This is a genomic window from Hugenholtzia roseola DSM 9546 (assembly GCF_000422585.1).
In the GTDB taxonomy this organism is placed as follows: Bacteria; Bacteroidota; Bacteroidia; order Cytophagales; family Bernardetiaceae; genus Hugenholtzia; species Hugenholtzia roseola.
The window spans coordinates 115,343-173,013 of the sequence record NZ_KE383880.1; the positions used below are offsets into that span (position 1 = coordinate 115,343).

A 57,671-nucleotide genomic window follows, 5' to 3' on the forward strand; every position below is an offset into this window, starting at 1 on the left:
CAGACCGCCCTGCGCACGCGCACAGTTGGGGTCTTTTTCGAGGGTTTGCTCAAAAATGGCTTGCGCCTCTTCTACACGCTGTAATCGCAGGTAGATATCGCCCAAAAGCGTGAGTCCTTCTACGTAATCGGGATAGACTTCGAGTGCTGCCTTTATCTGTTCGGCAGCCGAAGAAAGCAGCAAGACCCGCTCCTTAGACTTCGCTTTTTTGGCGGCTTCCTCTTTGAGAAAATCTGCATAGCGCATTCTCAAATTGACGCTATAAGGCGAATTTTTGATGTCGGCGGCTAAAAGTGTGCCTTTGTTTTGCCAGTCAAAATTGCGCCAAATGGTTTTGCCCGAATACGCAAACAATATCAAAGATGTGCCAAAGAAGGTATAAGCATACACTTTGATAGCGCGTCCTCTGCGCGAAAAGACCAAGTGTCGAAATAATTGATACACAAAGTAGGAGGCAGCCATCGCAAAGGGCAGGGAGGGCAAATAAAGCAAGCGTTCAGTTAGCAATGTACCGCGCGGCAGAAAGACAAATTCATTTGGATAGATAAGATAATCAGTAATGTAAATGACAAGCAGATAGCCTAAAAAGCAAAAATAGGCGAAAGAAAAAATACTTTTTTTCCGAAAAAGGCGAATGGCAAAGTAGCCCATCACGACATAGATAGCGACAGAAAGCAACACAAAGGGGTCATACCATTCTTTAATGGGTATCTGCCCAAAGGAATAATCGTGCGAAAGGGGGTGCGGAAAGATGAGCAGTTGTAGGTACTTTCCAAAAACATAAGCAATGGTGCTAATCTTTTGCAGTACCGTACTCCCTGCCAAAGGGTTGTGCAGTACATCATTGACCACCTGCGCCATCTCTACTTTTTTGAGAAAAAAATCGCGCATAAACCAGTACGCCCCTGCCGTCAGTGCCACAGGTACGCCCAAGACGAGGTAGTCTTGTTTTCTTAATTTTACGAAAAAATAAAGCATAAGCGGCACAATGAGCAAAAAAGTAACCGCTGTCGCTTCTGTAAGCAGAGCTAAAAAGAAGGAAATCGCCACCAAAGGCAGCAAAATGAGCTTCATGGAAGCACGTGCATAGCTGGCACGCAGCAGTAGGTAGGTCATGAGCAAAAGCCAAAGGAAAGATAGAATTTCATTGCGCCCTTTCACACTTGCGACCACTTCGGTATGTAAGGGGTGCGCAATAAATATCAGAACCGCCACAAAAGAAATCAAGCCCTTCGAGCCTGCATCTAAATAGTATTTAAAAATGCGATTGACAACCGAAAGCAAAAGCAAGCCCGTTAGCGCGTATAGCACGATATTGACCAAATGGCTAATATGAGGGTCTATCCCAAAGAGAGAATACTCGGCAGCAAAGGTAAAAATGGTAAAAGGTTGGTAGTGTTCGCTGCTGGGCAAGGTATTGTCGCTTTTTACGCCGTCGAAGGTTTCGTGCATCATCATGTGCAGAATGGCATCAATGCCAATGCCTTTGTGCGTAACTTGGCTTTGTGAGAGCAGGCGTGCGCTATCAGTGGCGTAGTCGTAAAAAGCGGTTTGGAAATACAAACTTACGGCAAAACAAATAATGACAAACCTTTGAATCGTCAGGCTACTAAGCCAATGACGACCAATGTAGCGCATCATTTGCGAAAAACTAACCGAAAGAGTAGAGGTCTTCATAGGCAGGTGGGGCTTGTGAAAACGGAAAAAAGGGCGGCTTAGGCGTTGAAGTCTTTTTTGAAGTCTTAAAGATAAGGCTTTTTCTAAAATCTTGGTGCATCGCGCGTACAAACTTACGATAAACTTGCGATAAAATCCGTTGAAAATCAATTCCTACGCGCTATTTAGTTTTTTTTCGATAACATAGCCGCCTACTTTGCCGTTTCGAGTAGGTATTTTCAAAAGCCTTGTGGGGGATTTTTGTTTAAAAATATCCCTTCTATTCACATTTTATCACCGCCTTTGTTCTCTTTTTCCTTATCGCCTTCTACTTACCTTCCTTTATGAATCGCACCCTTATCCTTTTGCTTATCCTTTCGCTGCTTGGTTTTCTCGACTGGTACGCCTTTCAGAGCATCAAAACCCTGACGGCAGCCTCTTCCGAACTGACGCGCCGCATCTCCACCTATGTCTATTGGACAATTTCGGCTTCAGCAATCGCAAGCATGCTCATCTATAGTTTTGTTCCCAATGCGCCTCATTCTTTGCGTCAGATGCTGGTTTCTTGGGCTTTTATGATTTATATTGCTAAATTTTTCGGACTCTTTTTTGTTTTGTTAGATGATTTGATAAGAGCCGTCAAATGGGTTTATTTTCGTTTTTTCACGCCTGAAAGTGCGCCTATTAGCGAAGAAAATACGATTACGCGCTCCGAATTTTTGGCAAAAACTGCCTTAGTTGCGATGGCAACTCCTGTCGGGGCAATGACTTGGGGCATCTTATCGGGAGCGCACGATTACAGAATCCGCCGCCGCACCGTTGTCTTGCCCCACTTGCCCAAAGCCTTCGATGGCTTGCGCTTGGTACAAATTTCAGACATTCATTCAGGTAGTTTTTTCAATAAAACGGCAGTAAAAGGGGGAATAGAGATGATTTTAAACGAAAAACCCGACCTTATCTGCTTTACAGGCGATTTGGTCAATAACATTGCCCCCGAAATGCGCGACTACCAAGACCTTTTTAGCCGACTCAAAGCCGATTTAGGCGTATTTTCTGTTTTGGGCAATCACGACTACGGCGATTACTACCGTTGGGATTCGAAGGCAGAAAAGGCTAAAAATTTACAGGATTTGATACAAACCCATAAAAATATGGGTTGGAATTTATTACAAGACCAGCATCATATCTTTACCCAAAATGGCGAAAAATTAGCCCTTATTGGCGTACAAAATTGGGGTACAGGCGGATTTGCGCGTTATGGCAATTTAGAAAAAGCCTATCAGGGCAGCCAAGAAGCAGCCACTAAAATTCTACTTTCGCACGACCCCTCACATTGGGACGCGCAAGTCAATGGCACAAAGGCAAATCTTACCGAAAACCTAACATTTTTTGAGGCACAAAATATCCAAAAACGCCAATTCAAGGACATCGACCTGACCCTTTCGGGACACACGCATGGCATGCAATTTGGCATCGAAACGCCCTTTTTCCGCTGGAGTCCTGTGCAGTATCGCTATGAACAGTGGGCAGATTTATACCAAAAAGAAAATCAGTATCTCTATGTAAATCGCGGATTTGGTTATATCGGCTACCCTGGACGTATCGGCATGCCGCCCGAAATTACGGTCTTGGAATTGAAACGCGCCTAACTATCTGTTTCTTGTTTTTCAAATTGAAAGAAGGCTGTTACAAAAAGTAGCAGCCTTTTTTTATGTTCCGAAAATTTTACAAAGCGCGTAACAGAGTTCTTAACATTTTAGATTTTGAATTTTTATAGTAAAAACCACACATGTAATTTTTTAGAGAGAATTGTGGTATCTTGTTTCGGCATAAAGTCCTATTTCTAAGGGTATTACCGCATAAAAGCATTTTTATTAGCGCGTTTTTATTCTTTTTTGCATTTTTTTAGCATGTAAGTTTTCAAAAAAAATAGGTCTTCGGTTTGCAGGAGTGATTTTTTAAGATTACTTTTGCACTTTGATACCAAAACGAAAGATTATTGCCCTACGTTCTACGATTTCAGTACAAAAAAGGAAAAAATCTCACCGTCTCTTCACGACAATAACATTCTTTACCATGAAAAAAAATATACATCTTTGGTTATTTTGCTACAGTGTTTTTCTGCTGCTACCCAGTTTTCCGCTACTTCGCGCCCAAAACGTACAGAACTATGCCATTACCGCAGGCTCGAATGAGGCTTTGGTAGGAGGTGGTGGTTGGACACAACTTATTGGTGCAAACCAACAGAGTGTTGCCTCTGCCGCAGTGCCAATAGGTTTTGAGGTTTGGTTTATGGGTGAGCGTTTTACCGATTTTAATGTCAATGTCAATGGCGTTTTGCGATTTGGAACAGCCATTTTGCCCACAACTGCCAATACGCCGGGGATTACAGACAATGCCCGCATTTGTGCTTTTGCCCATGCCACTACGGGTAATAGCACTTGGTCGACGGAAAGTAACGGCAGTGTGCGATACAAAGTAATAGGCACTGCGCCCAACCGCCGCTTAGTCGTAGATTGGGATAATATCCGCATGAGTGGTGATGAGTCGGACTCAGAATCTGGAATTTCACGCTTTCAAATTCACGTCTATGAAACTGCACCTGCTAATGCAGACGGTGGAGTGGCTCGTATCATCTATGGACGCATGCGCATTTTAGAACACGCTTCCACAACAGGCTGTGCAGGCGCAAACACAAGCACAACACGAATGGGAATTGGTTATGGTGAAAATGACGCAACAAGGGTTGTCTTTCTCAATACAGACAATCACCCAACGGTTACAGGTGGGTCGCGCTCCTACGGAACAGAAATCGTTGGCTGCAATGGTTTTGGAAATGCCCCTACCAACATCACCTCTTTGAATAGCAACAACAATACCTCGCGCAAATTTTACAATTTCAACCCTCCTGCCCCCAACGGCAATGTAACAACTTTCAACCTTTCTTGTGTTTCGAGCAATTCGGTGATGCTCAATTGGACAGAAAACGCCACCAACGAAGTAGGTATCGTCATTTACCGCTCTACCGACAATGTAAATTTTACCTTTCTGACCCAACTTGCTTCGGGTACGACGAGCTTTCTCAATACAGGACTTGCCGCCAATACGACTTATTACTATCGCGTCTTTACCGTTACCGAAGGGCGACTTTCTGCCATTACGGTCAATAACGTGGGCAATATCACAACCCCTAACACGCTTTCTGTTTATTCCATTCTTTCAAGCAACTGGACAAACCTGCTCACTTGGACAACGGCAGCCATTCCTCTTTTTTCTCAAAATGTCGTTATCGGTTGTATCGTACCGCATACCGTTGCCGTCAATGGAAATGGTGATTGTAATGATTTGACCGTACAAAATGGCAGCGTGTTGAATTTTAATGTAAATAGAACCCTGCACGTGCGCGGCAATTTATACAATTACGGTACAATTAACCTCAACACAGGCGCGACTTTGCGCATAGACGGGCAGGCGGAAAACTACGGCACTATCAATGTCAATGGTGGAACGCTGATTGTCAATGGAAACCTTATCAATACCCCCCTTGCGACAGTGGATAACGGCACAGGCACGATTCGCTTGCGTGGCAATCTTATCAACAATGGCGCGTATAATGCCCAAACAGGCAGTTTCCATTTCGATGGCAATAGCAACCAACTTATCAATCATACAGGGACAAGTTCCTTTTTACAAACTAATAGCTTGGCTACTCTATTTTCACCCAACAATAGCCAACGCGGTAATATGTTTAATGTTACTACAAATGCTAATGCAATTATTATAGATGATTTTGATATTTCTTTGCGCACCTCTGGCAACTATACTGTTGCCGTCTATTATCGCGTAGGTGGCTATAATGGATTTGAAAATAATGCTGCTGCTTGGACACTACTTGGGACAGCCAGTGTGGTAAGCCCAAGTGCTGATGCCGTTGTCAATCTGCCTGTGGGCGGTCTAAATATTCCCGCAAGCACAACTTACGGTCTTTACATTACCAGCACCACACTAAACAGTTTAGCCTATACAGACGGAGCTAATACGTACAACGACTCTAATCTAACTATTCAGACAGGTGTTGGTATTAGCTACCCTTTTGGTACAATTTATTCCCCACGTACATGGAATGGTAGAATTAACTACCGCACAAATACGGTTTCCCCCAACAATCTCTATTTCTACAACTTTTTAATGGAAAATACCAGCGCAGGCGGCGTAAGAACGCAAAACACAGACGTTTATATCGCCCATCATGCCACTTGGACAAATGGTATTTTCTATTCCGACAACAACCACCTGCTGCAATTTATCAGTGGCGCAACCTCTACCCTGCCCAATAATGGTAGCTATGCAGACCTAAATGTGCGCAAAATCGGTAATCAGGCGTTCAACTTCCCCACAGGCAACGGGGGCTATGCAGGCGTGATAGGAATTTCTGCCCCAAGCCTCACGACCGACCACTTTACGGCGCGTTATTTTAGGGTTTCGCCCCAAACTGTCCCCTACGATAGAAGCCTCAAAGAAGCCTCGATTCACCATATTAGCAACTGCGAGTATTGGATTTTGGATAGAACTAATGGCGCGGCTGCCGTTTCGGTGAGTTTGAGCTACGATGATGTAAGAAGCTGTGGCGTAGGCGACCCTTCTGCCCTAAAAGTTTGCCGTTGGGACGGCGCACAATGGATAGACCACTTCAACGGCGGCAACTTTGCCACTCCTTACGCAGGTTTGACAAGTGCTGGCGCAGTTTCTAATTTTAGCCCCTTTACTTTGGGTAGTCTGGTTACGGAAGACATCAATCCGCTGCCCGTTTCTTGGCTTGGCTTTGAAGCCAAAGCGCAAAACGCCCTCGATGCCCTTTTGAATTGGCAGACGGCACAAGAAACCGACAATTCGCACTTTGTAGTAGAACGCTCTCAAAATGGGCTTGACTTTCAAGCCATCGGTAGGGTAGAAGGCACAAACAGAAGCCACACTTCGAGCTATGATTTTGTAGATGAAAGGGCGGCTATTTATGCTGAAAATGGAATCCTATATTATCGCCTTCGTCAGGTAGATTTTAGTGGCAAGGAAAGCTATTCGCCTATGCGTCAGGTAGTTTTCGAAGTAGGTGAAAAAATGCAAATTTTCTCGCTTGCTCCCAATCCTTTCCAAAATCAGTTTGAAGTACGCTACCAAATCCCGACCCAAGCCGCCGTCAGTTTCACCCTTCTCGATATGACAGGCAGAATCCTTTGGCAGAAAATAGAAACACAAGCCGCAGGAACGCATCTCCAAAGTATAGAAGGCTCGCAATTAGCAAAGGGAGCGTATCTTTTGAAGATAACGTATCAAAACCAAAGCGAAGTGCGAAAAATTGTAAAAGAATAAAAAACACAGACAAGTTCTATACTTAGGTCTGAAAAAAAGCCCCCTGATTTTGTTTAGGGGGCTTTTTTTAAAACTGTGGCGCGAAACTCTTGCTTGGCAAGTCTGGACACAAGGCGAAGATGGAGCTTCACACTACTTGGATAGTAGGATTTATTCGCTTTTTCTATTTTTTTTATGTCTAAACTTTCTGGGTATGATTTTTTTAGGTATAATTTTTTTGGTTGTATTTTTTTTGGGTATGATTTTTTCGTCTTTGTGCGGAAAAAGCGTAAGTTGTGCCGAATGTGCCTTTTCATTTAAAAGCAGAACCAATTTGCCCAAAGGCTTTAATAGTGGCAAGCCGATAAGTGAGATGCTCAAATTGAAAATAAGATGCGCAAGTGCAATTTGGTAGCTTATTTCCAATTCGGTAGCGATTAAAAATTGAGCAAGCAAACCGATAAAAGGTATAAAAATCGCCAAGCCTATCAAATTGAAAAGCGTATTAGCAAGGGCAGCATTTTTAGCCGACTCCGAAAGAGAAAGAGAAGCAAAAAGTGCTGTGCTGGTAGTGCCAATATTCGAGCCTATCACGATAGCAAGGGCAGCAGGCAGGGAAAGCAAATCTTGTGATGCCAAGATGATGCTAAGTCCCGTCGTTACCGAACTCGATTGTACCAAAATCGTAACCACTATCCCGATAAAAATACCGACCCAAAGGCGGTCTATTTCGGAAAGAAAACCCAAAATGGTCTGGTCTTTGGCAAGCGGTTCGAGGGCAAGGCTAATGAGTTCTAAGCTAAATAAAATCAGACCCAAATAAAAAATAGATTTGCCCGCCAAACGAATCCGAAAAGGCAGAAAACCCAAGCCCATGCCCACAACAAGCAGGATACTGCCCAAATTGTGCAACTTAAATGCCACCAGCCATGCCGTAAAAGTTGTACCCAAATTTGCTCCCATTAGCACCGCCAAGCTATCAAAAAAACTAATCACGCCTGCATCTACCAAAGAAACCGTAATGCTTGTAACGGCACTGCTCGACTGAATCAGGGTTGTGAGCAAAATTCCCAAGCCAAAGCCACCCAAGCGGTTTTGGGTAATTTTCCCTAACCAAGCCTGCAATTTTTCCGCCCCCAGTTCCTGCAACTCCTTCGAAAAGCCCGCCAAGCTATGCAGAAAAAGCACTAAGGCAGCCAAAATGGAAATAAACGTGTGAAAGTAAGTCATCTCAACCTCAAATTTGATTTTTTCAAGCGATAGGGCAGCCTAAAAGTAGCTTTCGCTTTACACAAAAGTAACAAAAAATTCATTTCGCCGCACTTACTCAAATTTTTAAGGGCTTTGGTCAAATATTTTTGTCGGTTTGGCTTTTTTTGCGTACCTTTTGCTCAAAATTTCCCAAGCCACGCTATTTCTACCTCTTTTTCTATGAAAGAAACCGCCGCTGCTTCCAATAAAATATCGCTCAATTCCGTACAGGGCAGAATGCGCCTCACTTTTTGGGTCTTGGTCGGTATTTCGGCTCTGATGCTACTTATGGCAAGCCTACGCCTCAACCTTTTTTATCGCGATTACAAACAAGTGCAAAAAATTAGGCAACTCAAATATGCGGCTCTCCAACTGCGAAGTTCGCTAAATGAATCTTTTACTTACATCAATTTATACGTACAATACGAAGACTATCCCGATAGCCGAGAACTCTATTTGCGCCAAGCCCTCCAAATTTTTAATACCAAGACCAAAACGGCGTTGGCAAATTTGCAAGCCGAATCGGAAGACCTTTCTATGATGGAAATTAAGCGCACGATGGATAAAATCATAGAAAAATACAAGCGTTTTGACAAGGACAAAGGCGAACCGCTGCGCGAATACATCAAGTTGGATGTCGTGAGTTTGGTAGTAGAATTTAATAAAATTTCCGACCTCTACATAGACGAACAACACTATTTTGAAACCCAAGCCCAGACGCAGCTCATGACCCATGTGAGCAATACGATATGGTGGTTTATTCCGCCCTTCGGGATTTTGTCCATTATTGCTTTCTTTTTAGGTAGGAACGCTACTTCCCTGCTCAAATCAGAACTCGATGAGGTGCGCCGTCAGTTGCGTTTTCTGAAAAAAGGCGTACTTCCCGACTCTATGCCCACCACACGTAGCGAATTTAACGCCCTTTACAAAGAAATTTCGGCACTCTCTGAAAAGTTGCGCGGTTTGAAATCCTTTGCCGAAAACATAGGCAAGCGCGATTTCTTGCAGCAGGCACAAATCTTTCAACCCAATAGCGATTTGGGCGAGGCTTTGGGGCAGATGCGCGAAAGGTTGCAGCAGGTGGCGCAGCAGGAGCAAACGCGCGAATGGGAATCGCGCGGCTTGGCACGTATTTCAAAAGTAGTGCGCCGTCATTCCAACAATCTGACCGACCTCTGTGATAAGTTTTTAGAATCGCTTTTGGAATATTTGGAATCTACACAAGGGGGCGTTTTTATAGAAAAAGACGCGCACCACCTCGAACTAAAAGCCACTTATGCTTATGGTAGGAAAAAATGGACGCAAAAACTCATTGAAACAGACGAAGGACTTATCGGCGAAGCCTACAAAGACGGCAATACGATAGTCATTACAGATGTGCCACAAAACTACCTCGAAATCACCTCTGGCTTAGGAAAGGCAAATCCTGCCGCCTTGCTTATCGTGCCACTCAAAAATCAGGAACGTATCGTAGGGGTTTTGGAAATAAGCTCTTTCAACCAATTTGAACCGCATCAAATTCGCCTAACAGAAAGGTTAGCCGAAGTCTTAGCCTCTGCTATCATTGGCGCGGCAAATTCCGAGCGCATGCACAAACTTTTAGACGAAGCCCAAATCAATGCCCAACAAATGATTTCGCAGGAGGAGGAGCTAAGGCAAAATACGGAAGAACTCTTGGCTACACGTGAAGAATTGGAACGACAGTTAGAAAGTATGCGCCAAACGGCGGCTAATTATGCGCATATCTTTGCCAATAACGCCTGTGGTATGTTCGTCGTCGATGCTTCGGGGATTATCGTGGAAGCCAACGAATCGGCGCACCATATCTTGGGCTTTGTCCAACAAGAGAAATTGCAGAATAGCATCTTAGGAAAATACATACCCGGTCTGCGTGGTCTGAATCGCCACTACCAACAAGATGAAGCCCTACGCCTTTTCAATATCTATGAAGCCATCAGGCGCGACCGCACCCTCATAGACATCGAGGCAATGGTGAGCCGTATCGTCTTCAATGAAGATGCGCATTTTGTTATCATTTTTGGTAGGAAAGCCGAGCGCAAACTAAGTGCAGACGACAAGACAGAGGTGAATCTTAGCATAGAAAACCCAAGAGTGGTAGGCATCAAAAACTATTAAGACAAGTGCCGCCGCCGTATTTTTCCAACCCAGTCCGCGCCTTTGCAGGCACGATTTGAACCCATGACTCCATTGAAAGAAAAGATTATCATTTCAGGTGCAGGCTTAGTAGGCTCGCTTTTGGCGATTTACTTGGCTAAAAAAAACTATCAGGTAGAGGTTTATGAAAAACGCCCCGACCCACGCAAAGCCGCCCTCCATGCAGGCAGGTCTATCAATTTAGCCCTTAGCGACAGAGGTTGGCGTGCCTTAGAAGGCGCAGGCATAGCCGCCCAAATCAGAGAAATGGGTATTCCCATGCAAGGCAGGCTCATGCACGACGCACAGGGAAAGCTCACCTATCAACCTTATGGCAAGGACGGGCAAGCCATTTTTTCCGTTTCGCGCGGCGGCTTAAATCAAAAATTGATAGAAACAGCAGCGGCTTTCGAAAATGTGAATTTCCATTTTGAAAAAGAAACAGCCGCCGTTTATTTAGACTCACAAAAAATCGCTTTTCAGGACACCACCTCCTTAGAAAGCGCAGCCCAAATAGAGCAAGCCGAAGTCATTATCGCTGCCGATGGCGCATTTTCGCCTGTACGTTATGCCATGCAAAAGCTCCCACGCTTTAATTATTCGCAGCACTACATCGAGCATGCCTATAAAGAGCTTACCATTTTGCCCACTGCCGAAGGCAAGCACCAAATCGAGTCTAATGTGCTACACATCTGGCCTCGCAAAAACTTTATGCTCATTGCCTTGCCCAACTTAGACGGTAGTTTTACCTGCACGCTTTTTTTAGCCTATCAGGGGCAGGAAGATAGCTTTGAAAATTTACAAACGGAATCGCAAATTCTTGCCTTTTTCGAAAAATATTTCCCCGACATTTTGCCACTTATGCCCAATTTGGTGGCGGATTTTCGCAGCAATCCGACGGCTTCTTTGGTTACGGTCAGATGCGATACTTGGGTAGCAGGGCGTTTTGCCCTGATAGGTGATGCCGCCCATGCGATTGTTCCCTTTTATGGGCAGGGTATGAATGCAGGTTTTGAAGATTGCACCATCTTGAACCAAATTTTAGAACAGGAAAAAGGCGATTGGGACAAAATCTTGCCCCGTTATGAGCGTGAGCGCGTAGCCAATGGGCAGGCGATTGCCGACCTTGCCCTGCAAAATTTTGTGGAAATGCGCGACAAAGTGGCTGATAAAAAGTTTTTGCTCACCAAAAAAGTAGAAGCACATTTGCAAAATGCCTATCCTCATATTTGGCAGCCGCTCTATTCTTTGGTTACTTTTTCGCACCTCCCCTATGCCCAAGCCCTGCAAATCGGAAAAGAACAAGAGGCTATCATGGAAAAATTTATGCGCTCCTACACAGGCGACGAAAGCCTCGAAAGCGTGCTTGCAGAAATAGACCTCGACCAAATTGTAGCTGCCAAGCAGTAAAAACACAGTCAAAAAGGGAGTATCGCCAAAAAGTGGTATTCCCTCCCTACGCTTCAAAATGTAACTTTTGAAATCTATTATGCAAACAAAAACATATATTTGTCAAAATTGTGCTTGCCAAGAATTTATCTCACGTCCTTCGTTGTATGATATTTTTGAGCATCAAGAAGGAAAATTAGTCTTTGTAAAGTCAGAAATAATGGAAGAAAAAATTGAACTTTTCTGTCGCGAATGTTCGGAAAAATTAGACTTTGACCAAACAGACCTTACCTTCTAAAACCCGCACTTTCCCTACCAAAAAAAAGCTACCTCTTTTTCAAGAGATAGCTTTTTTTGTGTGAGCTGTGAAAAGGGCTTAGGCGTTTCTATTGCCACCACCACCGCCACCACGACGGTTGTTGTTGCCACCACCACCGCCACGACGGTTGTTGTTGTTATTGCCGCCGCCGCGTTTTTTATCACCACCGCCACGGTTGTTGTCGCGTCTGTCGCCGCCACCGCCGCCACGACGATTGCCGCCGCCACCGCGATTTTCAGCTTGTCCGCTGCCGCCGCCGCGCTCTTGCGCTTCAGTAGCTGCCGCAGGTGATAAGTCGGGCTTGCCATAAATTTCACCTCTGTAAATCCAAACCTTAATGCCGATTTTACCATAAATGGTATCCGCTTCTACGATAGCGTAGTCGATATCAGCACGAAGGGTATGCAAAGGCGTGCGCCCTTCTTTGTACATTTCTACACGTGCCATTTCAGCACCGCCCAAACGACCAGAAAGTTTGATTTTGATACCTACTTCAGGGTTTGTGCGCGTAGTAGAAGCAATCGCTTGCTTCATAGCTCTACGGTGCGACATACGCGCCTCAAGCTGCTGTGCAATGTTTTCACCCACCAAACGCGCGTCTAATTCAGGGCGTTTGATTTCGAAAATGTTGATTTGAATATCCTTTGAAGTAAGTTTTTGAAGCTCATTTTTCAAAGCCTCTACCTCTTTGCCTTCACGACCGATAACAACGCCAGGGCGCGAGGTGTGAATGGTAATGGTTACACGCTTCAAAGTACGCTCGATAACAATCTTAGAGATGCTACCACGTGGGATACGAGTACGAATATATTTGCGAATCTTTTCGTCTTCTACCAACTTATCGCCAAAATTCTTACCCCCGTACCAGCTCGACTCCCAGCCTCTGACGATGCCCAGGCGAAGTCCTATCGGATTTACTTTTTGTCCCATGTTGCTTAGTTGTTTTTAGAGTTTTGGTCTGATTCTAATTTTGAAGCGGCATCTTCTACTTGCGTAGCGGCTTCATTTAAAATTTTCTCCGTCATAGAAGAAAGCGAAGTAGCTCCTTCTTTTGGCACATCAACAACGAGCGTAACATGGTTGGAGCATTTGAGGATACGGTGTGCGCGTCCTTGTGGAGCGGGCTGAATACGCTTGAGCATTTTACCACCATCTACAAAAACACGACTTACGATAAGATTGCCAATTTCTGAGGTGTCTTCATTTTTTGCCTCCCAATTAGCGACTGCTGAAAGGAGCAATTTAGACATATAGCTGGCACCGATTTTACGCTCGAATTTGAGCATATCGAGGGCTTTGCTTACTTTCTGCCCACGAATCATATCGGCGACCAGACGCATTTTGCGAGGCGACATGCGCACGTTTCGCAACTTAGCTACTGCTTCCATATTGTAATGAAATAATTAAAGCCTTACAAAAGATTAGAGAACGAGGTCGTCAAGACGTGTCAGGGGCGATTAACGCTTGCCTTTCTTGTCTTTTTTCGCGATATGACCTCTAAAGTTGCGCGTAGGCGCAAATTCGCCTAAACGGTGTCCGACCATGTTGTCGGTAACATAGACGGGGATAAACTTATTGCCGTTATGGACGGCAAAAGTATGTCCGATAAAATCAGGCGCAATCATCGAGCGGCGCGACCAAGTTTTGATAACCCCTTTTTTGCCAGAGGCTTCCATGGCAGCGACTTTGGCTGCTAATTTGGCATCAATATAAGGACCTTTACGGAGTGAACGAGCCATAGATTACTTATTTGTTACGTTTGCTAATGATGTACTTGTTAGAATGTTTAGTACGGCTACGGGTCTTCTTACCTTTTGAGTACAAGCCCTTGCGTGAGCGAGGGTGTCCGCCAGAAGAACGACCTTCACCACCACCCATAGGGTGGTCAACGGGGTTCATCGCTACGCCACGAACGCGCGGACGATTACCCAACCAGCGGTTACGACCTGCTTTCCCTACCTGAACGTTCAAGTGGTCTGCATTCGAAACCGAACCAACAGTAGCATAACAAATAGCCAATACCATGCGCGTTTCGCCAGAAGGCAATTTCAAGATGGCATATTTGCCGTCACGCGCAACAAGCTGTGCATACGCTCCTGCACTACGCGCCATCACACCGCCACCGTTAGGGCGCATCTCGATGTTATGAACGATAGTACCTAATGGGATTTCGCTCATCGGTAGGGCATTGCCTACTTCAGGGGCGATTCCCGAACCCGACAACAGGGTCTGTCCTGCTTGTAAGCCTTGTGGCGCGATAATATAACGCTTCTCGCCGTCGGCATAGTAAAGCAAAGCCAAACGCGCAGTGCGGATTGGGTCGTATTCGATGGCTTTCACCGTAGCGGGAACGCCATGCTTGTCGCGTTTGAAGTCGATGACACGGTAGCGTTTTTTATGACCTCCGCCGCGATTGCGGACGGTCATTTTACCTTGCTCGTTTCTACCGCCTGTTCTTTTGTAAGGAGCTAAGAGCGATTTTTCGGGCGTTCCCTTCGTGATTTCGTCGAAAGAAGGTGCAATGCGAAAACGCGAACTTGGCGTTACAGGTTTGAGTTTTTTAACTGCCATAAAACAGAAATAGATTAGTGCGCCTACGGCTTTTCCGCACAATTCCTGCCCTTTGCTCTACGGGCAAGGGCTTTGCTGCACGCTAACTGCACAATAGGCTGCGATTTTGATTAAAAATCAAATAAAGAGAGAAAGCGTAAGGGACAAAGGCGGACAAGTTGCCGCCCCGTCGGGAAAGGTTAGCCTTGCGCCTGTGCTTCGTCGTAGATGTCAATCATCTGACCTTCGGCTAATTGGACGAAGGCTTTTTTGTAGGTCGCGGTGCGCCCTACAGAAACTCCTGACTTGGTCTGACGAAACTTAGGCTTTCCAATGATAATGGCTGTGCGTACCGCCTTTACTTCCACGTCGGGAAACATGGCTTCTACGGCAGCCTTAATCTGGGGCTTAGTCGCTTTCTTATTCACAACGAAGGCATATACGCCTTGTTCGTTGAGCTTGGTAGCCTTTTCGGTGATGAGTGGCTTTTGAAGTATATTTTTCATAAGAATTACAGAAGAAAGGGCAGCCTTACCGCCTTGCAGGGCAGAGCGCGTAAGTCTGCAAGATGGTTAGGCGTTGATTTTTTCCAAAGAGCTTTCTGCCAAAATAATCGTATCGGCATTGACGATATGATAGGTAGAGATTTCGTCTAAGGTAATCACTTTTGCCTTCGGAAGGTTGCGTGCCGAAAGGTAGAGATTGCTATTGGCAGAGCCTAAGATGAGCAAAGTCTTTTGCCCGCCTGCGTTCAGGTTTTGCAAAAACTGCTCGTAGGCTTTGGTTTTAGGCGCGTCCATTTGGAAATCTTCTAAGACAACAAGCTTGTTTTCTTTCGCTTTATAGCTCAAAGCCGACTTGCGGGCTAATTGCTTTACTTTTCTATTGAGTTTGAAAGAATAGTCGCGAGGTTCGGGTCCGAAGATACGACCACCACCGCGAATGGTAGGCGACTTGATGCTACCTGCACGCGCACCGCCTGTACCTTTTTGGCGTTTGATTTTGCGCGTAGAGCCAGAAACTTCGCCTCTGTGCTTGGCTTTGTGCGTACCCTGACGCTGATTTGCCAAGTATTGCTTTACGTCTAAATAGATGGCATGGTCGTTTGGCTCGATGGCAAAGACAGCATCATTCAATTCCGCTTGTCTGCCGGTTTCTTTGCCTTCTTTATTTAAAATGGAGAGTTGCATGATTCTTTTTCGTTGGAATGAGGGTGAAAACAAAACGCATCAAAAGGAGAGAGCTACCAAAAAAAGAAAATTCCCAAAGGGTCTCTTGCGGCTTGCTCGTTATTTCTCAATGCGGACAAAAGAATTGATAGCACCAGGGATTGCACCTGCTACTACAATTAGATGTGATTCAGGAATCACTTTCATCACACGCAAGTTCTTGACCTTGACACGTTTTCCGCCCATACGACCCGCCATGCGCTGTCCTTTGAAGACGCGCGAAGGGAAAGACGAAGCACCTACCGAACCGGGCGCACGCATACGGTTGTGCTGACCGTGAGTACTCTGCCCCACACCGCCAAAGCCATGACGCTTCACTACGCCTTGAAAGCCTTTGCCTTTGCTTGTACCGATAACATCTACGAAGTCGCCTTCGGCGAAGAAGTCGGAAGCGGTAACTTCCTGTCCTAATTCGAAGGTACGCTCGGCGGCGGCACGCATGGCTTTAAATTCTGCCACCTTGCGCTTAGGGGTAGTACCTGCTTTTTTGAAGTGTCCTTTCATTGCTTCGGGCGTGTTTTTCTCTTTGGCTTCACCAAAGGCGAGCTGAACCGCGCGATAGCCATCTGTGTCTTCTGACTTTACTTGTGTAACCACACAAGGACCAGCTTGTATAACTGTGCATGCGAGATTGCGTCCATCGGCACCAAATACGCTAGTCATTCCTATTTTTTTCCCAATTAAACCTAATGGCATGGTTTTGAATGGTTTTACTAATAAGTCAATTTGTTTGTACCCTCTTTTTCGCTTCTGCGTCTTATCAAACTAAGAAAACACAAAAAGAGAAAGTACGCTTTTTCCAGCTTTCTGAAAAAAGAGCAAATCGCTTATTCTATCTGTGGTAAAATGATTTTGAAAGCCTTAGCGAGGCTACTTTGGAAGTAGGCTATTTTCTATGCACAATAAAATAAAGCACCTTGCAGTCTATTTTTCAAATAGTACCTAATCAAGATGCTCCATTTTCGCCTTTTAAAAGCCTATAATTAGCTCAAAATAAGGGACAAGAGAAGGGCTACCTCTTCTAAGGGACTGCAAAGTTAGGCATTTGCTTTCATTCTACCAAACCTTTGCCCAACTTTTCTGCCTTTTTTTCAGCAGGTTGTAAAAAAAAGTTCCCCTTGTCGGGATAAATTTGAGATAACAATTTGGCAGTGCTGTTTTCTAAAAAAAACTACCATTTCAGACCCAAAATCAAAACGTCATCTATTTGGGCTTCGCCGCCCTGCTCACGCCAACTTTCGAAGGCTTGGTCTAAAAGGTGGGCTTGGGTAGTGAGCTTTTCTGTCGCAATTTCCTCTAATAATTTTTTAAGCCTTGCGATACCAAATTTTCGGTTGTTTTCGCCCCCAAATTGGTCTTGAAAGCCGTCGGAAAGGAGATAGAAAACAGTGGGCGAAGTCGTATCGATGCTTTTTTTGGTAAAAAGGCGTTCCTGCTCGCGCTGCTCGCCGCCGATAGGCATCTTGTCGCCTTTGAGCAAATGCAGCCCTGTATGATTGAAATAGAGAAGCGGATTTTTAGCTCCTGCAAATTCTATTTTTTGGGTCAGGGTATCTATGACTATCAGACTCAAATCCATGCCGTCGCGATTGGCAGTATGAGCCTGTTGGAGAGCCTCTCGCACGCCTTTGTGGAGGGCGTTGAGAATCAGGTCGGGGCTTGTTTGGCGGTCTTGACGGACAATTTTGTGTAAAATTTCGTTGCCCAAAACGGTCATGAAAGCCCCCGAAACGCCATGTCCTGTGCAATCTATGGCGGCAACGACGATTTTTTCGCCTACTTTTTCTACAAAATAAAAATCGCCTGAAACGATGTCGCGCGGCTTGAAAAGGATAAAAAATTCGGGCAATAGGCTTTCAATGGCTTCTCTTTTGGGCAGAAAAGCCTCCTGAATCCGTCTTGCGTAGTTGATGTTTTGCGTAATGTGCAGGTTTTGTTCTTCTAAGGCGCGTTTCTGTATTTGCAACTCTTGGGTGCGCTGCTCTACTTTTTCTTCCAAAACCAAATTTTGCTGGGCTATGATGCGGCGATTTTCCTCCGCAATCACTAATTTTTCGCGCTCGGCTTCTTTGCTGCGATAGCCCAAACCCAACGAAAAAACAATCAATTCTACCAAAACGCCCACCTGCACGACAACGCCATCAGTATCAGGATTGGCACTTGAAAAAATAACTTCTTTGAGAATTGCAAAAAATAGGGGCAGCGTCATTGCCAAATAGCCCAAGACGATATAAGTTGTCAAAACTTTGCTAACTTTCCACGTTGCGCCGATAAGCACCAAGCCGCCCAAAATATCTATCAGAAAAAGAACCTGAATCCCTGCATTTTCCAAAATGAGGCGAGGCGTGTCGTGATAATACAAAAGCGCAAGCACAATCGTAAGCAGGCGAAAATAGACCCAAAAGCGAAAATAGCGATTGAGTTGGGGTCTGATTTGTGGAATGTGTAAAAAATAGCGAATAAATTGGGTGTAAAGCAAGGTTACAAAAAGTGCTGCAAAATTGGTAAAAACAGTGAGCAAGATAGGCTCTTCCCAAACAAAAAGAAAGGTATCTTCAAGCCCAACGATTGCCATGCCCAAGATATAAAATGCGTAGTAAAAATAAGCCTTGTCGCGGACAATAAAAAAGAAGAAAAGATTATAGAAAAACATCAGCAGAAAAGCTCCCCGAAAAAATAGCTGTCGTCCTCGCTGTTGCGCTTGTTGTGCCAGAGCCACTTCGGGAATTTGAACGATAAAGCCTTCATTTTCAAGGTCTTGATACGAATTTCGCGCCCTTAAAAGAAGCGTAAGGGTATCGGCAGCAGGAATTTCGAGCAACAGGGCAGGCGATTTGTCTTGCCAATTTCGCTTGGAAAGTGGCACGTGCAGCCCCGTTTGGAGCGATTGCAAAACCTTTTGTTTGCTATCAAAAAGTAGGGCTTCGAGGCTATCAAAAGGGGGAACGGTGAGCAGATAGCGCGTTTGGGTAGGGTTTTGGTTGAGGAGTTTGATTTTAAAAAAATAAGAAACACGCGGTTTGAAGTGGGCAGGCAGGGTTTGATTTTTTGCCCAAAGGGAATCCTGCAAAAAATAGGCAGGCGAAAAATCTTGTAGCGCGGTGCTTTCATAAAAGGCTACCCAATCGGGCGCAAGCCGTTTTTCTAAGGGTGCATTTTTTTCTAAAATTAGCGTTTTTTCTTGCGCCCAAAGCGCATTCGAACCTAAAAATCCTACCAAAAAAATAAAAACATTGGCTAAAAAAATGCGAAAAGCCATTTCAGACACAAACTTTTTGGTATCTAAAAAATGGCTTCTCTGAAAATAGCTCTCCTGCCGCATGCGCTTTATTTGTTGTCTTTTTTTGTTTTGTAAAAAACGCAAGGTAGCCATCTTTCGCTGCAAAAGCAAATTTGCGGCATCGAGGATTTTCCAACAGCTTTTCAAAAATCTTTGCCTTGCGAAAAATAATCTGCTCCCCCTTCCTGCGGCTCTATGGCGATAAGACGCGCCAAGGTCATCTTGACCAAAATGGCGGAGGCTTCGGGTATGGAAATGGCGGCAAGTTTGGCGAAATTTTCTACATTGATGCGCTTATGACTCCCCAAATATTTGAGTAGCCACTGCTCTTTTTCGCCATAATTGACAAAGGTATCTTTGGGATTGCTTTCGGCTTTCAAAATCTTGCGCATCTCACGACTGGCTTGTAGGCTTTTATCCAAACTGCGAATGTAGGCGCGACCGATTTTGCCCTTCGAGTCGTGCAAGAGAAAGACGGGCTTTTGGGTGTGGGGTTTGATGTCGAAGACCAAGACCTCTTTTCCCTCTGTGCGCGGCACTTCGATTCGATGGAGTTGGTATTCTATCTGCGGCTTGCAAAACTTTTGCAGGGTAGTGGCAAGTGCGTAAAGTTCCTCGTCGGGGTGTTTGAGTCCATTGATAGTGCCATCATCGGAAACGCCAATAATAAGTTTGCCACCTTTGGTATTGGCAAAGGCAACGGCTTCACGCGCAATTTTATGCGGATAATAGACTTTGCGTTTAAATTCTATTTCCAAACCTTCGCCTTGTGCAACAAAACGGCGTAGTTCTTTGAAGGTCATGGGTGCAAAGGATTTGAGTGGGCAAAAGGGCGATACCGAAGTAGTCTTTTTTAGGTAGGGGCTTATAGGTCGGAAACGACATAGAGGCTATCTAAGTTCCGTCCGTAGCCATCATAGTCCAGACCGTAGCCGACGACAAATTGGTTTTCAATTTCAAAGCCTACATATTTGACTGAAATATCGTGCTGCAAGGCAGTAGGTTTGACCAAAAGGGCAGCAATTTCAACATCTTCTACGCCTTTTTCGCGCAGATAAGCCAAAATCTTGACCATCGTATTGCCCGTATCTACAATGTCTTCTATCACCACGACGCGGCGATTGCTTAGGTTTTCATTCAAACCAATTAGCTCCTGCACCACACCGCTGCTCTGCATCTTATCCTGATAGGAGGCATATTTGACAAAAGAAAAGTGGCAGGGAATGGCGATATAGCGCACCAAATCGGCAGCAAAAACAAAGGAACCGTTTAGCACGCCAATAAAAAGCGGCAAATCGTTTTGATAATCCGCCTCTATGCGTTTTCCCAAATGCGCCAAACGCTGGGCAATCGCCTCTTTGGAAAGTAGGGGCTTGAAATAACGGTCTTTGACCAAAATAGGCGCGGCGTGGTCGGCAGGGTCGGACGAGGCAGTAGAAAGCGTCATGGGCAGAAAGGCGTTTTGTTTTTTTAGAAACAACAAAAAAAAGGCTTTTTCTGTTTAATTCAAAATCTTGACAAAAAAAGCACCCCAAACAAGCAAAATCCGCCAACAAACGACGAAAAAGTAAGTAGGATTTACTTAGCCGACTTAATAGAATCAAAGGGCTATTTTATCGAAAATAAACGCCTTTTGAAGGGCTGTGGCGCAACTTTTGGTAAGAAGGATAACAAAAAAAGCGACCTTATTGTCTTCTATCCGAAAAAGACATAAAGCCAAAATCTTACATGCCTTTTTTTTCCTTTTGGCAGCAAAGCGACAATTTTACCAAATATTCTCTTGTTTGTTTGGTAGAAAAAAATTATCTTTGATTAGGAATAAAACCCCATTCGCCCTGCTTGGCTTTCCGAAAAGCCTTTTCAAACTATTCATCTTTTGTCTTCTCTCTCATGACGCGCATCAAGCCCTCGATTTTGGAACTATTGGAAAAGGAAGAGTCCATTTTTTTGAAAATGGATAAATATACGGAGGTGAAAGAAATCATCACAACCGACCCCCTTTTCAAAGCCACCTCTTGGGCAGGCTACCGCTTTTTGGCGCAAATGCCCCCTGAATTAGAGCCTATTATCGCCGAATTGGTCTTCAAGACCATACAAAAGCAAACCCTACAAAGCCTCACACTCAACCAGACGCTGCACCCTTTGTTGCCTTTTTCTATCAAAATTAAGTTCTTTCCTACCGATAAAAATACCATAGGCGCAACCCTAACACGATACAAAGAAGATTATATCGCCACTAAATTTTACGAGCGCGTGCCTGTCATGACGCTTTATCTAAATGAAACCGACGAGGTAATTTGGGCAAATCAGCAGTTTTATAGGAAAGCAGCCTTCGAGCCTACGCAACTTATTTCAGAAAATGCACGTGATTTTTTGAAAATAAATCCCAAAATCTTACAACATGATGCCTTAGCCATCAAAGAGCCGCACCTGCGCACAGAATACAAACTTTTAAAAGGCGATGGAGGCTTTTTGCACGTTATCCTGACGGCAACGCGCCAATACGACGACGAAGGGCGATTTATTTGTACGGTAGTGGTTTTGCGCGATATTACCGAAATGAAGCTCACCCAAATAGAATTAGAGTACCAAAAACTTTCTATTGATGAGGCGGCGATTGTGGCGGCTACTGATGCAAAAGGCGATATTATTTATGTCAATAACAAATTTTGTAAGATATCGAAATATTCGCGCGAAGAACTGATTGGGCAAAATCACCGCTTGCTCAAATCGGGCTATCATGAGCCTTCTTTTTTTGTAGAGATGTGGAAAACTATCGCTTCGGGCAAGGTCTGGCGCGGCGAAGTCTGCAACAAAGCCAAAGACGGTTCGCTATATTGGGTCTATACGACGATTATCCCCTTTTTAGACGAAAAAGGAAAGCCCTACCGCTATCAGTCTATCCGCTTCGAAATTACGAAAAGAAAAGAATTAGAGGACGAAATCAAACACTATACCGAGCATCTGGAAGAAGTAGTAGAGGAGCGCACACAGGAATTAAAGTTCAAAAGCGATTTGCTTTTTGAAATGAATGAAGAACTGCTGTCGCAAAACGAAAGATTAGAAACTAAAAATAAGTACATTCAACAAAGCATCAACTATGCCCAACGCATACAAGATGCGATTTTACCCAAAGAGGCACATCTGCCTGCTTTTGTCAAAGATTACTTCCTGCTTTATCAGCCAAAGGACATTGTTTCGGGCGATTTTTATTGGTGGTATCAAGATGCAGAAACACAGCGTTTTGTGTGGGTCATTGCCGACTGCACAGGGCATGGCGTACCCGGTGCTTTTATGTCTATGATTGGCATGACGCTTTTAGATGAAATTGTCAAGACCAAAAATATCTTTGCGCCTGCCGAAATTCTCAATCAGATGCGCGTAGAAATTGGGCGAGCCTTGCAGCAGGATATTACACAAAATCGCGACGGCATGGATATGAGCGTAGTCTGTTTTGAGGGAAAGACCCAAAAAATCCACTTTGCAGGAGCGCGAAACCCCATTTTATTGATTCAACAAGGGCGTTCTTATTGGCTAAAAGGCGATAAAATGAGCATTGGAGGCAGACTGGTGCGCAACGAACCTTTCCAAGAACAGACCTTTGATTGGCTCGAAGACACACAAATCTATGCCTTTTCAGATGGCTACGCCGACCAGTTCGGCGGCGAAGACCTGCGCAAATTTTTGAGTGCCAATTTCCGTAGCCTGCTTCTTTCGCAAGCGCACCTCCCTATGAGCGAACAGAAAGCCGCTATCCAAGCCGCCCACAAAGCATGGAAAGCAGGGCAAGACCAAATCGACGACATCTTAGTGATGGGCTTGCGGGTGTGAGGAGGGAGTTTGTAAATGGTTTATGCCACAAAAATTTTCTTTGCTTTTTTCTAAAAGCCTTGTGAGGTGATGCCAAACCTTGCGAGGTTTTTACTTTTTCAGACAGGAAGGATTTTCTAAAAATTTCCTCTACTAACAAGTACACAAAAAAAGTGCCTTGTAGCAAGCTACAAGGCACTTTTGCAGAGAGAGAGGGATTCGAACCCCCGGTACCTTTCAGTACAACGGTTTTCAAGACCGCCGCTTTAAACCACTCAGCCATCTCTCTATTTTTATAGAAGGCAAACAAGTTGCTTAAATCGCATTGCCTACAAACTTTTGAAGTGTTATAGGTCTTTTTTGTTTTCAAGTCCTTTTGTCTTGAATTGTGATGCAAAGGTAGAGCTTTTTTCAATGCCTGTCAAGTCTTGGGGGCTTTTTTTTTGAAAAATTTTACAAAAAAATCACAACCTACTCATTTTCAAGGATTTTCTTTATGTTAAGAAATGATGAACACAAAAAAAGTACGGCTGCGGTTTTTATCTGCCCGAAAAGAACTTGTAAGGAGCGAAAAACTTTCCGACCTTTGTCCTACCTTTGCTCGCCTTTATTTCTAAATTTGCCACTATGTCGCTCGAAATGCTCGCCTCTTTCTTGGGTTTTCTTTGGGATTCGAAAAACCAACACGCCCTTCAAGCCCCTTTTCTCTACCATCTCTACCTCGATACCATTCGCAAACCCAAACACTACTATCCTTTTGAAGCCTTAGATGCGCTGCGTGCCAAACTTGCTACCCAAAAAGAAGCAATTAGGGTGCAAGACTTTGGTGCAGGCGAAAAAGGGAAAAAGGCAAAAACAGCACAAGGCGAAAAACGAAAGATTAACCAAATTTTGAAACGTTCTACCCTTTCGCCTTATTGGGCGAAATTTTTATTCCGCTTAGTGGCAGAGCGCAACCCAAAAGGTATTCTCGAATTGGGTACGTCTTTGGGGCTTACAACCCTGCATCTGGCTCTGGCAAGCACCGCCGCAAAGGTCGTTACCTTCGAAGGTTGCCCCAATATTGCCGCCTTAGCACGCCAAAACTTTGCACAAATAAAAGAGCAGCCCACTTTCAATCCCGACAATATTCACCTCGAAGTAGGAAATATAGACCAAACTTTGCCCCTTTTTTTAGAAAAAAACCAAAAAAGTGCGTCCCCGCTGCCCTTAGATTTTGTCCTGATAGATGCCAACCATACCGAAGCGGCAACGCTACACTATTTCGAGCTACTGCTGCCTTATCTGAACCAAAAAAGTTGGGTTGTCTTTGACGATATTTATTGGTCTAAGGGCATGCAAAGGGCTTGGACGCAAATTAGGCAGCACCCAAAGGTGCGCTTACAGGTAGATTTATTTAAGATGGGGATTCTTTTTTTCAACCCCGAATTAAGTCGAGAGCATTTCAAACTTAGAACTTTTTTATGATTTTATTTTTCAAAAATTATTTTATCTTTCTTATCTACCTTTTTCACAAATATTTTTGTTTTTTCAATCCTGACGATTTCTACTTCCGAACCTGCATCTACCCATTCGCCCAAAGGGCTAACCTCATACACTTGCTGGTGAAAAATAGCGTTGCCCATCGGACGCAAAGCCGACTGCGCCTTGCCCTTTTCGCCTACATTCAACAAACTAACAGAAAGTAAATGCTCGTCATTAAATTTGCCTTGCAGGGTTTGTTTCAAACTCAAACGCTCCCAAGTTTTGGCTTTCAGACCATAAAACAAAGCCCCCAAGCCCAATGCCACACCTGCCCCCAAAACAGCAACACTTGCCGTCAGACCAAATGAAAAAAAGGCTATAACGGCACTCAAAAGGGCTAAAAATGCACCCAATAGCCCCAATTTACCCGAAGGCAGGAGAAATAACTCGCCTATTAAAAAGGCAACTGCCGAAAGCATCAAAAAAATAATAATGAAAGTTTCCAAATTGCTGCCTTAAAATATGATTTTGCTATGATTGATAGATTTTATCCCTGCTTGTGTTCTCAAAATTTGAGCGAAATAAAATTTGGATTGAACCTTTTTCGGGTCTGAAACGCCTTTGTGTTTCAATCAAACTTAGGACAAGGCAATGCCTTGTCCCTACATTTGAAAATGATTTTTTTAGAACCAAACGCGATGGCAGCGAATAGGGTCGGAAAACGCCCTACTTGCGCACCACTACTTGAAAATCCTTTCCGCCTCTTTGTACGAAGACAGCATTGCCTAAGTTGGTAAAGTTTTGTAGCATTTCAGCATCATAGTTTTTTACCGTAATTAACTCTAAGTTAGATTCGAGGGTAAAATCTAATTGACTGCCCATGCTGGCTTGCAATGCCTCCAACTTTCTTTCGTCCGTATCCAAACAGACATAAAAAGCCGTTGCAGAAGTCTGTAAGAGGTTGATTTTGAGATTGAAACGGGCAAGCTCGTTGTGAATATACGCTAAGGTATTCTTTTCATTGATGGAAGCCAAATCGCGCTGCTGAAAAGTACAGAGCGTCTGATTGCCTTTTACGATAATGGCAGGCAGGGCAGGTTGTGTAGGGAAATTTCCAATGACAGTGCCTTCTTGGTCGTAATTGATAAAAGAACGCACATAGAGCGGAATGTTTTTCGCCGCTAAGGGTCTGATGGTTTTGGGGTGAATGACCGTCGCGCCGTAATAGGTCATTTCGGCAGCGTCTGAATAGTTGATGTGAGTGAAAAGACGGGTGCTTTTGATGCGTTTGGGGTCGGCATTTAAAATTCCTGCTACATCTTTCCAAATCGTAACCGACTCGGCTTGCAGGCAATAGGCAAAGATGGCAGCGGTAAAATCTGACCCTTCTCTGCCCAAAGTCGTTGTTTTGCCGCCTATCGTTCCGCCCAAAAAGCCTTGTGTGAGGATAAAACGCACATCTAAAATAGGCAGCAATTCGGATTTGATGAGCTGTTCCGACCATTCCCAATCCACTTGCCCTTCGCGCCAACGCTCGTTGGTCTGGACAAACCTACGGGCATCTACCCAAAGGCATTTGTCGTTATAGACCGTTTTTAGATATTCAGCGACAATGGCAGTAGAGATAAGTTCGCCAAAACAGATGATTTGGTCGTAGTGTTTGTCCCAAATGGGTTCTTGCTCCTCCAAAGTGGCTTCTAATTGGAAGAAATACTTTTTGAGGGTACGAAAAATAACCGCCTCTTCATTTCCTTCGAAAAGGTCGAGGGCAATTTGTTGGTGATAGGCTTCTAATTCCTTCAAGACCTGTTTATAGACTTGCGGCTGCCCCTTTCGCGCGGCATGAAAAAGGTCTTCTAAGTGGTTGGTAGTCTTTCCCATAGCCGAAACGACGACGACAAGTTTGTCGCCCCTTTCGAGGTAGGTTTTAAGAATTTGGCTCACATTTCGAACCGCAGCGGCATCTTTAACCGATGCGCCGCCGAATTTGAATACTTTGATGGGATTCAAGCCGATAAAGAAATTAGAGGGGTGAATAATACGCTACAAGTCAATAAAATGGGCTTTTCGCCCAAGAAAAGAGAAGAATCTCGCTGCAAAGGTAGGCGATTGTCGGGACATGAAAAATCAAATGCTTGTTAAATTTCTGTATTTGAAAGGGTAGTGAGCAGAAAAAAACGTCGACTTATTGCCTTTTGTGTATCTTTGTTTGGCAGATAGGGTTTTGAAACCAAATAGGCAGCCTCGCTGGGCAGTATCGAAAACCATCATAGCCGAAAGAAAGTTATGAACAGACCCACCTATTTGGAATTTTAGCCTTTTACACACGAGATACGACTAAAAAATTTTACTACCTACAAGATTTATCACCTAATTTTCTTACCATGACTTGGTACCGTTATCTTAGCTTAGGCGAATATATCCTCATTACGCTTTTTATTGCCTTTTATGCCTTTTATGTGTATCGTACCTATCAGAAAGCGCGTTTTTTAGGCACTTCGGCAGGTAGTGTTTGGATAAAAGTAGCCCTACGGACATGCTATTTTGTCCTGCTTATTATGGCACTTTTAGGACCTTCTTTCGGCGAGGTACAAAAAGAGGTCAAAGCCGTAGGAAAAGACATTTTCCTTTTGGTAGATGTTTCGCGCTCTATGGACGCAAACGACGTGCAGCCTACCCGCATCGAGCGCGTGAAGCACGAACTAAAAGAATTGGTCAATTCCTTTCGCGCCGAGCGCATTGGGCTTATCATCTTCACAACTGATGCCTACATGCAATGTCCGCTCACCTACGACCCCAGTGCCATCACCCTTTCGCTCGAAACGCTCAACACAGGGCTTATCTCCGATTCTGGAACAGACTTAGCCCCTTCTTTTCGTTTGGCGTTGGAAAAATTCAAACAAGAAGAAACGACAGCAAAAAATGGCGGCAAGCAATCTAAAATCATGGTCTTAATCACCGACGGCGAAGACTTTGGCGAAGAAGCCGAAGATGCCGTTAGTGAAGCCTTAGAAGCAGGGATTCGCGTCTTTGCCTTAGGCGTAGGCACAGAAGAGGGCGGCAGAATCCCCAACGGCACAGACTACAAACGCGACCGCTTAGGTGATGAAGTCGTTACCAAACTCAATAAAAATGCCCTTAAAGACATTGCCGACAAAGCTGACGGGCGTTATTTCGAAATCACCAATACGCGCAGCGACATGAACCGCCTTATTTCGGCTATCCAAGAAATTGAAGGCGAAGTGCGCGATATTCGCAAGATGGACGCTTCGGCAAACAAATACTACTATTTTCTGTATGCTGCCTTAGCCCTAATTTTAGTAGATTTGCTTCTAACGGTTCGCCTGCTAAAAATATAGCCCCTAAAAATATTACCACTCACAACAGACCGTCTGACCGCTAACTTTTCCCAACACCACCTTGAATTGTCCTATCTTTTAGCAACTATCTTTACCTATTACTTATGAGAATTATACTTTTTACGGGAAAAGGCGGAACAGGCAAAACCACCTGCGCCGCTGCTACCGCTTATCAAGCGGCGCAAGAGGGTAAAAAAACACTTATCATCTCTACCGACCCCGCACATAGCCTCTCTGATGCCTTAGACATTAAATTGGGCGCAGAGCCTACCAAAATTGCCCCTAATTTATACGCGCAAGAGTTAGACGTGTATTATTCTATGCGAAAATATTGGGGCAATATTCGCAATTTGATGCTACAAGTTTTTAAATGGCAGGGCGTAGATAGCATCTTGGCAGAGGAACTTTCCGCCATTCCGGGCATGGAAGAGGGTTCGGCATTTCTTTGGATTGAAAAATATTACACCGAAAAAGCATACGATGTCATTATCATCGATAGCGCACCGACAGGCGAAACGCTTACTTTTCTTTCCCTGCCGCAAGTAACAAAATGGTGGACTACCAAAGCCTTTCCCTTTCAAAAAACAGCACTCAAATTTGTAGGCGGCGCGGTCAATCTCACCACAGGGATTCCCTTAGATAAAGGTTTTGACGAATTAGAAAACCTTTTCGATAAGCTCGAGCGCGTGCAGAAGATTTTTTCAAAACCCGACATTTGCTCCATTCGCATCATTTGTAACCCCGAAAAGATGGTCATTCAGGAGGCAAAACGCGCCTATACTTACCTACAACTTTATGGTTACAACATCGATGCCGTTATCGTCAATCGCCTTTTGCCCCAAGAGGAGCAGGGCAGTTTTTTTGCGCACTATCTCAAATCGCAAAAGGCTTATTTAGAAGAAATTGAAGACATCTTCGCGCCGCTGCCCATTCTAAAAGTGCCACATTTGGGCGAAGAGGTCTTTGGGCAGAAGCTGCTTGCCAAAATTTCGCAAGCCATTTACAAGGATAGAAACGCCACAGATGTTTTTTATAGAGAAAGCCCCTTCGAAATTGAGCAAATTACGGGCGGCTATCGCGTCCGGCTGCGGTTGCCTTTTTTAGAAAAAGACCAAATCAAAATCACCCAATTTGGCGACGAATTGGTGATAGATATTCAAAACAAACGCCGCAATCTCTTCCTACCCAAATTTTTTAGCTTCTATCAAATCAAAAACTATGAATATAGTGAGCCTTGGCTGCGCGTCAATTTTGTAAAGAAAGCCGTTTAGAAGAGAAAAGTAGTAAAAAAATAATAAAAAAGCGACAAGGATTTAAAATCTTTGTCGCTTTTTTTGTAGGAAAATAAAACTTTGCCTTAAAATAGATTTACTTCGTCTTTTTGAAAACCAAAACCGTATTTTCAAAACTACGCGCCGCCTCATAAATGCGATTGCGCTCACGCTCACTGACATCGGCTTTGTAGTATTCCTGAATTTCTAACCTAATTTTGCGCCCAATGGCGATAAAATCGGTGCGAAAGAGGCACTGCATACGGTCTTTTTCTACCGCCCACACGTTTTTGCGCAAATCCTCGATGTTGCGAATGGCGTAGTTTTCGGGAATTTCAAATTCTATGACGGTATAAAACGATTCGGGATACAATTTATCGGGCTGCTGGGCTTGCATCTGCAAGAGCGAACCCACATTGAAAAGATAAGTGTCCGAAGCCTGTTCGAGGAGCGAAGGCGAATGAAGTGCGCCCTCGATGGAAAAGGAGTCGGTGGCTTGAAAGTAGGTGCTGGCAAAAGTATTCACCTGTGAGATGTGCAGAATGTCGGTCTGGCGATTTTGTGTCGCAATTTCAAAATGGCGGGCAATGTACTTTTCAGGCGTATCGCTTTGTGCATATTGTGCCTGCAAATCAGCCGCCTTATAGCCTACTAATTGACATTTTAGATTCAGATGTGTGGTCTGATTTTTTTTATCAAAGGATACTTGATACAAACTTCTAACTAAATTTTTATCGGTATGAGGGATAAGCTGCACAAAAGAGCGTCCTGCCCAATTTTGCCCCATGGCTACCTTTTGCATAAAAATCCCCTTCTGCCCTGTTAAATAGGCAGGCACCAGTCCGTAGCGAAAATGCGGTTCGGTGGGCGAAAGAAAAGCATCTTCTTGTGGAAAATAGAAAAGATAGTGTTGTAAAAAATCCCAAGAAGGAAAATGCTCGTCCAATTCATAAAAACGCTTATCCGAAGTCATGACCAAGCGGTAGTCTATTTTGGCTTCTTCTAAAAGCAGAGCAAAAAGACGCACCAAGCCCAATTCGTTCGCTACGCCTTGTTCAAGAATGTAGGCAAGGTGGCTGTATTCGTTTTCATAACGCTCTTCCTTTCTTATGTAAGTTTTGATGTAATTTTCTATGCTGCGAATGGCAATAGGAAGGCTACCTTTCTGTCTGTTTTGGGCTTCTGTGGGCAAAATTTGTTGGAGCAGGTCGCGCAAGTGCGCCTTATTTTCACCTTCGCGTTCCAAATAAACGTGCTTGACGATAGAAGTAGAAAGGTCGTTCCAAGTAAAGATACTTTGCGCCTGCATGTCGGCATAATGCGAAATTTTGTGATGCACACGCGGCAGGGCGGCAAAATCAAGATGCTGCGTTTGTAGGTGTCGTGCCTGCGCCTGTAAGATATTTTTGTTCTCTAATTCATCATAAAAAGCCGTAATAGAAGGAAACTGTTGGTAGGCTTTAGCTTCAAAAACTACCTCTTGGGGCGAAATAATCTCAAACGTATAATTTTCTATAACCGCATTTTCAGGAATTTGATGATAGCCACAGACCATATTTTCGCGCTCTATCAGATAAAAAAACTCCAACTCTCCGCCAAGTTCTGCACCCTCGATGGCAAAGACTTTCATAGCTTGCGAAGCCTCGAATTGTAGCTCCTTGATGGCTTCAAAGGGCAACTCTTTTACCTGCCCTTCGGCACTAATAAAACGCGCTTTGAGTTTTAGAAGTTCGCCCTCTTGTAGGGGCAGATAAATTTGACTATAACGCGCAAGGGCTTCATTATCAGTCAGATAGACGCTTTGGTGATAAAGCTCCAAGACTCGCAAATTTTCGTTTAGGTCGTAAAAATGCTCTATCTTGTGTGTGTATTGGCGAAAAAAGGTAGGATTGACTTCCCCTTTTCGTGGGATAGGCTGCTTGTTTATAGTGGGATTGCTTTCCCAATCGTAGCGCAAAAGTAGGATAGAGGCAGGGGGCGGCGAAACCAAACTTTGCGCAAGTAGGTCGGCGGGAATACCCAAAAGCGTAAAACCCAAAAATGCTAAAAAAGGATAGTCGGAAAAAGAAGCTACCTTGCGCTGTTGATTTTGTCTTTGTATCGTTTTTAATACCAAAATTCCAACCATAAGCCACTGTATTGCACCCTTTCCAAAGGAGAAAGGAGGCGCAAAAGAGGCTGTATTTTTTGAAGTGTTCAAAGTCATAGATTTTTTAGAATAGATTGGGTAGGTTTCGTAGTGGGGAGCAGAGGGGCGGCAAATTTTCTTCTGCCAACATTTAGTACGCGAAGGAACTAAGCAGAAAACTTATATCAGAATTGCGTTTCTTTGTAACGAAAAACCCTTTATAGAGTTGGGTCGGAGCTGCATTTTGTCCCGCTTTCGGCGACAAAAAAGAAGGGTCTATGCCTTCAAATAGGCTTATGAAAAGCCTTTCCTCTTTTCTACTGCTGCAAATATGATACAGAATCGCGGTTTTTTATGAAAATTTGAAGAAAGAAAATAAAAAAACTCGAAAAGGCGCGTGCTTTTTGGTGGGAAATGCGGAAATAAGGGAAGAATGTAGTGCCTTTGAAGCGATTTGGGTCGGAAGTAGTAATTTTTGAGAATCGTAAAGAAGAAGAATATCCGCTATTGGAAGGGTAAGATACGCAAAAAAACAGCGTCTTTCCCTACCATAACTAAAAAAGGCGAAAAATAGGTTTTTTATTTTTGAAAAAAGCCCAAAAACAGAATTTAGGCACAAATAAAAAGCCTTACACAAAATTTTATACCAAAGACTAAGAGCCAACCCTAATTACTATCAACATAACATCATCTATTTATTTGAGGTTTCCTTTTCAATTTTCTAAGTCTGCTGCAAGTTTTGTGCTTGCAGGATAGGCAGTTGCAAAGAGAATTTTGTGGCTTCAAAGTGGGATTATTTTTTTGCTAATATTTTTCTATTTTACTATCTTTGTAGTATCTTACAATGCAAAGCCAAGGTTTCGTTATTCGTAGTGTTCCCATAACCAGAAAATAGCCCAAATAGTAGTATTGTCAATAGTGCAAATCTCAAATAGCGGATACAAAAAGGCATAAAAAAATAGTAATCTCTAAAAAAAGCGTATCTTCACACTCTAATTTAGCGCATAAAGCCCTTTATGGAAAACGAAAAACCTAATCAAAAAGAACAAAATCTTTACGATAAAATTTTAAAGGAAAATATCTTATCGTATGTCTTACAATTTTCAGAAAAACAGTTGGGATTTCGCATCAAAAAGCACGCTTTATTAAAAGATAAATTACAAACTACCTTAGAACGAGAGGCGGATTTTCTAATTTTTATCACCACCCAAGACGAAAAAGAATTTATCCTACAATTAGAGTTTCAAGCAAGAGATGAACCTAATATGGTGCTTCGTATGCAAGAATATCATGCCATTTTACAAAAAAAATACCAAATACCTGTTATTCAAATCGTTTATTACTTAGGCGAAACGCCCAGCAATATGCGTGCTACCCTTGCGCCATCAGAGGTTTTCACAGGCTTTCAATTAAAATCTTTTAGAGATTATTCCTACAAAGAGTTTATCGAATCTGAAAATGCCGAAGAGGTCATTATGGCAGTTTTGGCGGATTTCGAAAAGGAAAAGCAGGAAGAAGTGATTAGTAAAATTTTATTCCGCCTTTCGCAACTAAAAACAGATATTACTGCGTTAAATAAGTATGTCAAGCAGTTGCTTGTTTTGGCGCGTTTGCGCAATAAACTTCCAAAAATCATTCAAAACCAATTAGGCAATATGGGAACGATAGGATACGACATCGAAAAAGATGACTTTTATTTGCAAGGCTTAGAAAAGGGCAAAATAGAAGGTGAACGCGCTGGCGAGTTGAAGGCTCGTCATGAATTAGCGATTTCTTGCTTACAAGATGGGCTTTCTGTGGAGAAAACTGCTAAACTTACAAAATTATCCATCGAGGAAGTTCGGAAGTTGAGTAAAGAGTTGTAAGCCTGTTAGTCGTCTTCGGCTGTTGTTTGTGCAGGATAGTCAGCGGCAAAGAGAATTTTATGGCTCCAAAGTGGGGTTATTTTTTTGCTAATATTTTTCTATTTTGTTATCTTTGTAGTATCTTACAACGCAAATCCAAGGTTTCGTTATTCGTAGTGTCCCAGTGACCAAAAAGTAACCCGAATAGTAGTATTGTCAATAGTGCAAAGCTCAAATAACACATACAAAAAAGCATAAAAAAATGGTAATCTCTAAAAAAATCGTACCTTCACACTCTAATTAGCGCATAAAGTCTTGTCTTTTCAAATTTAAAACAAAATAAAATTTGGGCAGAACCCTATTTTTGGGTACTAAAACCCTTTTTTGTTTCAATCTCACTTCGGACAAGGCAATGCCTTGTCCCTACATTTGAATCTGTTTTTTTAGAATTTAACATCACTGCCCTTATAAGGCTTAGTCGCAGACGATAAGCCTTAGCCACGAAGACTAAGGGTCAATCCTAATTCCTATCAAGGTAATATCATCTATTTGTTTGAGATTTCCCTTCCAATTTTCCAAAGTCTGCTGCAAGTTTTGTTTTTGCGCCTCTGTTGGCAGTAGAGGCAAAGTAGTGAGTAGATTTTTCAGGTTTGTTACCATAAACTTGCGCCCTCGCTCGCCGCCAAATTGGTCTTGGAAACCGTCAGTAAGAAGGTAGAAAAAAGTAGGCACTTGAATACTGCCCTGATGTAGCTCAAATTGGCGCGGTTTGTCCTTTTCCAACTGCCCTTGCTGCCCACCGATAGCCCTTTTCGTACCTTTAAGAATTTGTAGCGTAGGGGTTTGCTCGGCTTCGAGTGGCAAAAAATAAAGCGGATTCATCGCTCCTGCATAAGAAAAGGCAGAATAACGCGGTCTTTGAGGTTCAAAATTCGCACTTTTTTCCAATGTTAGCACGACAATGTCCATGCCGTCGCGCACCTGTGAATCTTTTTGTTTGAGTGCTTCCATAATGCCCTGATGCAGTTGTGTCAGGATTTGAGCAGGCTCGATTATCTTTTCTAAATTGATAATTTTATTTAAAAGTTCGTTTCCTATCATAGACATAAAAGCACCGGGTACGCCATGCCCTGTGCAATCAGCAACGGCGATAAGTGTATGATTTTCAAGCTCTTGCAAGAAATAAAAATCACCTGAAACGATGTCTTTGGGCTGATATAAAATAAAGAAGTTTTCCTTTCCAAATGCCTTTTCGAAGCGGCTTTCGAAGGGCAAAATTGCCTCTTGTATGCGTTTGGCGTAATTGATGCTGGCAGTGATGTTGTTATTTTTTTCTTCGAGGTCGTCTTTTTGTAGATTGACTAAATCTAAGGTTTGTCGCATTTCCTCATTAAGCTGTTTGAGATTTTCAGCCTGCACTTCTATTTCTTCTTTTTGCTGCTCTAATTCTAAATTTTTGAGTTGAATTTCCTCTGTTCTTTCCTTAACAAGGCGTTCCAAACGCAGCTTTGAAGCACGCAGGCGATAGGTATAAGCACGCACAAAGGCATAAAGAAGCCCAAATCCGAGCAATAAGAAAAGTCCATACGCCCACAAACGACGATACCAAGGCGGTGCAATCGTAAAAGCAACTTTTGTAGGCAAACTTTCTATTTTCTGGCTATTTCGCGCCTGCACCCAAAAAGTATAGTGTCCTTCGGGCAAGTTGGTGTATTCCTTGCGCCTTTGCTCTGTCCAATCCGACCAAGTTTCTTCATAACCTTCCAACCAATAGCGATAACGATTTTGGTCTTCCTGATAAAAAGAAGGCGCGGCATAGGTAAAAACAAGCGCATTGAAGCGGTAAGGTAGTTCGAAGGGAGCGATTTGACCACCACTTTCACCTCCAAACAGTAGGCTATCGCGATACGCCAAACTGACTTTGCGAATCAAAGTCTGATAAGGGACAGACTTGCCCAAATCGTGTTCGGGTTTGTAGCGAAAAACGCCCAGTGCGGTAGCAAACCAAAATGTAGGCGATTCGGATTGAGTATCGTAATAAAAGCGCGAAAGATAGTCGGGCAGAGGTGCAAGGGTAAGGGTATCTTGTACCCAAGTGTCGGCTTGATTGCCCTGCCCTTTTGTAGGCACTTGTTCAGATTTGAACAACAAAGTCTTAGCCGAGGGCATCACCCAGTAGGAGGGCTTCGAATCGGCGATTTCTTGCAAAGGCAATAGATAAGGATAGGCAAAACGCGGATTCTGCCAATCCAGACCCCAAGGATTGTAAGACTTAAAAGATTGACTTTTTTCATCAAAAGTATAAATACCTGATGCAGTAGAAAAAAGAATTTGGTTCTGCCAAGCGATAATTTTACAACTCTCTATTTTTTCCAAGCCCTTTGTATGGAGTTGTACCTTTGCTGTTTCTACGCCTTTTTTTGAACCTCTATCTTCCTGAAAATCAATAGAATAGAAACCTTCCTTAGGCGACCCCACCCACACTCTACCATCTGCCTGCTCCTGCACAGAGCGCGAAATGACCTGCTCGAAGGCGGGAATCTTGCCCACACGCAAAAATTTATCTTCTTCTGCCTGATAGCGCAGCACCTCAAAGCCTTGATAGTTGGCTTTATAGACAATGTTGCTATCTATTTTAGAACGCCCAATCGCCATATTTGCCCATTCGCCATCTATATTTTGTGCAATTTTTTTGTTTTTGATGTAATAAAACCCATAATTTCCACCTGCCACAATTAGGTCATCTTGAAAAGGCAGGAGCTGCCAACATTGTGTAGAAGGCAAGTTTGCTATGCGTTTGAATAGCTCTGCTTCCAGATAAAAAAGTCCATCGTTGGCGGAAACATATAAGGTTTGGTCGGCACTACGACAAATATCTGTCGTATAACTTTTCAAATTTTGTGGCTCTTTGTAGGCTGTAAAAGGTAGATGAATCGCAATTTGACTCAAACCCTTATCGGTTGCTACCCAAAGTGCCTGATTTTTATCTACAAAAACATAGTTAATGCTATTACTAATTAGACCAGAAGCCTCGTCTATGTGGTACAAAGTTTTCCCTGCGGCATTAAAAATTAGCACCCCTCTATCTTTAATGCCTAATACATAAATATCCTCGCCTTTTTTATCCTTTAAATGCGTGGCTACATAAACGCCCCTATCTTTGAGCAAATGCTGGTCTTCGAGCGGAAAAGCACTCACTTGTTTGCTTTCAATATCATACAAAAAAAGAGAGTCTATATTAAGCGGACAAAATAAAATTTTCTTCTGACCATAAGGCAGAGCCGCACGCAGGCTTAGGCTATGCGTAAAGATGTAATGCTCGCTTTCTAAAATCCATTTTTGATTTTCGAATCGGTACAAGCCCTTGCTGGTTTCATTTTTCCAAAAACCTGTACCTACTTCAAAGATGTCTATTTTATCCGTTTCTGCCTCTACCTGATGATAAGAAAAGGTGCTATCTTGGGTATGAAAAATGTAGAGCCTATCTTCGCTCGAAAAGTAAAGGTCTTTTTCTATTTGATGCACCTCGGTAATAAAGGGCGTTTTCTCGATGCTATCAGGCAGGTACGGACGTAGAGAATGGTACTGCCATTTCCCTAAGGCGTTGATTTTGAGATAGCCAAGGTCGTCATCATTGGCGACATAAGCAAGTGTAGGGTCTTTTTTATCAAAAAGCAAATGCCGAACTACGCCCCCACCTGTCTGCATCTGCTGCCACTCTGCACCATCATAGACGAGCAAAGCGTCGCGATTGCCTACATATAATTTGCCTTGTGCGTCTTGCGCAAGCGTCCAGAGAACGGACGAGGCTTGATAGATTTTCTTGTCATAATTCTGAATAAAAGGCGTTCCCCAGCGTAAAGTAGGAGCGAGAGTCTGCTTTGCATTTGAAAGTTCTTTTTTTTGGCTCTTTGCCTCAAATGTACAAAAAAACGCAAGCCCAAGCAAAAAAACAACTTTGAGCCAATATCTAAAAAAAATGTGTGTGAAAAAGAAAGGAGTCATATCGTGCCAATGCTATTTTTGGGTAGCCCCTGAAAGGCGCAAGAAAGGAGCGCGGTGAGAAAAACTATTTTTTGCCTACCAATAAGATGCTTTTCAGCGCATTTTACACATTTTTCGCCACAAAAAAGCTATTTTTTTGTTTTTTTTAGAAAAAAAGCTCTCAATAGCAAGCCCTACGATAGTTATTTCTGGAAATAAGTAAGGAAGAATAGGCTTAAACTCTGCTTTATCCGTATTCAAAAAAACACGCCTTTGGTCTTGTTCCACGACTACAACCTACCTTTTCAGCAAAGCTCAAATAAAACGTACAAAAAAGCATAAAAAATGTAGTCGTATCCAAAAAAATTGTACCTTCACACTCTAATTAGCGCATAAAATCTTTTATGGAAGACAAAAAACCTAATCAAAAAGAACAAAACCTTTACGATAAAATTTTAAAAGAAAATATCTTATCGTATGTCTTGCAATTTTCAGAAAGGCAGTTGGGATTTTACATTAAAAAACACGCTTTATTAAAAGATAAACTACAAACCACCTTAGAACGAGAAGCCGACTTTTTAGTTCTTATCACCACCCAAGACGAAAAAGAATTTATCCTGCAATTAGAATTTCAGGCAAGAGATGAGCCAAATATGGTACTTCGCATGCAAGAGTATCATGCTATCTTACAAAAGAAGTATCAAAAACCTATTATTCAAATCGTATATTACTTAGGTGAAACGCCCAGTAATATGCGTGCTACCCTTGCGCCTTCGGAGGTTTTTACAGGCTTTCAATTAAAATCTTTTAGAGATTATTCTTACAAAGAATTTATCGAATCTGAAAATGCCGAAGAGGTCATTATGGCAGTTTTGGCGGATTTCGGAAAGGAAAAACAGGAAGAAGTCGTCAGTAAAATTTTATTCCGCCTTTCGCAACTAAAAAGCGACGTTACTGCGTTAAATAAGTATGTCAAGCAGTTGCTTGTTTTAGCGCGTTTGCGCAATAAACTTCCAAAAATCATTCAAAACCAATTAGGCGATATGGGAACGATAGGATACGACATCGAAAAAGATGACCTTTATTTACAAGGTTTGCAAAAGGGCGAGTTAAGAGGCTTAGAGAAAGGCTTAGAGAAAGGAAAGCTCGAAGCTCGCCGTGAATTAGCAATTTCTTGCTTACAAGACGGGCTTTCTGTAGAGAAAACTGCTAAACTTACAAAACTATCCATCGAGGAAGTTCGCAAGTTGAGTGAGGAATTGTAAGTTTATTAGGTGTACTTCGTCGTTACTTGTGCAGGATAGTGAGTGGCAAAAACAATTTTGTAGCTTCAAAGGGTGTTTTTTGCTATTTTTGTAGTATCTTACAGCGCAAATCAAAGATTTGCCGCACTGATAGGTCGTAGTCGGAGACTACGCCCAACGGGGGCTTATCCCACTGGCGTTAAAAGCGTGGATTGGTACGTAAATGATAAAAAAGGAAACAAAGTAATAATTCAAAAAATAAAATGAAAAAATTTTTTTTATATTTAATAGCTATTTTTACGTTACTTTCTAGTAATAGTGCAAAAAACACAAGCGTGGTTTTAGACAGTAATACGCAATACTACATAAAAAAAGTAAAAAAAGTAAAAAAATGGTATATTATTTACGCAATGAAAAACAAAGTATTATATAAAATAGTTTCAAAAGATGACAATACTTTTAACAAAAACTGCAATAAAATAACTATTGGAAAACAATATGATTTAATTTTGAAATCGCACAAAGAGTCTGCACCAGTCATTAATGGAGTTCTTATTGCTCCTGTTGGATATAGTGGATGTTATCATTTTGATAGTGAAACGACTATATGTTTAGAACCTAATAAAGATATTTATGATTTATTTTATACAAATAACTTAAAAGGAATTTGCTATGTTAAATAAAAACTTCTGGCAATACAACGGCAAGGAGAAGGAGACGTTTTTGGGGCTGCACCTCACCGACTACGGCTGGCGACAACAAGACCCACAACTTTGTAGGTTTTGGGGTATAAACCCGCTGGCAGAGAAGTATTACAGCCTCACGCCCTTTGCCTATGTAGCCAATAATCCTATCAATGCGATTGACCCTGATGGGAGGGAGATAACCTACACTTTTTCTGAAGATATGACAGGTGAAGAAAAAATGGAATTTTTACAAGGTCTTTCTAAATTATACGAAGATTCTAATACTTTTCAAACAATGTTTGATGATTTAGCTTCTTCCAAACATGAACATAAAATACAAATATTTGGATATAACTCAAAAGACGTAAACAACCGCGAACATACGACTAACCCTGATGACAAAATTGGTAGGGGTAGCCAGATGAACTTGGGGCTTGGTGGCTCCCCCGTTGTCCGCAGTGTTCCCATAACCAAAGAATAAACCAAAAGTTTGGCGTAGCCTCCGACTACGACCTATCAGTGCGGCAAATCTTAGATTTGCGTTGTAAGATACTGCAAAAATAGTCTTTACTTTGAAAAAACAAAATAATCTTTACCACTTTTGCAGTTCTCATTTTTGGTAAGGGACAAAATGTCCTCTACCACTTTTATTCCTACAACATCTTCTTGATAAGGGCAAGCAAGTTTTTTTTAAGTGTTTGCTTGTCCGTTTTAGAAATTGAATCAGGAATAAGCGATAGTAAAGACCCAAATTCTTCTACTATTGATTTTCCTTCTTGTGTTAGTAGGTCTTGACCTTCTTTGACTTTATTCTTTTTACTTGACTTCAAAAAAGAAATAAAAGACTCTACATTCTCAAAAAAAGGAGCTTCTTCCTTCATTTGTGCCAAGTTTTGAATTTGTGTTTTTGTAACACTCACACGACCTCTTAAAATCCCTATCAGTGCGGCAAATCTTAGATTTGCGTTGTAAGATACTGCAAAAATAGCAAAAAACAAATACAAAATGCTATTTTTTAGATGTTTTGATAGCAGCAGCCCTGCAAAGCGAAGATTTAGTTTTATTTTTTGTATTCAGAAGACTTTGCCGAATGGGGAGTAGCAATATCAAGTCTTGCGAAAAGCCTTATCTTATTAAATTGGAAACAAAATAAAATTAGGCTCAAACCTTGTTTTGAGCCTAAAAACTCTTTTTATTTCAATCTCACTTCGGACAAGGCAGTGCCTTGTCCCTACTCACGCATAAACAAAAATAGGCAGGCTTGTGCCTTGGGTCTGTCTTCTTCAAAAAGAGGCTACTCAACCGCTTCTTAACACAAACCTAAATAGTAGGCTCATAAAAAGGCTATTTTTTCCTTTTTCAAGAAAAAAACAGCCAATTTTAAAATTTATCCAAATAAATGAGCCTTTGCGAGTCGCTTGTTGTGGTCTGCCCACGATTTAGAGGAGGCTATTTGGGTGCAATGACCCCTAATTTTTTCTGCAACTGATTCAAGACCTGCTTGATTTCGTCGAGCGAAGTTTCCGCCTCTGGCGTTTTTTTGCTGATGTAGGCAGCGAATTTCCAAATCTCCTTGACCTGACGCGCAGGGAGTTCGTAGGGGCGATACTGCAAGTTGGTAGATTCTAATAAAAAAGTACCCTTTTCTTTGACCTGATTATGAACTCTTTTAAAGACAATTCCCTCGTCTTGGGCTACTAAGACGCAAAATTCGCCTTCTTTCAGGTCGTTCCAATCGGCAACATACTCACCAATCACAATCGTACCCGATTCAAGCGGTAGCATCGAGTCGCCCGAAATTTCGAAGGAGCGGTAGGTGCGCTCGGCAGGGAGAAAAGGCAATTTAAACTTGGGTAGCTCTTTGATATATTCCAAATCGGCATACCCTTTGGCATACCCTGCGGCAGCTTTCTGTGGCACTAATTCGATGTTTTCGTTGTTTAGCTCATCTACCGAAATAGCCAAAACACGCACATTTGTACCTGCTACGTAATTCCCCACTTGTAGGCGGTGGTAGGCACTCCAATAAGGGGTATTGACTCTTTGTCGGAATTTGCGCTCCTCTAAATTTTCGTTGAGCAGTTCATCTACAGTAACTTCAAAATAATTTGCCATAGCGACAAGCGTATCGAGGCGCGGTTCGGCTCTGCCCTCCTCGTAGGAAGAATAAGCCCCGCGCGTGATGCCTAATTTATCGGCAATGACTTCCTGACTCTTTTTGCGTGTGTTGCGGGTGCGTAAAAAGCGAAGATTATTGCTAAGATGCATAGTTTTGAAATTTTTTACTAAGGAAATTTGCAATTTTTGTTTTCTTGCCCTAACTTAGCATCTGATAAAACTACAAATAACCGTTTTGACGCTTTCAAGTCTTTGTAAAGGCAGAGCGTATGCTATTTGTGTTATTGGGTAGTATTTTAGTAGGGCAGCTGGCAAGGCTAAATTTGAAATAAAGGGGGCTAAATTCGAGCTAAACCAACGCGCTGGTTTTGGTCTTGCTACTTGTCTTAGCGTGTTATCAGATTGTTGGTCAGATTGTCTGTCAGATTGTCTTTTGAGTTGTCTTGAAAAGTTTGTCAGTTTTGGCACTTTGTCAGACCCGACTTGCTAATATTCTGACAATATACCATCATAAACAGAGGTAAAGATACAAAAAAAATTGACACTCGCCAAATATTTTAAACCATTTCTAAAAAAAGACCCTAAAAATAAGCGAAATTTCCCAAAAAATGAGGGAAATTCCCTCGAAATCGCACTCAAAATCGTGATAAAACAACCGCCTTTCAAAACCTACCCCCAAGATTAACGCTGCATCTTCGGCTTTTTTTCCTAACTTCGCCTACGGCTATCGCGCCTGCCTTATCTCCACTCTTAGGTTTCATTTATTTACTTTTTTTGCCATGCTTCCTTCTCTACAAAGATTCGAGTACAAGCCCTTATTTCAGAAAGAATTTAACTTTCACATTCCATACGGCAGTAGGCGGTATGATTTTAAGGTCATTATCAATGACATCCGCCTGCTTACGCTTTTTATAATTGTGGTGCTTTTTGTAGGAATCGTCCAATTTTTCGGGACATACTACGCCTCCCTTATGTTTTTTAATGGCTTTCAGGAAGACCCGCAAGGGGCTGTCATTGCCCAATTAGAAAACAAAGATTTGGATAAGTACGCCTTAGACCCCGAAGCAGAGGAAGATTTTGTGGTAAAAAAGCAGCGTCTTATTGCAGCAGTGCTTATTAAAGCCAAAGCCTCGCGTTTAGACCAGCTTAGTGATAAAGAAATCGTACAATTAAACCACCAAATTGCAAAACTTTTTATAGAAGAAGCCCTCCCCCTTGCCAAACCCGAGCCACACGTCAAGCAATTTTTTACAGACACCTCCGACCTCAATAAAATCGTTACTGCCCTAACCGAGCAGACGAAATACCACGTGCCTGCCTCCATCAAATTGGCACAGGCAGCCTTAGAAACGGCATACGGCAAGCGAGTAGTAGAAAATAATTATTTCGGCATCAAAGATAGAAAACAAAAAACTACGCCCATTACCACCACCGAATACTACACCGAAGCCGAGTATCAGATGAATAAAAGCAAAGTCGTGAGCAAGGAAGTGCTACAAAAGGCGGGCAAAGTTTTGTATAAATGCAAAATCAAGGATAGCTTTTCCGCCTACCAAACCCCTTGGGAGTCTTTTCGCGCCCATTCCCTTTTCCTTTCCACACAGCCGCGCTATGCACCACTTTTTACAAAAGGCAAGCGATACGACGAATGGGCAAACCTCATCGGCTCTACCAAATATGGCGGCGTAGGCTATGCCACTTCGCCTCATTATGGCGAAATGCTCAAAAAAATTATCAAGCGATACCACCTCGACCTTTTAGACCATTAAAATCTTGTCTTAGCCTTTAAAAGGCAGGTCTTTTGATAGGTAGAAAGTTTGGGCAGCATCTTATCAAAATAAGCATTTCAGAACAAAATTTCAAAAAAACAGAAAACAATTCCTTTTTATTTTGAAAAAACAGCCAAAAACAGAAAGCGCGTCTTTTTTTTGAAAAAAAAAAGCCTTTGCTTCAAAAGACAGGTTAATTTTTCTTAATATTACGCTAACAAGTAACAAAGCCTTCGAGGGTCTATCAAAAGTTCGCCTCCAAGAGTAGAAACCGTTACGATTTTACACTTTATTCCTCATTAAAAACACTACATTCAGACCATGAAAAAAAATTTCCACACGTGGTATTTCTGGGTAATTGCTCTCTTCCTTTCCCTTGCCGTAGTTGGTTGTAAAGACAAAGAAGACCCTGCACCAAAGCCCGTAGCGAATTTCAACTTCACCCCTGACGCACCCGAAGCAGGGCAAGCCGTTATTTTCACCAACCTTAGCACAGATGCTGAAACCTACGAATGGACATTTGGCGACGGCGGCACTTCTACCGATAGAAACCCCTCACATACTTACGCTACCGCTGGCTCTTTCACCATCAAATTGGTAGCAAAAGGCAAAGGTGGCGAAGCGGAAGTAACCAAAAACATCACCGTTACTTCTTCTGAACCCGACCCCGTAGCAGACTTTACTTTCGCGCCACAGACAGACATCAAAGTAGGCGACCAAGTTACTTTCACCAACCGCAGCTCGAATGCCGCTACTTATGAGTGGAACTTTGGCGACGGTGGCACTTCTACCTCACCAAGCCCACGCTACCGTTTCACCGAACAAGGCACTTTCACAGTAACCTTGACAGCGAAAAGCCCAAGCGGTGCAAAAACAAGCACTAAAACCGCTACCATCACCGTACAAGGCGTAACCCTTGTAACCTTAGAAACTGTAACCGTTACAGGCTACGACTTCGATGCGATGAGAGAGTGGTTCGGCGACGAAGATGGCAACCCTGCCGACATCAGCGAATTGAACCTTTCACTTCTTATCTATGAAGCTCCCCTTCCTGAACGCTTGACTATCGCCGACGCACTTTGGTCGCCTATTGCCAACAACACCATCTTAGTAGTGCCTCTTACAGAAGGTTCGCTTCCTGCCAGCCCATTTGGGTTGTCAAGCACCAATTTGGGCATCACAGCACCACGCATTGATAGCAATACTGCCCTTTCTTTTGTATTCCTTCACTTCGACTCTGACGGTCAGTTTGGCGACGCAGGCGGTCTTTACATTGCCGACGTAATCGAAGAGGTAGATTTATCACCTTTCGCACAAAGCCAGCCAAGTGAAGTAACCTTAGATGCCTTAGGCGTAGTAGCGGGCATTGAAGTAAGTTTAGGACTTACTTGGTAAGCCTTCATCTCGTTTTACTTTTTTTGAAAAATACCCTTGTTGTCAAGACAAGGGTATTTTTTTTGGATTCCTTTCGGATTTTTTTTGGATTCCTTTTGGCGCGTATTTTTTGGCAGGGTTTGATAAAAATGCTTATCTTGCTGCTCATATTTGGTAGGATACACTTTTTAATGAATTTTATGTCGGAAACAGAAAACTTTTTGTACGGGAAAAAAATTTTAGTGGGCGTTAGTGGTAGCATTGCCGCCTACAAATCAGCCCTTTTGGTGCGGCTTTTGGTAAAGGCGGGTGCGCAGGTTCGTGTTTTGATGAGCGAGGCGGCACAAAGTTTTATCACCCCCCTGACGTTGGCTACACTTTCGAAAAATGAAGTCCTGACCAGTTGGGCAAACGAGCAAAATGGCGTTTGGCACAATCACGTAGAGCTTGGGCTTTGGGCAGATGTGCTGCTTTTTTACCCTGCCTCTGCCCATACAGTTGCAAAGATGGCAAATGGGCTTTGCGATAATTTGCTTGTCGCGACTTATCTTTCAGCGCGTTGCCCTGTTTGGTTTGCCCCTGCTATGGATTTGGATATGTATGCGCACCCTTCTTTTAGGCGCAATGTTGCCTCGCTTATCAGTTTTGGCAATCACCTCATTGAAGCCGAGGAGGGCGAATTGGCAAGCGGTTTAGAAGGAAAAGGCAGAGTGGCAGAGCCAGAAAAAGTAGTGGCTTTGCTATCCCATTTTTTTGAGAAACAAGCGATTCAAGACGAACAAAAAAAGAAAATTACGCAACATTTGGCAGGGAAAAAAGTGCTTATCAGCGCAGGCGCAACCAAAGAAGCCCTCGACCCTGTGCGCTATCTTAGCAATCATTCCACAGGCAAGATGGGTTTTGCCTTAGCAAAGGCAGCACAGCAGGCAGGAGCAGAAGTTTTTGTCGTCAGCGGTGCTACACAACTGCATGCGCAATTTGCCAATATGCCGCGTTTTCACCTTTTTGCCGTAGAAAGTGCCGCCCAGATGCTTGCTCGCATGCAGGAGATTGCTCCACAAGCCGATGTCGTTATCTTTGCAGCAGCCGTTTCCGATTATCGCCCTGCCGAAATTGCACCTACAAAAATCAAAAAGAACGAAGAAACGCTAACTTTACAGCTGATTAAAAATCCTGATATTGCCTTTCTTTTGGGTCAGAAAAAAAAGAGCCATCAATTTCATGTCGGTTTTGCCCTCGAAACCAATAACGAAATCCAGCATGCAAAAGAAAAGCTGCACAAGAAAAATTTTGACCTTATCGTACTCAATTCCCTACAAGAAGAAGGGGCAGGCTTCGGACACGACACCAATAAAATTTATATTCTTGATGGGCAAAGTACCAAAGAGTTTAAACTCAAAACCAAACAAGCCGTAGCCGACGATATTTGGCAGGAAGTAGTCTTTCGTTTGGAACAAAAAGGCAGGCGAAAGAAGTTTGAAATCGGACAAAACCCTAACTTTGCAGAGGAGGACTAAACTTTGCAATGCCCCAAAGACCGTTTAAAAACCCTTTAAACACAAATTAAACGCAATTTAGACAGTCTTTGCAGGGTACTTAAATTGTATCGTCTTTATCTTTGCCTCTTTTTTTATTTTAAACCCTATCTATCCTCTTTGATGCGTATGCTTTTCTCTTTTGTACGATTTTGCCTCCCCCCCACTTTTCGTGTAGCGACGGTGGTCTTTTTGGGCAGCAGCCTAATAGCTTGTGGTGGCAAAGGTGAGAAAGGAGGGACTGCCCCTCTTGTTACCGATTCGGTTGTGGTGGAAAAAACAGCCCCTCTAAATGAAGATTACAGCACTTTTGAGCCGTTGATAAACTATGCAGCCGCTCAAAATCCCGTCTTGGCTGCCGAAATTCGGAGTTTGGCAAAAAAAGTGCTAAATCCACAGCTACTCACCAATGAGCAAGATTTTGAGGTCTTTTTTGCCGAGCGCGATACCCTTTCTAATCGCCTTTCGGAAGCCCTTTCCAATTTGGAAGATGTAGATGCTACCTTGATAATGCAACAAGATAGTGTCAAAACAATGCCTATTATCAAGGCACTTTCCGAATTAGGCATGCAGCCCACAGGTGCAGAAGGCATGTTTGGCGGACTTGTGGTCGCGCCTACACTTCTCGAACGCCTTGCAGCCGTAACCTCTGCCGAATACGTCCTCTTTCAGCAGATACGCGCCAAAGAAGGCGAATCTATTGGGGGCGAATATCCTTATTTGGGCTTGGAAGCCGAAGCCGAACTTATCCCTTTGGCAGAGCAGTATTTACGCGAATATCCTACTTCTACGCGCCTCAAAGCGGTGCGCCAGATGCTCTATCGCGCCCTAATTCCATTTATAGACTTCAACAAAGGCACTGCAACGGGCGGCGAGGATAGCTATTTTGTAGGTGGCACTTGTTTTGAAGCCTACCCCTGCATGACCGAAATTGGGGAGCATCAGAATTTTATCAAAAACAACCCCCAATCTATTTTTACGCCCCTTATCAAAAACGCGCTCAAAAATCCTTCTACGGCAGATTTAGAAACAAATCCATTCCGCCTCCATGCGATTGTGATACGCACCGAAGCCGATTTGGAAACCGCACAAGAACGCCACCTCGATGCCCTTTTGGAAGGAAAAGATTGGCTGCACCAATTTCAATATACCTCCGCTTCGGGCAAAACCCTGCAAGCAATCGTTTATCGCGTCTTTACAAACAAAAGCAAAGCCGAAGCCGCTCGCAAAAACCTCAATGTGGCAGATGCTAAAATTGTCGTTTTGGAGCGTGATAACGATAGTTACGAATGGGTGCAAAAATAAAGCAGCCGCCTTTGGTGCTGATACATTGCAGAAGCGCGAAAAAAATGTTATCTTCGTTTTTGGGCTTCATTTTGGGGCTTCATTTTGAGCTTCGTTTTGGAAGAAAGAACAACCTTTTTCCTTTCATTCCGTAAAAAATAGTATAAGGCAAACACTTTGTACTAAACAAGTTCTCAAAAAGTTTTTAAAAAGAACTTATTTATCAGGTTCATTCAACACAAAACCCTCTTTTTTTATGGCAAATAATTCAGATAACACAAATCTTATCACCTTTATCGCAGGTTTGGCAGTGGGCGCATTAGTAGGCGTTTTGCTTGCACCCGATTCGGGCGAGCGCACACGCGGCAAAATCGCTAAAAAATCCAACGAACTTTTAGAAGACTTAGAAGGACAGTTGGAAATTGCCAAGCACAAAGTCAATCAATTTAGTGATGTAGTACGCGAAAAGGCAGGCACAGTAGCCGACGATGTCAAGTCGCGTGCAGGCTCATTGCGCACTCGTGTCAATGGCACAGCGGTAAGCGAAGAGCAAGAGGCTTAGTCCTTTTTTGTCTTCTCTTTCAAAACCCACGACCTAAAATCGTGGGTTTTGTTTTGTAGCATCAAAAAATTTTTGTTTTGGTATTTTATCAAAAATAGTAGAAAAATGACGCTTTCCCAATTCAAAGCCTTTTGCCTACAATTCAAAGGCGTAACGGAAGAATACCCTTTCGATGAAACGACCTTAGCCTTTAAGGTAGGAGGTAAAATTTTTGCACTCGCCGACACAGCCCAATTTAGCAGCCTCAATCTCAAATGCGACCCCGAAAAAGCACTCGAACTGCGCGCGCGAACCGAATCGGTGCGCGGGGGCTACCACATGAACAAAAAGCATTGGAATACGATTGATGTAGTAGGAGAATTAGATGATACGGAACTCAAATTTTGGATAAGCCATGCCTACGATTTAGTCTTCAAGGGGCTTCCCAAAAAAAGGCAAGCCGAAATTTTGGAAAGCCAACCTTAGAGAAGGTATTTTTTAGAAGCAGCGACTTATCGTGCTAAATTATTGTACCAAATTATCTTACCAAATTATCGTATCAAACTAATAAAGCCCTGATGCTTGCGCCTTTGCTCGAAGGGCGTACCCAAATCTACCTGATAAAAATAAGTGCCTTCGGGCAGGGGCTTGCCCTCGAAAGTGCCGTCCCAAGCCTCGAAGCCTTGTGGAGCGTCAAAAAGCAATGTGCCATTTCTATCAAAAATTTGCAGGTGCAAGGCAGGATAAGCCTCGAAGAGTGGCACTTCCCACGTTTCATTGACCCCATCACCATTGGGCGAAAAAGTGTTGGGAATAGTATTGAAACAGCCCTCGAAGATAGCCACCGTAACGGCACTTTCCGAACAATCGTTGGCGCGATAACGGATAAGATACTCCCCTACGGGCGTTTCATCGAGCCTAATTTCACCTGTGAGAGAATTAAGGCGCAAGTCGGGCGAATCAGAGAAAAAGCGTCCGCCTTGTTGCCCTAAAATTTGTGGCTTCGGATAGGGTTCTTCCCTACAAAAATCTACTTTTTCATAGGCAAATTCTGCCGAAACAGGTTGCGTGCGTTGGAGCAAAATTGCCTTTTCTACCTTCTGGCAGCCACGCGCATCTGTTACGACTAAGCGGTAGGGCAAAGTCTGCGAAGGCGCAAGGTTTTCCCATAAAGACGCACCCGTTTTTTCCTCCGTAAAAGATTCGCCTTCTTCCTCGCCTGCCCATTCTTCGCTGCTCAACCATTCATAACGATAGGGCGCAATACCACCGCTTGCCTTAGCGCGGATTGCACCATCGGCGGCAGCTGTGCCACAAGAAGCCTGCTGTACCTCGATTTCAATTTGTAGAAGTTCCGTTTTAGGAATTTCGATAGAAAAAACCTCTTCACAACCCAAACTATCGCGCACCCAAAGCGTGTAAGTGCCTGCGGCAAGGTTTGTACGATTCAAAGTAGCGGTGCTATCGTCTGCCCAAATTGCGGAAAAATTGCCTGCCGTCTGTGAAATCAAAACGCGAATTTCGCCATCACGCCCTTCGGGGCAGGAAGGTTGTACCACTTGCGCATCAAAGGCAATATCTACAACACTAATCTTGACCACATTGCTGGGCAGCGGCGGACAGCTATCGGTAAGCACCAAACGGCGATAATACTGCGTTTTGGCAAGCGAGGGCGGCTGATAGAAAAGCGTGCTATCTTCATTGCGCCAATCTACGCCGTTATCCGAACTTTGCCAAAGGTAGCCATGTTCGGGGTCGGATTCGCCCCCTATGAGTTGGGCAGGCTGCTCGCCATTGCAGATGAGTTGGTCGGCAGAGATGATATTGTTTTTGCCCCCCCTATAAATAATTTTGATGGTATCGCTATTTTGGCAGGTATTGGCAAAAACGCGCACACTGTACTCGCCTTCTTCGGTTACGGTGATAAAGCGCGTTGTTTCGCCTGTACTCCATTCGTATCGTTGTCCGTTTTCGCCGCCATCTAAAACGTATTCAAAAGGAGCGCAAAAGATGCTATCTTGTTTGGGTATGAAAGGCACTAAAAAATTGGGCATCACGATTTCGCTTTCCAAAATCAATTCCCTTACGCTATCATTCGCAATTAGACACTGATAAGAGCCTGACTGATAGGCATTTATAAAGGAAAGCGTATCAAAAAGCAGCGTATCGCCCTCGAAAAGCCATTGGTAGCGATTGTACCTACCGCCCACTTCTACACTCAACTGACAATTTTGCTCCATCGGGACATTCGCCTGTGGGCTGTATCGAAATTCCCTTTTGGCAGCATAGAGATTGTCCTCTAAATCTTCAAAGGTGAGGCGATTGTTTTGTACGTGTAAAATTTCTAAGGTATCGATGGTAAAAATAGGCAAATCTTGAAATAAATTGTCATTCAAATACAAACGCTGCAAGGCAGGGAGCGTATTGAGTTGTGAAGGTGGCGATTCCAAAAATAAGTTATGAGAAAGGTTTAGTTCCGTAGCTTGTTGTAGCCCCCCCAACTCTTTGGGCAAAATTCCTGTCAGCCGATTGTTGGATAGGTTCAGAGTACGGATTTGGCGCAAGTTTTCTACATTCACGCTCACCGATTCGCTAAGGCGATTGTGGCTTACATTGAGTTGTTCTAATTTGGCAAGACTATAAAAACCATTGATTATCAGCGAATTAAGGGCGTTGTATGAAATATCGAATACAACTAAATTTCGCAAAAGACTAAATGCCATAGGTTCGTCTTGGTCGGAAATTTCGTTGTGGGAAGCAATAAGCGTATGCAATACAGGCGTAATCCCCAAATCGCCGATGGCTAAATAAGTCAGGTTGTTGTTTGAAATATTCAGCACCCGAAGCGTAGGAGAGGCAAAAAAGCCCGCAGGTGCAGTATCTTGAAAGAGGTTATTGGAAAGATTGACATTTTCTAATTTGGGTAAAGTAGCAAAAGTATTTGGAATTTGCCCTGAAAGTTGGTTATTAGAAAGATTGCAGATGCGCAATTCGCGCAAAGCCGTCAGGGTTGGAATTTCGCCAAAAAGTTGGTTGCGGCTCATGTTCCATTCTTGCAGTTGGGAAAGGTTATTAAAAGAAGGACTAATTTCTTCTTTTATTTTGTTATTGTTTGCTATCAAAAATTGTAAATTGCGAAGCCCAACAATTACTTCCATTACCTTTTCAAATTCATTGTTGGCAATATTGAGCGAGCGCAAACGCGAAAGGCTACGCCAATTAGCAGGCAAATCGCCCGAAAAGGCATTATTAGAAAGGTTAAGGCTTTCCAAAGTAGCAGCTAAGGCAACCAAATTTTCAGCCCCCGTTTCCAAGCCCAAATTAGAAAGGGTCAGGTTGCGGATTTGGGCTAACTGCAAAATCGGACTATTCGAGTCCAGATTGGGAACAAGTTGGGTGCAAGCCGACACATTTAGCGTCTGTAAATTAGGGATATTAAGCAAATTGACCGCTCCACCAGAAAGCGAATTCGACGATAAGTCCAATTCGCGCAAAAGCGGAAGCCCTGCAAGCGCATTCGAAAGCGCACCTGCCATACGACGATTGCCAAGCCGCAAAGCCACTACGCGCCCATTTTCTACAACAACCCCCTGCCAACGGCTAACAGGTTCGTTCAATCGCCAAGGATTTGTCCAAGTACCTCCAAAATTTGCCGTATAAAAATTCACCAAAGCCAGCGAATCTGCACTATTGACCTGTGCTTGCAACAAGGCACTCGAAAAAAAGAGCGGTAGCCCCCAAATGAGTGCCGAAAGGAAAAAGATTTTGTAGGTAATGCTCAAAAGCGTCATTTTTTTCATAAGATTTGATTTTTTTGTAGCCAAAAATTAAAAAAACTGATATAAAATTGCAACTTCATGGCTATTGCGAAAGACCTGCCACTGTGCCGAAGTTGCGTAATCGTAGTAATAAAAACAGGAGAGTTTTTTCCAAACCTGCCCCCCCAAAAAAGCCTGCCACGCTCTTTTGTGGCGATAAGAAGTGCCGATTTGCCATCTTTCCCATAGGTGCAGTGCCAAATTGATATCTACTAAAAGCGGCGTAGCGCGAATTTTTTGCACAAAAAAAGACGGCGAGAGTTTAAATTTTTCATTGATTTTAAAATGATAACCGCCCATCAGTCCGTAGTGGCGGCGCAGGCGTGTGGCTTGTGCAAAATTGAGGCGATTTTCTATGACTTGAAAAAGGGTTGTGCCTACAAAAAAGCGGTCGTCGTGCAGCCAAAGTCCGACGTTGAGGTCAGGCGACCAAGCCCTTTGCTGACTCTCGATGGCATTGTCGTTGGGGTTGAGCAAAATTGCCTCCTGACTGCGAAAGCCAATATTGAGGATACCGAGCGAAGCCCCCATAGAAAGTTGTAGGCGCGTACTTTCCAGATAAAGGTTGCGTTGTGAAAGGGTTAGATGGTAGGCGTATTGGGCATAAAAGCCGCTTCTGCTAAAAAGTCCTGCCTTATCGGTATGTGCAGAAAACGCCAAACTGTGTCCGTTTTCAGGCAGGGCAGCGTCTTTGTCTTTGAGTAATTCGAGGGGCGTTTCTATCAAAAAATAAGCCGTTTGGGGTGCGCTTTCCCAGCCGCTCCATTGGGCGCGAAAGCCTGTGGTAAAGCGAAAATGTGGCGCAATGCCTATAGCGGCAGGGTTTAGGAGTGCAAAGTTTTGGTTATATTGGCTCTGAAAACTCGCCTGCTGTGCCTGCAAAGCCAGCGAACTCAATAAGAGATAAGATAGACAAAGGCTATAAAAAAGCCTTCGCCTGCTCCTTTTTTGAGGCAATAACGAAAAAAAAGTAAGACTGAACATAGAAGCGCGTATTAGAAAGAGGGCAATAGGGTAGAGAACTGCCTACAAACGTTGGCAGGAAAAGAATTTTTATGTTTTTTTGGGAAAGCGTTTCAAAAAATAGACCAATGTAAGTTTTGGGCGCGTTTTTCTATCTAAAATTTATAGAAACAAACTTTCATAGCATTTTAAGGCAAAGAGGTTGTCCTTTTTTTATGTTTTAAAAAGGAACAGGTAGAAGAAGTACGATTTTTTTAGACGATAGAAAGACAAAATCGGCTTATTTCGGAAAGCATCAATCTATTTTTTACTTGCTATGTTGTGTCTTGTCGTGAGGTAAAGCAAAAATAAGCATTTTTTTTGTTTTTTGCACCTGAAAATCAGAAGTTTAGAAAAAAAAGAGAAGCACTTAGACCAACGCCCTTTTTAGGACTGTCAAAGTGTTTTTCGCACCGACAAATCTTTTTTTTACAAGCCCTTTTTGAGGCTTGAAAGTAAGTTTTAGCTTATTTTCCTACTTTCAAGCAAAAAATAAAATAAAAAGTGTGCAAGAGAGCTGTCTTTACTAACATTCCAGCTATAAACTAAGCAGGAAGATAGACAAAGGCAGTGAGTAAGAAGTGATATTTTTTCATTTTAAAAAAAACTAAAAAAAAAGAATGTATTTTATACAGTGGATATAAAAAATTGATAGCGTACTAAGAAACAAACCTTCAAGAGGCGCACCTCTCGAAGGTTTTTCTTGTTTCCATCAGCCTTACTTGGGAGGCTCGATTTGGGTTTGTTTTAAATCAGAAAATTCGCTTTTAGCCTTTTTTAGGCACATAATAAAGGACAACGCGATTTTCTTTGTTGAGGTATTTTTGTGCAACACGCTGAATATCTTGGCGCGTAACCTTTCTATACTTTTCTATTTCCGTATTGATAAGGTCTGCATCTCCGTAATAAACGTGATAGTTGGCTAAATTTTCAGCAATTCCCGCCATAGAGCTATTTTGCGAATAGAATTGCGTTTCGATTTGGTTGATGAGCTTTTCATGTTCGCGCTCGGAAATAAGCTCATTTTTCACCTTTTCATACTCCTCGTCCATCGCCGCCTCTAAGGTTTCGGGGGTAGTTCCCGAACCTAAGTTTGCCAAAGCAAAGACCATCGACATGCTGGGCGAATCTTCCAATCCGAAGGGGAACGCACCGATAAAAAGTGCCTTATTTTGCTTGTCTTGAATAGATTTGCGAAGGCGTGAGCTTTGTCCTTCTGAAAGCAGCGTCATGAGCATGCTTACGGCATAATAGTCGTCTTGGCGAATAGAAGGCGTTTTGTAGGCATGAATGACGGCAGGAAGCTGGATATTGTCTTCAATTACGCCTCTGCGCTCGGCAGTTTGCGGCTCTTCGGTTACGTTAGGGCGCGGAATTTCACCTTTTCCTTTTGGAATACTACCAAAATAAAGTTCGATTTTCTTTTTGGTTTCTTCAATATCAATATCGCCTGCAATAGAGAGTGTCGCATTGTTAGGGACATAGAAAGTTTCGTAGAAAGTCTTGTAGTCATTTTCTTGGGCGGCATCTAAATGCTCCATGTACCCGATAACAGGCCACTTGTAGGGGTGCTTTTCATACGCCAACTTAAAGACGTTTTCCATCATCGTACCATAGGGCTGATTGTCGATGCGCTGACGGCGTTCTTCCTTTACCACCTGACGCTGCGTTTCAATCCCGATATTATCCACTTTGGCATGCAGCATGCGCTCCGATTCGAGCCACAAGCCCAATTCAAGCTGATTCGAGGGCAATAGTTCATAGTAGAAAGTGCGGTCAAAACTTGTATTGGCATTGAGCGTACCCCCTGCGCGTTCCACGTAATCGTCAAATTCGCCTCTGCCGATATTTTGAGAGCCTTCAAATAAAAGGTGTTCGAAGAAATGCGCAAAGCCTGTGCGGTCGGGGTTTTCATTTTTCGAACCCACGTGATACAAGACCGTAACAGCGACCAGCGGCACACTTTTATCTTGGTGCAAAATCACGTGTAAGCCGTTTTCGAGGGTGTATTCCGTAAATTCGACCTTTTTGGGAGTCTGTGCCAAAAGTGGCGAGCCTAACCAAAAAAGCAACAAAAGGAATGAAAATATTTTTTTCATCGTTGCGAAAGGATTAAAGAAAGATTAGATTTGGGGATTGATATTTCAAAACTTGAAACCGACACCTCTTGATAGACAAGCAAAAGGCACTTGCCCCTTACCACTAAGTAAGATTTTCGCTATCAGTAGCCTTTTTTTAGTTTTTATTACAAGGCTGCACACAACTTTATCTAACCAACTCTTTATTTTTCGCTCTCTGAATGGAAAAAAACACTGCCTCCGCTGCCATTTGGGATAAAATCGCGCATCTTTACCAAAATGCCTTTTTTCACCTCGAATTGTACCAAGATTCCTATCTTTTGTTTTGCGATTTGCTACAAAATGCCTTTCCTACACAAGGGCAAAGCCTCCACTTGCTCGAAATGGGCTGTGGAATTGGCAACATTTCCCACCAAATTGCTACAATCCTAACCCAAAAAAAGATAGATTTCAGCATAGAAGCCTACGATTTTGCCCCCAACATGCTCGAATGGGCGCGAAAAAATAACGCCCACTTCCCACAAATTCATTTTGAGGTAGGCGAAGCCCAAGAGCTTTTACAACTGCCCAAACGCCAAAAAGCCTATCACGGACTTATTTCAGGGTTCTGCCTGCCTTATCTAAGCCCTAAGGAAACGCGCAAATTGGTAGAAGATAGTCATTTTCTTTTACAACCAAATGGCTTACTTTACCTTAGTTTTATCGAGGGCGACCCACAACTTTCTGGTTGGCAGGAAAATGGGCAGGGCGATAAGTTCTTGATTTATTACTATCAAAGCTCTTTTTTTGAAAATTTATTTCAGGAAATTGGTCTTTTTTCTGTTTCAAAAATAGAAAAAAGCTACCCAAGAAAAGGCAGTACAGAAATTCATATCTTGCTCATTGCACAAAAAATTGCACAAAAAAAAGATTAGGAAATTAAAAATGTTTTTTTTGATTCTTCCAAAAATAACTCCCCCTTACGCCGCTTGTATCGCGCAAGCGACGCATTGAAAAAATTAAAATGCCTCTCCAAATTCAATAAACGAAGGCGGCACTTCCTCTGCCAACCAAACGCCATTTTGGGCGCGATAAAAAGAGTGTCCTGCCTTTTGCATCTCTAAAGCCTTGATAATCAAGATTCTAACATTACCTTTTCGGCTTCCTACCTTCGTTGCCGTTTCTACATCAGCAGAAAGATGCACATATTGGCGCGTCTTTTTTTGTAGCCCTTCTTTTTTGATGCTATCCAAAAAATTGCGGCTTGTGCCATGGTACAAAATCGAGGGCGGCGTTTGGGGCAGCAAGCCCAAATCGAGGGTTTCTTTTGCAATAGAATGTCCCTGATTGGCGCGAATTTTTGTCCCACTTGCATCAAAGCTAAAACGCTGTTTGTCATTTTCCGCCACAAGTTGCGCCAGCGTAGGCAAATCGAGGGCAAAATCGGGCTTGTGTGCCTTCACTTTCAAAAGCAAATCCGCTACCCTTGCCCAACCCGCTTGGTCTAATTCCAAACCGACCACTTCGGGGCGATGACGCAAAAGCAGGCTCAAAAATTTACTTATTTTCTTAAAATTTTTGGTTTCCATTTGATTTTTCTGTTTTGTTTTTTCTATTTTGCAGGCACAAGCCTATCGCTTTTTCCAACAAAACTTTCTTTTTTATGATTCCCGCCTTTCTAAAACCAAATGACAAAGTCTATCTTGTTGCACCTTCGGGAAAAATAGAATCTGAAAAAGTGCAATTTGCCCTTCATTTATTACAAAACGAATGGCATTTAAAACCTATCTTGGGGGCAGGGGTAGGGAAAAATCATTTTCGCTTTGCTGCCACAGACTCCCTTCGCCTTGCCGACCTGCAAATGGCACTAAACGATTTGGAGGCAAAGGCTATCTTCTGTTTGCGCGGCGGCTATGGCGTAAGTCGGATAATAGAAGATTTAGATTTTACCCTTTTTGCAAAAAATCCGAAGTGGCTCATTGGTTTTAGCGATATTACTTTTTTACATTTAAAAATTGCTACTTTAAAAATTAGCTCTTTACACGCCATCATGCCATCGCAATGGCAATGGGAAGGTATAGAAAATAGCTTAGAAAATTTGAAACAAGTTCTTTTTAAAAATTTTAATTTTGCACAAAAATACGAAGTTTTAGGTCAGTATTCGCCCTTACAAAGTGAAGGAAAAGTGCAGGGGCTTACGCTGGGCGGCAATTTGGCAGTCCTACAACATAGCTTAGGCACAGGCTATGAGCCTGATTTTGAGGGCAAAATTTTATTTTTAGAAGATATAGGCGAAAATTTGTATCGCATTGATAGAATGTTGGTGCAATTTGAAAGTGCAGGAATTTTATCAAAAATTGCAGGCTTAGTCGTCGGTAATTTTACAGGCAGTACAGAAACCGAAGAAGATTTTGGCGAAAATATTACACAAATTTTTCATAGGCATTGGAAAAAATATGCCGCTCATAAACCCTTGGGTTTTGGCTTTCCTATCGGACATACTGCCGAAAACTACGCCATCTTCCACCACGCGCCCGCCCTGCTAACGGTAGATAAAGAAGGCGCAAGGCTTTGTTTTGAATTAGAAAATCAACAAAATAAATCGTCTTTTTTTTAGAAAAAAGTTAAAAAGGCTTTGCTATCACACCGCAAGAATGGTCAGTTTTTGCACCCGTAACAGAAGCCAACGCATTGGGGCGTTCCAAATAGCGCAGCAAACCTAAAAAGGCAAAGATAAGGGCTTCTTTGAAATCGGTAAGTTCTTGTGTCGCAATTTCTATTTGTACTTCGGGCAGTCGCAGAGCAAGTCTTTGAATAAGAAAACGATTCCACGCGCCGCCCCCTGTGATAAGCAAAGTTGTTTTATGATTTTTATCTATTTTTTCAATAATTTCGCTAATTTGATAGGCAATATGCTCGCAAAAAGTGTGCAGCAAGTCGGAAATAAGGTTTTCTTTCGATTTAAAAGTTTCATTTTGCGCTAAATAATTTTCTAAAATTGGAAAAATCTGACTTTCTACCCATTCCGCTCCCAAAGACTTAGGGTAGGGCGCGGCATAAAACGGCAGTTTAGAAAGCTCTTCAAAAAGGGCGGGCAAAAAGTTGCCACTTGCCGCCATTTTGCCCTCTGCATCATAGGGTTTATCGAGTTTTTGAGCCAAAAAATTCAAAACCATATTGGCAGGGCAGACATCAAAAGCAAGCCTTTT

At 43.0% G+C, this 57,671-nt stretch carries 45 protein-coding genes and 1 tRNA gene (2 of these 46 running past the window's edge); 22 read left to right on the forward strand and 24 right to left on the reverse strand.

The window, feature by feature from the left end; all coding sequences use genetic code 11:
- Positions 1-1,677: the 5' portion of a tetratricopeptide repeat protein gene (locus G500_RS0112735; RefSeq protein ID WP_154657150.1), read on the reverse strand. Its footprint begins 516 nt before the window's first position; the window shows 1,677 of its 2,193 coding nt (coding positions 1-1,677); it begins with the start codon at positions 1,675-1,677; the stop codon falls past the left edge of the window.
- 323 nt (positions 1,678-2,000) lie between these two features.
- On the opposite strand from G500_RS0112735, the gene G500_RS0112740 reads away from it, so the two are divergent.
- Together G500_RS0112740 and G500_RS0112745 are read left to right on the forward strand one after the other, a co-directional pair.
- A complete protein-coding gene (locus G500_RS0112740; RefSeq protein WP_027002832.1) occupies positions 2,001-3,305 on the forward strand; it encodes a metallophosphoesterase in 1,305 nt (434 codons plus the stop codon).
- A gap of 427 nt (positions 3,306-3,732) precedes the next feature.
- Positions 3,733-7,023 carry a T9SS type A sorting domain-containing protein gene (locus tag G500_RS0112745; protein WP_027002833.1) on the forward strand — a complete coding sequence of 1,097 codons (3,291 nt, stop codon included), beginning with the start codon at positions 3,733-3,735 and terminating at the stop codon, positions 7,021-7,023.
- Between the two features lie 150 nt (positions 7,024-7,173).
- On the opposite strand, the gene G500_RS23435 is transcribed toward G500_RS0112745, so the two are convergent.
- Complete coding sequence (locus G500_RS23435; protein WP_051203567.1) at positions 7,174-8,232, reverse strand: Na/Pi cotransporter family protein; 1,059 nt, start codon at positions 8,230-8,232, stop codon at positions 7,174-7,176.
- A 201-nt stretch (positions 8,233-8,433) separates the two neighbouring features.
- Here G500_RS23435 and G500_RS25110 point away from each other — a divergent pair, with 201 nt between their 5' ends.
- From G500_RS25110 to G500_RS0112770, 3 genes are all read left to right on the forward strand, one after another.
- On the forward strand, positions 8,434-10,389 hold the full coding sequence (locus G500_RS25110; protein WP_027002834.1) for a GAF domain-containing protein: 1,956 nt from the start codon (positions 8,434-8,436) through the stop codon (positions 10,387-10,389).
- Positions 10,390-10,452: 63 nt separating this feature from the next.
- Positions 10,453-11,817 carry an FAD-dependent oxidoreductase gene (locus G500_RS0112765; RefSeq protein WP_027002835.1) on the forward strand — a complete coding sequence of 455 codons (1,365 nt, stop codon included), beginning with the start codon at positions 10,453-10,455 and terminating at the stop codon, positions 11,815-11,817.
- A gap of 79 nt (positions 11,818-11,896) precedes the next feature.
- Positions 11,897-12,094: a hypothetical protein gene (locus G500_RS0112770; protein WP_027002836.1), complete on the forward strand. Its 198-nt coding sequence runs from the start codon at positions 11,897-11,899 to the stop codon at positions 12,092-12,094.
- A 78-nt stretch (positions 12,095-12,172) separates the two neighbouring features.
- Here the strand turns inward: G500_RS0112770 and rpsC are convergent, their stop codons facing one another.
- From rpsC to hpt, 10 genes are all read right to left on the reverse strand, one after another.
- Positions 12,173-13,045: a 30S ribosomal protein S3 gene (gene rpsC, locus G500_RS0112775; protein WP_027002837.1), complete on the reverse strand. Its 873-nt coding sequence runs from the start codon at positions 13,043-13,045 to the stop codon at positions 12,173-12,175.
- Between the two features lie 5 nt (positions 13,046-13,050).
- The gene (gene rplV, locus G500_RS0112780) at positions 13,051-13,503 is read right to left on the reverse strand and encodes a 50S ribosomal protein L22 (RefSeq protein ID WP_027002838.1); all 453 of its coding nucleotides are present in this window, start codon (positions 13,501-13,503) and stop codon (positions 13,051-13,053) included.
- Between the two features lie 69 nt (positions 13,504-13,572).
- Complete coding sequence (gene rpsS / locus G500_RS0112785; RefSeq protein WP_027002839.1) at positions 13,573-13,854, reverse strand: 30S ribosomal protein S19; 282 nt, start codon at positions 13,852-13,854, stop codon at positions 13,573-13,575.
- Positions 13,855-13,861: 7 nt separating this feature from the next.
- Entirely contained in the window at positions 13,862-14,686 is an 825-nt protein-coding gene (rplB, locus tag G500_RS0112790; RefSeq protein WP_027002840.1) for a 50S ribosomal protein L2, read from the reverse strand.
- Between the two features lie 179 nt (positions 14,687-14,865).
- Complete coding sequence (rplW, locus tag G500_RS0112795; protein WP_027002841.1) at positions 14,866-15,171, reverse strand: 50S ribosomal protein L23; 306 nt, start codon at positions 15,169-15,171, stop codon at positions 14,866-14,868.
- 66 nt (positions 15,172-15,237) lie between these two features.
- Complete coding sequence (gene rplD, locus G500_RS0112800) at positions 15,238-15,855, reverse strand: 50S ribosomal protein L4 (RefSeq protein ID WP_027002842.1); 618 nt, start codon at positions 15,853-15,855, stop codon at positions 15,238-15,240.
- Between the two features lie 99 nt (positions 15,856-15,954).
- Positions 15,955-16,590, reverse strand: a complete 636-nt coding sequence (gene rplC, locus G500_RS0112805) for a 50S ribosomal protein L3 (protein ID WP_027002843.1) — start codon at positions 16,588-16,590, stop codon at positions 15,955-15,957.
- 475 nt (positions 16,591-17,065) lie between these two features.
- The gene (locus G500_RS0112815; protein ID WP_027002844.1) at positions 17,066-19,321 is read right to left on the reverse strand and encodes a 7TM diverse intracellular signaling domain-containing protein; all 2,256 of its coding nucleotides are present in this window, start codon (positions 19,319-19,321) and stop codon (positions 17,066-17,068) included.
- The gene (locus G500_RS23445; protein WP_035757370.1) at positions 19,318-19,977 is read right to left on the reverse strand and encodes an AlbA family DNA-binding domain-containing protein; all 660 of its coding nucleotides are present in this window, start codon (positions 19,975-19,977) and stop codon (positions 19,318-19,320) included. Before G500_RS23445 ends, G500_RS0112815 begins: the two co-directional genes overlap by 4 nt.
- A 62-nt stretch (positions 19,978-20,039) precedes the next feature.
- Complete coding sequence (hpt, locus tag G500_RS0112825) at positions 20,040-20,621, reverse strand: hypoxanthine phosphoribosyltransferase (protein ID WP_051203609.1); 582 nt, start codon at positions 20,619-20,621, stop codon at positions 20,040-20,042.
- A 443-nt stretch (positions 20,622-21,064) separates the two neighbouring features.
- Here hpt and G500_RS25115 point away from each other — a divergent pair, with 443 nt between their 5' ends.
- Entirely contained in the window at positions 21,065-23,005 is a 1,941-nt protein-coding gene (locus G500_RS25115) for a PAS domain-containing protein (protein ID WP_027002846.1), read from the forward strand.
- Between the two features lie 183 nt (positions 23,006-23,188).
- Here G500_RS25115 and G500_RS0112845 read toward each other — a convergent pair.
- A tRNA-Ser gene (locus tag G500_RS0112845) sits at positions 23,189-23,273 on the reverse strand.
- Positions 23,274-23,581: 308 nt separating this feature from the next.
- Here G500_RS0112845 and G500_RS0112850 point away from each other — a divergent pair.
- Positions 23,582-24,451 (forward strand): O-methyltransferase, encoded by an 870-nt coding sequence (locus G500_RS0112850; RefSeq protein WP_161626133.1) that lies wholly within the window; start codon positions 23,582-23,584, stop codon positions 24,449-24,451.
- A 2-nt stretch (positions 24,452-24,453) separates the two neighbouring features.
- On the opposite strand, the gene G500_RS23455 is transcribed toward G500_RS0112850, so the two are convergent.
- Both G500_RS23455 and G500_RS0112860 read right to left on the reverse strand, forming a co-directional pair.
- The gene (locus G500_RS23455; protein ID WP_051203570.1) at positions 24,454-24,954 is read right to left on the reverse strand and encodes an NfeD family protein; all 501 of its coding nucleotides are present in this window, start codon (positions 24,952-24,954) and stop codon (positions 24,454-24,456) included.
- A 220-nt stretch (positions 24,955-25,174) separates the two neighbouring features.
- Positions 25,175-26,458 carry an aspartate kinase gene (locus G500_RS0112860; protein WP_051203571.1) on the reverse strand — a complete coding sequence of 428 codons (1,284 nt, stop codon included), beginning with the start codon at positions 26,456-26,458 and terminating at the stop codon, positions 25,175-25,177.
- A gap of 374 nt (positions 26,459-26,832) precedes the next feature.
- On the opposite strand from G500_RS0112860, the gene G500_RS0112865 reads away from it, so the two are divergent.
- Positions 26,833-27,807, forward strand: coding sequence for a vWA domain-containing protein (locus G500_RS0112865; protein WP_027002849.1), 975 nt, complete (start codon positions 26,833-26,835; stop codon positions 27,805-27,807).
- 104 nt (positions 27,808-27,911) lie between these two features.
- Complete coding sequence (locus tag G500_RS0112870) at positions 27,912-29,078, forward strand: ArsA family ATPase (protein WP_027002850.1); 1,167 nt, start codon at positions 27,912-27,914, stop codon at positions 29,076-29,078.
- 97 nt (positions 29,079-29,175) lie between these two features.
- Here the strand turns inward: G500_RS0112870 and G500_RS0112875 are convergent, their stop codons facing one another.
- Positions 29,176-31,278, reverse strand: a complete 2,103-nt coding sequence (locus G500_RS0112875; protein ID WP_161626134.1) for a DUF3857 domain-containing protein — start codon at positions 31,276-31,278, stop codon at positions 29,176-29,178.
- 944 nt (positions 31,279-32,222) lie between these two features.
- Here G500_RS0112875 and G500_RS0112885 point away from each other — a divergent pair.
- On the forward strand, positions 32,223-33,071 hold the full coding sequence (locus G500_RS0112885) for an RpnC/YadD family protein (RefSeq protein WP_027002853.1): 849 nt from the start codon (positions 32,223-32,225) through the stop codon (positions 33,069-33,071).
- Between the two features lie 486 nt (positions 33,072-33,557).
- Here the strand turns inward: G500_RS0112885 and G500_RS0112895 are convergent, their stop codons facing one another.
- A complete protein-coding gene (locus G500_RS0112895; protein WP_027002854.1) occupies positions 33,558-37,055 on the reverse strand; it encodes a triple tyrosine motif-containing protein in 3,498 nt (1,165 codons plus the stop codon).
- A 383-nt stretch (positions 37,056-37,438) separates the two neighbouring features.
- On the opposite strand from G500_RS0112895, the gene G500_RS0112905 reads away from it, so the two are divergent.
- From G500_RS0112905 to G500_RS0112920, 3 genes are all read left to right on the forward strand, one after another.
- Positions 37,439-38,299: an RpnC/YadD family protein gene (locus G500_RS0112905; RefSeq protein ID WP_027002855.1), complete on the forward strand. Its 861-nt coding sequence runs from the start codon at positions 37,439-37,441 to the stop codon at positions 38,297-38,299.
- A gap of 242 nt (positions 38,300-38,541) precedes the next feature.
- Entirely contained in the window at positions 38,542-38,961 is a 420-nt protein-coding gene (locus G500_RS0112915) for a hypothetical protein (RefSeq protein ID WP_027002856.1), read from the forward strand.
- Positions 38,951-39,445: an RHS repeat domain-containing protein gene (locus tag G500_RS0112920; protein ID WP_027002857.1), complete on the forward strand. Its 495-nt coding sequence runs from the start codon at positions 38,951-38,953 to the stop codon at positions 39,443-39,445. The genes G500_RS0112915 and G500_RS0112920 overlap by 11 nt, the downstream gene beginning before the upstream one ends.
- Positions 39,446-39,617: 172 nt before the next feature.
- Here G500_RS0112920 and G500_RS0112925 read toward each other — a convergent pair whose 3' ends face one another.
- On the reverse strand, positions 39,618-39,962 hold the full coding sequence (locus tag G500_RS0112925) for a hypothetical protein (RefSeq protein ID WP_027002858.1): 345 nt from the start codon (positions 39,960-39,962) through the stop codon (positions 39,618-39,620).
- Between the two features lie 69 nt (positions 39,963-40,031).
- Between G500_RS0112925 and G500_RS26020 the strand changes: the two genes are divergently transcribed.
- Positions 40,032-40,277 (forward strand): hypothetical protein, encoded by a 246-nt coding sequence (locus tag G500_RS26020; RefSeq protein WP_027002859.1) that lies wholly within the window; start codon positions 40,032-40,034, stop codon positions 40,275-40,277.
- Positions 40,278-40,413: 136 nt separating this feature from the next.
- Here the strand turns inward: G500_RS26020 and G500_RS0112935 are convergent, their stop codons facing one another.
- Positions 40,414-41,232 carry an XRE family transcriptional regulator gene (locus G500_RS0112935; RefSeq protein ID WP_027002860.1) on the reverse strand — a complete coding sequence of 273 codons (819 nt, stop codon included), beginning with the start codon at positions 41,230-41,232 and terminating at the stop codon, positions 40,414-40,416.
- Positions 41,233-41,861: 629 nt separating this feature from the next.
- Here G500_RS0112935 and G500_RS0112950 point away from each other — a divergent pair.
- The 6 genes from G500_RS0112950 (at position 41,862) to G500_RS0112990 (ending at position 48,071) form a co-directional block, all read left to right on the forward strand.
- Positions 41,862-42,851 (forward strand): glucosaminidase domain-containing protein, encoded by a 990-nt coding sequence (locus tag G500_RS0112950; protein ID WP_086047903.1) that lies wholly within the window; start codon positions 41,862-41,864, stop codon positions 42,849-42,851.
- A gap of 321 nt (positions 42,852-43,172) precedes the next feature.
- Complete coding sequence (locus G500_RS25120) at positions 43,173-44,246, forward strand: PKD domain-containing protein (RefSeq protein WP_027002862.1); 1,074 nt, start codon at positions 43,173-43,175, stop codon at positions 44,244-44,246.
- Between the two features lie 23 nt (positions 44,247-44,269).
- The gene (gene coaBC, locus G500_RS23465) at positions 44,270-45,742 is read left to right on the forward strand and encodes a bifunctional phosphopantothenoylcysteine decarboxylase/phosphopantothenate--cysteine ligase CoaBC (RefSeq protein WP_342664607.1); all 1,473 of its coding nucleotides are present in this window, start codon (positions 44,270-44,272) and stop codon (positions 45,740-45,742) included.
- Between the two features lie 147 nt (positions 45,743-45,889).
- Positions 45,890-47,065 carry a hypothetical protein gene (locus tag G500_RS0112975; RefSeq protein WP_161626135.1) on the forward strand — a complete coding sequence of 392 codons (1,176 nt, stop codon included), beginning with the start codon at positions 45,890-45,892 and terminating at the stop codon, positions 47,063-47,065.
- 235 nt (positions 47,066-47,300) lie between these two features.
- Positions 47,301-47,606 (forward strand): YtxH domain-containing protein, encoded by a 306-nt coding sequence (locus G500_RS23470; protein WP_051203572.1) that lies wholly within the window; start codon positions 47,301-47,303, stop codon positions 47,604-47,606.
- Between the two features lie 105 nt (positions 47,607-47,711).
- Positions 47,712-48,071, forward strand: coding sequence for an MmcQ/YjbR family DNA-binding protein (locus tag G500_RS0112990; protein WP_027002864.1), 360 nt, complete (start codon positions 47,712-47,714; stop codon positions 48,069-48,071).
- Positions 48,072-48,136: 65 nt separating this feature from the next.
- Here the strand turns inward: G500_RS0112990 and G500_RS0112995 are convergent, their stop codons facing one another.
- The 3 genes from G500_RS0112995 to G500_RS0113010 form a co-directional block, all read right to left on the reverse strand.
- Positions 48,137-51,385 (reverse strand): T9SS type B sorting domain-containing protein, encoded by a 3,249-nt coding sequence (locus G500_RS0112995; RefSeq protein WP_027002865.1) that lies wholly within the window; start codon positions 51,383-51,385, stop codon positions 48,137-48,139.
- A gap of 27 nt (positions 51,386-51,412) precedes the next feature.
- Positions 51,413-52,387 carry a PorP/SprF family type IX secretion system membrane protein gene (locus G500_RS0113000; protein ID WP_027002866.1) on the reverse strand — a complete coding sequence of 325 codons (975 nt, stop codon included), beginning with the start codon at positions 52,385-52,387 and terminating at the stop codon, positions 51,413-51,415.
- A 785-nt stretch (positions 52,388-53,172) separates the two neighbouring features.
- Positions 53,173-54,504 carry a M16 family metallopeptidase gene (locus G500_RS0113010; protein WP_027002867.1) on the reverse strand — a complete coding sequence of 444 codons (1,332 nt, stop codon included), beginning with the start codon at positions 54,502-54,504 and terminating at the stop codon, positions 53,173-53,175.
- A 200-nt stretch (positions 54,505-54,704) separates the two neighbouring features.
- Between G500_RS0113010 and G500_RS0113015 the strand changes: the two genes are divergently transcribed.
- Positions 54,705-55,397, forward strand: a complete 693-nt coding sequence (locus G500_RS0113015) for a methyltransferase domain-containing protein (RefSeq protein WP_027002868.1) — start codon at positions 54,705-54,707, stop codon at positions 55,395-55,397.
- 84 nt (positions 55,398-55,481) lie between these two features.
- Here the strand turns inward: G500_RS0113015 and G500_RS0113020 are convergent, their stop codons facing one another.
- Positions 55,482-56,051, reverse strand: a complete 570-nt coding sequence (locus G500_RS0113020; protein WP_027002869.1) for an RNA 2'-phosphotransferase — start codon at positions 56,049-56,051, stop codon at positions 55,482-55,484.
- Between the two features lie 74 nt (positions 56,052-56,125).
- Between G500_RS0113020 and G500_RS0113030 the strand changes: the two genes are divergently transcribed.
- Positions 56,126-57,079: a S66 peptidase family protein gene (locus tag G500_RS0113030; RefSeq protein ID WP_027002870.1), complete on the forward strand. Its 954-nt coding sequence runs from the start codon at positions 56,126-56,128 to the stop codon at positions 57,077-57,079.
- Between the two features lie 7 nt (positions 57,080-57,086).
- Here the strand turns inward: G500_RS0113030 and G500_RS0113035 are convergent, their stop codons facing one another.
- A protein-coding gene (locus G500_RS0113035; RefSeq protein ID WP_027002871.1) for an anhydro-N-acetylmuramic acid kinase crosses the window boundary here: on the reverse strand, positions 57,087-57,671 show its 3' portion. It continues 534 nt past the right edge of the window; only the last 585 of its 1,119 coding nucleotides appear in the window; its start codon lies beyond the right edge, outside the window — the gene reads right to left on this strand; the stop codon is at positions 57,087-57,089.

What these genes read in the sequence shown, in the direction of transcription:
- G500_RS0112745 (WP_027002833.1), top strand. Translation starts at nt 3,733, where the DNA reads ATGAAAAAAAATATACATCTTTGGTTATTTTGCTACAGTGTTTTTCTG.
- G500_RS0112865 (WP_027002849.1), top strand. Translation starts at nt 26,833, where the DNA reads ATGACTTGGTACCGTTATCTTAGCTTAGGCGAATATATCCTCATTACG.
- G500_RS23445 (WP_035757370.1), bottom strand. Translation starts at nt 19,977, where the DNA reads ATGACCTTCAAAGAACTACGCCGTTTTGTTGCACAAGGCGAAGGTTTG.
- rplD (WP_027002842.1), bottom strand. Translation starts at nt 15,855, where the DNA reads ATGCAACTCTCCATTTTAAATAAAGAAGGCAAAGAAACCGGCAGACAA.
- G500_RS0112905 (WP_027002855.1), top strand. Translation starts at nt 37,439, where the DNA reads ATGGAAGACAAAAAACCTAATCAAAAAGAACAAAACCTTTACGATAAA.
- G500_RS0112915 (WP_027002856.1), top strand. Translation starts at nt 38,542, where the DNA reads ATGAAAAAATTTTTTTTATATTTAATAGCTATTTTTACGTTACTTTCT.
- G500_RS25115 (WP_027002846.1), top strand. Translation starts at nt 21,065, where the DNA reads ATGACGCGCATCAAGCCCTCGATTTTGGAACTATTGGAAAAGGAAGAG.
- rpsS (WP_027002839.1), bottom strand. Translation starts at nt 13,854, where the DNA reads ATGGCTCGTTCACTCCGTAAAGGTCCTTATATTGATGCCAAATTAGCA.
- rplV (WP_027002838.1), bottom strand. Translation starts at nt 13,503, where the DNA reads ATGGAAGCAGTAGCTAAGTTGCGAAACGTGCGCATGTCGCCTCGCAAA.
- G500_RS0113015 (WP_027002868.1), top strand. Translation starts at nt 54,705, where the DNA reads ATGGAAAAAAACACTGCCTCCGCTGCCATTTGGGATAAAATCGCGCAT.
- G500_RS23470 (WP_051203572.1), top strand. Translation starts at nt 47,301, where the DNA reads ATGGCAAATAATTCAGATAACACAAATCTTATCACCTTTATCGCAGGT.
- rplB (WP_027002840.1), bottom strand. Translation starts at nt 14,686, where the DNA reads ATGGCAGTTAAAAAACTCAAACCTGTAACGCCAAGTTCGCGTTTTCGC.
- G500_RS0112740 (WP_027002832.1), top strand. Translation starts at nt 2,001, where the DNA reads ATGAATCGCACCCTTATCCTTTTGCTTATCCTTTCGCTGCTTGGTTTT.
- G500_RS0112950 (WP_086047903.1), top strand. Translation starts at nt 41,862, where the DNA reads ATGCTTCCTTCTCTACAAAGATTCGAGTACAAGCCCTTATTTCAGAAA.
- hpt (WP_051203609.1), bottom strand. Translation starts at nt 20,621, where the DNA reads ATGACGCTTTCTACTGCCTCGTCCGACCCTGCCGACCACGCCGCGCCT.
- G500_RS0112765 (WP_027002835.1), top strand. Translation starts at nt 10,453, where the DNA reads ATGACTCCATTGAAAGAAAAGATTATCATTTCAGGTGCAGGCTTAGTA.
- G500_RS0112935 (WP_027002860.1), bottom strand. Translation starts at nt 41,232, where the DNA reads ATGCATCTTAGCAATAATCTTCGCTTTTTACGCACCCGCAACACACGC.
- G500_RS0112990 (WP_027002864.1), top strand. Translation starts at nt 47,712, where the DNA reads ATGACGCTTTCCCAATTCAAAGCCTTTTGCCTACAATTCAAAGGCGTA.
- G500_RS0112770 (WP_027002836.1), top strand. Translation starts at nt 11,897, where the DNA reads ATGCAAACAAAAACATATATTTGTCAAAATTGTGCTTGCCAAGAATTT.
- G500_RS0112975 (WP_161626135.1), top strand. Translation starts at nt 45,890, where the DNA reads ATGCTTTTCTCTTTTGTACGATTTTGCCTCCCCCCCACTTTTCGTGTA.
- G500_RS0113030 (WP_027002870.1), top strand. Translation starts at nt 56,126, where the DNA reads ATGATTCCCGCCTTTCTAAAACCAAATGACAAAGTCTATCTTGTTGCA.
- rplC (WP_027002843.1), bottom strand. Translation starts at nt 16,590, where the DNA reads ATGCCATTAGGTTTAATTGGGAAAAAAATAGGAATGACTAGCGTATTT.
- G500_RS0113000 (WP_027002866.1), bottom strand. Translation starts at nt 52,387, where the DNA reads ATGTTCAGTCTTACTTTTTTTTCGTTATTGCCTCAAAAAAGGAGCAGG.
- G500_RS0112895 (WP_027002854.1), bottom strand. Translation starts at nt 37,055, where the DNA reads ATGACTCCTTTCTTTTTCACACACATTTTTTTTAGATATTGGCTCAAA.
- rpsC (WP_027002837.1), bottom strand. Translation starts at nt 13,045, where the DNA reads ATGGGACAAAAAGTAAATCCGATAGGACTTCGCCTGGGCATCGTCAGA.
- G500_RS0112885 (WP_027002853.1), top strand. Translation starts at nt 32,223, where the DNA reads ATGGAAAACGAAAAACCTAATCAAAAAGAACAAAATCTTTACGATAAA.
- G500_RS0113010 (WP_027002867.1), bottom strand. Translation starts at nt 54,504, where the DNA reads ATGAAAAAAATATTTTCATTCCTTTTGTTGCTTTTTTGGTTAGGCTCG.
- G500_RS23435 (WP_051203567.1), bottom strand. Translation starts at nt 8,232, where the DNA reads ATGACTTACTTTCACACGTTTATTTCCATTTTGGCTGCCTTAGTGCTT.
- G500_RS25120 (WP_027002862.1), top strand. Translation starts at nt 43,173, where the DNA reads ATGAAAAAAAATTTCCACACGTGGTATTTCTGGGTAATTGCTCTCTTC.
- G500_RS0112920 (WP_027002857.1), top strand. Translation starts at nt 38,951, where the DNA reads ATGTTAAATAAAAACTTCTGGCAATACAACGGCAAGGAGAAGGAGACG.
- G500_RS0112870 (WP_027002850.1), top strand. Translation starts at nt 27,912, where the DNA reads ATGAGAATTATACTTTTTACGGGAAAAGGCGGAACAGGCAAAACCACC.
- G500_RS25110 (WP_027002834.1), top strand. Translation starts at nt 8,434, where the DNA reads ATGAAAGAAACCGCCGCTGCTTCCAATAAAATATCGCTCAATTCCGTA.
- G500_RS0113020 (WP_027002869.1), bottom strand. Translation starts at nt 56,051, where the DNA reads ATGGAAACCAAAAATTTTAAGAAAATAAGTAAATTTTTGAGCCTGCTT.
- rplW (WP_027002841.1), bottom strand. Translation starts at nt 15,171, where the DNA reads ATGAAAAATATACTTCAAAAGCCACTCATCACCGAAAAGGCTACCAAG.
- G500_RS0112995 (WP_027002865.1), bottom strand. Translation starts at nt 51,385, where the DNA reads ATGAAAAAAATGACGCTTTTGAGCATTACCTACAAAATCTTTTTCCTT.